This is a genomic window from Rhizobium hidalgonense (genome assembly GCF_005862185.2).
GTDB classification, from domain to species: domain Bacteria; phylum Pseudomonadota; class Alphaproteobacteria; order Rhizobiales; family Rhizobiaceae; genus Rhizobium; species Rhizobium hidalgonense.
In genome coordinates this window covers 396829-447500 of sequence record NZ_CP054027.1, presented here as the reverse complement: position 1 = coordinate 447500, position 50672 = coordinate 396829, and the positions used below count along the sequence as shown (strand labels likewise).

The 50672-nt window shown below is 61.9% G+C and carries 49 protein-coding genes, 1 tRNA gene and 1 pseudogene (2 of these 51 only partly in view); 24 read left to right on the top strand and 27 right to left on the bottom strand.

Going from position 1 to position 50672, the window contains the following annotated elements; translation table 11 throughout:
• Positions 1–59: the end of a M23 family metallopeptidase gene (locus FFM81_RS02155; RefSeq protein WP_003566976.1), read on the top strand. It extends 1882 nt beyond the left edge of the window; 59 of the gene's 1941 nt are visible here — the last part of the coding sequence; its start codon lies off the left edge, out of view; its stop codon occupies positions 57–59.
• A gap of 89 nt (positions 60–148) precedes the next feature.
• Here the strand turns inward: FFM81_RS02155 and clpB are convergent, their stop codons facing one another.
• The 6 genes from clpB to FFM81_RS02125 form a co-directional block, all read right to left on the bottom strand.
• Positions 149–2749 carry an ATP-dependent chaperone ClpB gene (clpB, locus tag FFM81_RS02150; protein WP_003566978.1) on the bottom strand — a complete coding sequence of 867 codons (2601 nt, stop codon included), beginning with the start codon at positions 2747–2749 and terminating at the stop codon, positions 149–151.
• 250 nt (positions 2750–2999) lie between these two features.
• Positions 3000–3725: a DUF4167 domain-containing protein gene (locus tag FFM81_RS02145; protein ID WP_128397354.1), complete on the bottom strand. Its 726-nt coding sequence runs from the start codon at positions 3723–3725 to the stop codon at positions 3000–3002.
• Between the two features lie 343 nt (positions 3726–4068).
• Positions 4069–4929: a peptide chain release factor N(5)-glutamine methyltransferase gene (gene prmC, locus FFM81_RS02140; RefSeq protein WP_128397355.1), complete on the bottom strand. Its 861-nt coding sequence runs from the start codon at positions 4927–4929 to the stop codon at positions 4069–4071.
• Positions 4926–6005: a peptide chain release factor 1 gene (gene prfA, locus FFM81_RS02135; RefSeq protein ID WP_049732792.1), complete on the bottom strand. Its 1080-nt coding sequence runs from the start codon at positions 6003–6005 to the stop codon at positions 4926–4928. Before prfA ends, prmC begins: the two co-directional genes overlap by 4 nt.
• Before the next feature lie 132 nt (positions 6006–6137).
• Positions 6138–8405, bottom strand: a complete 2268-nt coding sequence (gene ptsP, locus FFM81_RS02130; protein WP_025417155.1) for a phosphoenolpyruvate--protein phosphotransferase — start codon at positions 8403–8405, stop codon at positions 6138–6140.
• An 89-nt stretch (positions 8406–8494) separates the two neighbouring features.
• Positions 8495–9769 (bottom strand): aspartate kinase, encoded by a 1275-nt coding sequence (locus tag FFM81_RS02125; protein WP_003566987.1) that lies wholly within the window; start codon positions 9767–9769, stop codon positions 8495–8497.
• A 296-nt stretch (positions 9770–10065) separates the two neighbouring features.
• On the opposite strand from FFM81_RS02125, the gene ubiG reads away from it, so the two are divergent.
• On the top strand, positions 10066–10812 hold the full coding sequence (gene ubiG / locus FFM81_RS02120; RefSeq protein WP_025417157.1) for a bifunctional 2-polyprenyl-6-hydroxyphenol methylase/3-demethylubiquinol 3-O-methyltransferase UbiG: 747 nt from the start codon (positions 10066–10068) through the stop codon (positions 10810–10812).
• Positions 10813–10894: 82 nt separating this feature from the next.
• Here ubiG and FFM81_RS02115 read toward each other — a convergent pair whose 3' ends face one another.
• Genes FFM81_RS02115 through FFM81_RS02100 form a run of 4 tightly spaced genes read right to left on the bottom strand, consistent with a single transcriptional unit; the run spans position 10895 to position 13268 of the window.
• A complete protein-coding gene (locus tag FFM81_RS02115; RefSeq protein WP_003566990.1) occupies positions 10895–11323 on the bottom strand; it encodes a DUF1178 family protein in 429 nt (142 codons plus the stop codon).
• Positions 11320–12192 carry a carbon-nitrogen hydrolase family protein gene (locus tag FFM81_RS02110; RefSeq protein WP_003566992.1) on the bottom strand — a complete coding sequence of 291 codons (873 nt, stop codon included), beginning with the start codon at positions 12190–12192 and terminating at the stop codon, positions 11320–11322. Before FFM81_RS02110 ends, FFM81_RS02115 begins: the two co-directional genes overlap by 4 nt.
• Before the next feature lie 10 nt (positions 12193–12202).
• Complete coding sequence (gene grxC, locus FFM81_RS02105) at positions 12203–12460, bottom strand: glutaredoxin 3 (RefSeq protein ID WP_003566994.1); 258 nt, start codon at positions 12458–12460, stop codon at positions 12203–12205.
• A gap of 31 nt (positions 12461–12491) precedes the next feature.
• On the bottom strand, positions 12492–13268 hold the full coding sequence (locus FFM81_RS02100; protein ID WP_025417158.1) for a ComF family protein: 777 nt from the start codon (positions 13266–13268) through the stop codon (positions 12492–12494).
• 77 nt (positions 13269–13345) lie between these two features.
• Here FFM81_RS02100 and FFM81_RS02095 point away from each other — a divergent pair, with 77 nt between their 5' ends.
• The gene (locus FFM81_RS02095) at positions 13346–14230 is read left to right on the top strand and encodes a methyltransferase domain-containing protein (protein WP_025417159.1); all 885 of its coding nucleotides are present in this window, start codon (positions 13346–13348) and stop codon (positions 14228–14230) included.
• A 15-nt stretch (positions 14231–14245) separates the two neighbouring features.
• Here the strand turns inward: FFM81_RS02095 and FFM81_RS02090 are convergent, their stop codons facing one another.
• The 6 genes from FFM81_RS02090 to FFM81_RS02065 form a co-directional block, all read right to left on the bottom strand.
• Positions 14246–14413 (bottom strand): Flp family type IVb pilin, encoded by a 168-nt coding sequence (locus FFM81_RS02090; protein ID WP_025417160.1) that lies wholly within the window; start codon positions 14411–14413, stop codon positions 14246–14248.
• Between the two features lie 68 nt (positions 14414–14481).
• Positions 14482–14799 carry a hypothetical protein gene (locus tag FFM81_RS02085; RefSeq protein ID WP_003567002.1) on the bottom strand — a complete coding sequence of 106 codons (318 nt, stop codon included), beginning with the start codon at positions 14797–14799 and terminating at the stop codon, positions 14482–14484.
• Between the two features lie 229 nt (positions 14800–15028).
• A complete protein-coding gene (gene mutT, locus FFM81_RS02080; protein WP_025417161.1) occupies positions 15029–15457 on the bottom strand; it encodes an 8-oxo-dGTP diphosphatase MutT in 429 nt (142 codons plus the stop codon).
• On the bottom strand, positions 15454–16260 hold the full coding sequence (locus FFM81_RS02075) for a GNAT family N-acetyltransferase (protein WP_003567006.1): 807 nt from the start codon (positions 16258–16260) through the stop codon (positions 15454–15456). The genes mutT and FFM81_RS02075 overlap by 4 nt, the downstream gene beginning before the upstream one ends.
• Complete coding sequence (gene argJ / locus FFM81_RS02070; RefSeq protein ID WP_025417162.1) at positions 16241–17482, bottom strand: bifunctional glutamate N-acetyltransferase/amino-acid acetyltransferase ArgJ; 1242 nt, start codon at positions 17480–17482, stop codon at positions 16241–16243. The genes FFM81_RS02075 and argJ overlap by 20 nt, the downstream gene beginning before the upstream one ends.
• Positions 17483–17597: 115 nt before the next feature.
• Positions 17598–18479, bottom strand: a complete 882-nt coding sequence (locus FFM81_RS02065; protein WP_003567010.1) for a peptidylprolyl isomerase — start codon at positions 18477–18479, stop codon at positions 17598–17600.
• A gap of 246 nt (positions 18480–18725) precedes the next feature.
• Here FFM81_RS02065 and secA point away from each other — a divergent pair, with 246 nt between their 5' ends.
• The 3 genes and pseudogenes from secA (at position 18726) to FFM81_RS02050 (ending at position 24315) form a co-directional block, all read left to right on the top strand.
• Positions 18726–21443 (top strand): preprotein translocase subunit SecA, encoded by a 2718-nt coding sequence (gene secA / locus FFM81_RS02060; protein WP_003567012.1) that lies wholly within the window; start codon positions 18726–18728, stop codon positions 21441–21443.
• 170 nt (positions 21444–21613) lie between these two features.
• Positions 21614–23037: pseudogene (locus tag FFM81_RS02055) on the top strand (lipopolysaccharide biosynthesis protein).
• Positions 23038–24315: a GNAT family N-acetyltransferase gene (locus FFM81_RS02050; protein WP_003567016.1), complete on the top strand. Its 1278-nt coding sequence runs from the start codon at positions 23038–23040 to the stop codon at positions 24313–24315.
• A 4-nt stretch (positions 24316–24319) separates the two neighbouring features.
• Here the strand turns inward: FFM81_RS02050 and FFM81_RS02045 are convergent, their stop codons facing one another.
• Positions 24320–25951 (bottom strand): AMP-binding protein, encoded by a 1632-nt coding sequence (locus FFM81_RS02045; protein WP_138386470.1) that lies wholly within the window; start codon positions 25949–25951, stop codon positions 24320–24322.
• 233 nt (positions 25952–26184) lie between these two features.
• Between FFM81_RS02045 and FFM81_RS02040 the strand changes: the two genes are divergently transcribed.
• Complete coding sequence (locus FFM81_RS02040; protein ID WP_025417165.1) at positions 26185–27165, top strand: aldo/keto reductase; 981 nt, start codon at positions 26185–26187, stop codon at positions 27163–27165.
• Between the two features lie 48 nt (positions 27166–27213).
• Here FFM81_RS02040 and FFM81_RS02035 read toward each other — a convergent pair whose 3' ends face one another.
• Complete coding sequence (locus FFM81_RS02035) at positions 27214–27792, bottom strand: TetR/AcrR family transcriptional regulator (RefSeq protein WP_003567021.1); 579 nt, start codon at positions 27790–27792, stop codon at positions 27214–27216.
• Positions 27793–27919: 127 nt separating this feature from the next.
• Here FFM81_RS02035 and FFM81_RS02030 point away from each other — a divergent pair, with 127 nt between their 5' ends.
• Positions 27920–29215, top strand: a complete 1296-nt coding sequence (locus FFM81_RS02030; protein WP_003567022.1) for an MFS transporter — start codon at positions 27920–27922, stop codon at positions 29213–29215.
• A gap of 124 nt (positions 29216–29339) precedes the next feature.
• A tRNA-Leu gene (locus FFM81_RS02025) sits at positions 29340–29424 on the top strand.
• A gap of 126 nt (positions 29425–29550) precedes the next feature.
• Here the strand turns inward: FFM81_RS02025 and FFM81_RS02020 are convergent.
• Together FFM81_RS02020 and FFM81_RS02015 are read right to left on the bottom strand one after the other, a co-directional pair.
• A complete protein-coding gene (locus FFM81_RS02020) occupies positions 29551–29838 on the bottom strand; it encodes a hypothetical protein (protein WP_003567023.1) in 288 nt (95 codons plus the stop codon).
• 167 nt (positions 29839–30005) lie between these two features.
• Positions 30006–30290: a hypothetical protein gene (locus FFM81_RS02015; RefSeq protein ID WP_003567024.1), complete on the bottom strand. Its 285-nt coding sequence runs from the start codon at positions 30288–30290 to the stop codon at positions 30006–30008.
• 213 nt (positions 30291–30503) lie between these two features.
• Here FFM81_RS02015 and FFM81_RS02010 point away from each other — a divergent pair, with 213 nt between their 5' ends.
• Positions 30504–32252 carry a cation:proton antiporter domain-containing protein gene (locus FFM81_RS02010; protein ID WP_097537245.1) on the top strand — a complete coding sequence of 583 codons (1749 nt, stop codon included), beginning with the start codon at positions 30504–30506 and terminating at the stop codon, positions 32250–32252.
• A gap of 56 nt (positions 32253–32308) precedes the next feature.
• Here FFM81_RS02010 and FFM81_RS02005 read toward each other — a convergent pair whose 3' ends face one another.
• On the bottom strand, positions 32309–32593 hold the full coding sequence (locus FFM81_RS02005; protein WP_173883749.1) for a hypothetical protein: 285 nt from the start codon (positions 32591–32593) through the stop codon (positions 32309–32311).
• A 258-nt stretch (positions 32594–32851) separates the two neighbouring features.
• On the opposite strand from FFM81_RS02005, the gene FFM81_RS02000 reads away from it, so the two are divergent.
• Entirely contained in the window at positions 32852–33442 is a 591-nt protein-coding gene (locus FFM81_RS02000) for a YqaA family protein (protein WP_003567027.1), read from the top strand.
• A gap of 22 nt (positions 33443–33464) precedes the next feature.
• Positions 33465–33980, top strand: a complete 516-nt coding sequence (locus FFM81_RS01995; RefSeq protein ID WP_097537243.1) for a disulfide bond formation protein B — start codon at positions 33465–33467, stop codon at positions 33978–33980.
• A gap of 10 nt (positions 33981–33990) precedes the next feature.
• Here the strand turns inward: FFM81_RS01995 and FFM81_RS01990 are convergent, their stop codons facing one another.
• Together FFM81_RS01990 and FFM81_RS01985 are read right to left on the bottom strand one after the other, a co-directional pair.
• Positions 33991–34548 (bottom strand): HNH endonuclease, encoded by a 558-nt coding sequence (locus FFM81_RS01990; RefSeq protein WP_138386471.1) that lies wholly within the window; start codon positions 34546–34548, stop codon positions 33991–33993.
• Between the two features lie 111 nt (positions 34549–34659).
• Complete coding sequence (locus FFM81_RS01985; RefSeq protein ID WP_097537241.1) at positions 34660–35352, bottom strand: DNA-3-methyladenine glycosylase family protein; 693 nt, start codon at positions 35350–35352, stop codon at positions 34660–34662.
• On the opposite strand from FFM81_RS01985, the gene gluQRS reads away from it, so the two are divergent.
• Complete coding sequence (gene gluQRS / locus FFM81_RS01980; RefSeq protein ID WP_025417171.1) at positions 35351–36232, top strand: tRNA glutamyl-Q(34) synthetase GluQRS; 882 nt, start codon at positions 35351–35353, stop codon at positions 36230–36232. The genes FFM81_RS01985 and gluQRS overlap by 2 nt on opposite strands.
• Here gluQRS and FFM81_RS01975 read toward each other — a convergent pair.
• The gene (locus tag FFM81_RS01975) at positions 36197–37120 is read right to left on the bottom strand and encodes a YihY/virulence factor BrkB family protein (protein WP_003567032.1); all 924 of its coding nucleotides are present in this window, start codon (positions 37118–37120) and stop codon (positions 36197–36199) included. The two genes, gluQRS and FFM81_RS01975, sit on opposite strands and share 36 nt — an antisense overlap.
• A 76-nt stretch (positions 37121–37196) precedes the next feature.
• On the opposite strand from FFM81_RS01975, the gene FFM81_RS01970 reads away from it, so the two are divergent.
• The 7 genes from FFM81_RS01970 to FFM81_RS01940 all read left to right on the top strand — a co-directional run bounded on the left by FFM81_RS01970 (position 37197) and on the right by FFM81_RS01940 (position 43036).
• Entirely contained in the window at positions 37197–38030 is an 834-nt protein-coding gene (locus FFM81_RS01970; RefSeq protein ID WP_003567033.1) for an SDR family oxidoreductase, read from the top strand.
• 14 nt (positions 38031–38044) lie between these two features.
• On the top strand, positions 38045–38248 hold the full coding sequence (locus tag FFM81_RS01965; protein ID WP_003567034.1) for a twin transmembrane helix small protein: 204 nt from the start codon (positions 38045–38047) through the stop codon (positions 38246–38248).
• Positions 38249–38669: 421 nt separating this feature from the next.
• Positions 38670–39248, top strand: coding sequence for a cob(I)yrinic acid a,c-diamide adenosyltransferase (locus FFM81_RS01960; RefSeq protein ID WP_025417173.1), 579 nt, complete (start codon positions 38670–38672; stop codon positions 39246–39248).
• A gap of 33 nt (positions 39249–39281) precedes the next feature.
• The gene (locus FFM81_RS01955; RefSeq protein WP_003567037.1) at positions 39282–40079 is read left to right on the top strand and encodes a rhomboid family intramembrane serine protease; all 798 of its coding nucleotides are present in this window, start codon (positions 39282–39284) and stop codon (positions 40077–40079) included.
• Between the two features lie 162 nt (positions 40080–40241).
• Positions 40242–40991, top strand: coding sequence for an electron transfer flavoprotein subunit beta/FixA family protein (locus tag FFM81_RS01950; protein ID WP_173883748.1), 750 nt, complete (start codon positions 40242–40244; stop codon positions 40989–40991).
• 24 nt (positions 40992–41015) lie between these two features.
• Positions 41016–41945 (top strand): electron transfer flavoprotein subunit alpha/FixB family protein, encoded by a 930-nt coding sequence (locus tag FFM81_RS01945; protein ID WP_025417176.1) that lies wholly within the window; start codon positions 41016–41018, stop codon positions 41943–41945.
• A 209-nt stretch (positions 41946–42154) separates the two neighbouring features.
• Positions 42155–43036, top strand: coding sequence for a 3-hydroxybutyryl-CoA dehydrogenase (locus FFM81_RS01940; RefSeq protein ID WP_003567040.1), 882 nt, complete (start codon positions 42155–42157; stop codon positions 43034–43036).
• Between the two features lie 248 nt (positions 43037–43284).
• On the opposite strand, the gene tlpA is transcribed toward FFM81_RS01940, so the two are convergent.
• Positions 43285–43947, bottom strand: coding sequence for a thiol:disulfide interchange protein TlpA (gene tlpA, locus FFM81_RS01935; RefSeq protein WP_003567043.1), 663 nt, complete (start codon positions 43945–43947; stop codon positions 43285–43287).
• Between the two features lie 26 nt (positions 43948–43973).
• Here tlpA and argH point away from each other — a divergent pair, with 26 nt between their 5' ends.
• The 4 genes from argH to FFM81_RS01915 all read left to right on the top strand — a co-directional run bounded on the left by argH (position 43974) and on the right by FFM81_RS01915 (position 49932).
• The gene (argH, locus tag FFM81_RS01930) at positions 43974–45377 is read left to right on the top strand and encodes an argininosuccinate lyase (RefSeq protein WP_003567044.1); all 1404 of its coding nucleotides are present in this window, start codon (positions 43974–43976) and stop codon (positions 45375–45377) included.
• 132 nt (positions 45378–45509) lie between these two features.
• Positions 45510–45704, top strand: a complete 195-nt coding sequence (gene lptM / locus FFM81_RS01925) for an LPS translocon maturation chaperone LptM (protein WP_003567045.1) — start codon at positions 45510–45512, stop codon at positions 45702–45704.
• Positions 45705–45715: 11 nt separating this feature from the next.
• Positions 45716–46984 (top strand): diaminopimelate decarboxylase, encoded by a 1269-nt coding sequence (gene lysA / locus FFM81_RS01920; protein ID WP_003567046.1) that lies wholly within the window; start codon positions 45716–45718, stop codon positions 46982–46984.
• A 266-nt stretch (positions 46985–47250) separates the two neighbouring features.
• Positions 47251–49932: a TIGR02302 family protein gene (locus FFM81_RS01915; RefSeq protein WP_097533383.1), complete on the top strand. Its 2682-nt coding sequence runs from the start codon at positions 47251–47253 to the stop codon at positions 49930–49932.
• A 103-nt stretch (positions 49933–50035) separates the two neighbouring features.
• Here FFM81_RS01915 and FFM81_RS01910 read toward each other — a convergent pair whose 3' ends face one another.
• Entirely contained in the window at positions 50036–50395 is a 360-nt protein-coding gene (locus FFM81_RS01910) for a response regulator (RefSeq protein ID WP_003567048.1), read from the bottom strand.
• A gap of 170 nt (positions 50396–50565) precedes the next feature.
• Positions 50566–50672: the end of a hypoxanthine phosphoribosyltransferase gene (hpt, locus tag FFM81_RS01905; protein ID WP_003567049.1), read on the bottom strand. 436 nt of this gene lie beyond the right edge of the window; 107 of the gene's 543 nt are visible here — the last part of the coding sequence; the start codon falls outside the window, past its right edge — the gene reads right to left on this strand; its stop codon occupies positions 50566–50568.

Below are 50672 nucleotides of genomic sequence, written 5' to 3'. Positions count from 1 at the left end.
GCAAGCGCATCGATACACTGCTGAACAACCAGACATCGGATCAGGTGGCAAGCAAGTAGTCTCGAGCCGATGTCCCTCGTCGTCATCGCACCCGCCAACGAAAAATGGCGGCCAAAGCCGCCATTTCTGATGCATCCGGAAAACCGGTTTATGCCGCTTCACTTACCGGCTGCTTCGTTCTGAACTGCAGCCGGTCCGAGCCGTTCGTCACCGTCACCGTCGAACCGTCCGGCACTTGGCCGGACAGAATCTGCTCAGCCAGCGGATCCTGCACGAATTTTTGAATCACCCGCTTCAGCGGCCTGGCGCCGTAGACCGGATCGTAACCCTTGTTCGCCAGCCAATGACGGGCGTCCTCGTCGAGATCGATGACGATCTTGCGCTCGGAGAGCAGCGCCACCAGCCGCTTCAGCTGGATATCGACGATCGCGCCCATCTCTTCACGCTTCAGGCGGTGGAAGAGAATGATCTCATCGATGCGGTTCAGGAATTCCGGCCGGAAATGCCCGCGCACGACCTCCATCACCTGCTCGCGAACCGTATCGCTGTCGTCGCCGTCAGCGAGCTGCGTCAGATATTCGGCGCCGAGATTCGAGGTCATGATGATCATCGTGTTGCGAAAGTCGACCGTCCGGCCCTGGCCATCGGTCAGGCGTCCGTCATCCAGCACCTGCAGCAGGATGTTGAAGACGTCGGGATGCGCCTTTTCGATCTCGTCGAACAGCACGACCTGATAAGGCCTGCGGCGCACGGCTTCGGTCAGCGCTCCGCCCTCGTCGTAACCGACATAGCCGGGAGGCGCACCGATCAGCCGGGCAACGGAGTGTTTCTCCATATATTCCGACATGTCCATACGTACCATCGCCGTTTCATCGTCGAAGAGGAAGCGGGCGAGCGCCTTGGTGAGCTCCGTCTTGCCGACGCCGGTCGGTCCGAGGAAAATGAACGAGCCGATCGGCCGGTTCGGATCCTGCAGGCCGGCGCGGGCGCGCCGCACCGCCCGCGATACAGCTTGAACCGCATCACCCTGGCCGATCACCGATTTCGCCAGCTCGTCTTCCATCCGAAGGAGCTTGTCGCGTTCGCCTTCCAGCATCCTGTCGACGGGAATGCCGGTCCAGCGGGAAACGACATGGGCGATGTTGTCGGGGATCACGACCTCCTGCACCATCGCGCCGCGTTCGCCATCCTGCTTTTCGGCGTCGACCAGCTGCTTCTCCAGATCCGGAATGACACCATAGGTCAGCTCGCCGGCCCGCTGAAATTCACCCTTGCGCTGGGCGATTGCCAATTCGTTTCGGGCATCGTCGAGTTGCTTCTTGAGATCGGCGGCAAGGCCGAGCTTCTGCTTTTCCGCCTGCCAGCGGGCCGTCAGCGCATCGGCCTCCTCTTCGAGGCCGGTCAATTCGGTCTCCAGCCGCTTCAGCCGGTCGGCCGAGGCAACGTCGGTTTCTTTCTTCAGCGCCTCACGCTCGATCTTCAGCTGGATGATGCGGCGATCGAGTTCATCGAGTTCTTCCGGTTTGGAATCCACCTGCATGCGCAGCCGTGCGGCCGCCTCGTCCATCAGGTCGATCGCCTTGTCGGGCAGGAAACGGTCGGTGATATATCGGTTGGAAAGCGTCGCCGCCGCCACCAGCGCCGCATCGGCGATGCGCACCTTGTGATGCTGCTCGTACTTTTCCTTGAGGCCGCGCAGAATCGAGATGGTGTCTTCGACCGTCGGCTCGTCGACGACAACAGGCTGGAAGCGGCGGGCAAGGGCCGGATCCTTCTCGACATGTTTGCGATATTCGTCGAGCGTGGTTGCGCCGACGCAATGCAGCTCGCCGCGGGCCAGCGCGGGCTTCAAGAGGTTGGAGGCGTCCATCGCGCCATCGGCCTTGCCGGCACCGACCAGCGTGTGCATCTCGTCGATGAACAGGATGATCTCACCGTTCTCAGCCTGGACTTCATTGAGCACGGCCTTCAGCCGCTCCTCGAATTCGCCGCGATATTTCGCGCCGGCAATCAGCGCGCCCATATCGAGCGCCATCAGCTTCTTGTCTTTGAGCGATTCCGGCACGTCGCCGTTGACGATGCGCAATGCCAGGCCCTCGACGATCGCAGTCTTGCCGACGCCGGGCTCACCGATCAGCACTGGATTGTTCTTGGTGCGGCGCGAAAGCACCTGGATGGTACGGCGGATTTCGTCATCGCGGCCGATCACCGGGTCGAGCTTGCCCTCGCGGGCTTCGGCGGTGAGATCGCGTGCGAACTTCTTCAGCGAATCGAAACCCTGCTCGGCATTGGAGGAATCCGCCGTCCGGCCCTTGCGGATATCGTTGATGACCTGGTTCAGACCCTGGGCCGTCACACCTGAATTCTTCAGCGTCGAAAAAGTTGAGGCTGAGGATTCAATTGCCAGCGCCTGCAGCAGGCGCTCGACGGTGACGAAGCTGTCGCCGGCCTTCTTCGCCGCCTCTTCGGCGGTCGAAAGCACTTTGGCGAGCGGCTGCGCCAGATAGATATTGCCGTTGCCGCCGGAAATTTTCGGCAGTTTGGCCAGCGCCGCGTCATTGGCAAGGCGGGCAGCCTTGGGATCGCCGCCGGCACGCTCGATCAGCGACGCCGCCATGCCCTGATCGTCGTCAAGTAAGACTTTCAGCACATGTTCGGGGGAAAATTGCTGATGACCCTGCGCCAGCGCATAGGTCTGCGCCGACTGGATGAAGCCGCGCACCCGCTCGGAATATTTCTCGATATTCATAGTCTACCTCCATGGATCGCCCTGCCCTGATGAGGCGCAGACCGATGATTGAGATCGGCCCCCTGAAAAGGCAGGCCGCGCTTGGCCCATCTCTGATTTGGCCGAAGCAGTCGAGGAGAATATGGTAGCCTGTACTGCGAGTTTAAAGAGCCGGTAAAACGAAAATCCCCGGCGCGAGGCCGGGGACTTTCATTGCAATTCGAGCAGATGGCATGAAGCTCACGCGTCCCCCGAAGGAGAAGCGAAATCCTCATTCCGATGCGGCATCGGCCAGCACCGGCGCCTCGCCGGAAGCGCCCTCGCCCTCGGCAGCGGCTTCTCCCTCAGCGCCGCGACGCGGGCGGCGGGGACGGCTGCCGGTGCTGCGGCGGCGGGGCTGGCGTTCGCGTGGCTGGCCGCCGGCACCTTCCTCTTCCATGGCGACTTCGGCCGGGATGCCGTCGATCTCCGGCTGCGGGCCGGTTCCGTCGATGACCTCGGCCTGGGACGCTACCGGGGCCGGAGCGGGAGCCGGCTGGGACTCCGGTTGCGGCCGTGGCTGATGCTGCCGGTTCTGCGGCGGCTGAACGATAACAACATCATCGCTGTCATTGTCGTTGCTGTCCATGTCGTCGCCGTCGCGGTCGGTGCCGTCGCGATCAAAATCGCCGCGATCGTCGCGCTGGAAGCGTTCCTGCATCTGCGCCTGGGCGCTGGCGATGATCCGGTTGTAATGTTCGGCGTGCTGGAGATAGTTCTCGGCAATCACGCGGTCGCCGGAGCTTTGAGCATCGCGGGCAAGCTGCGCGTATTTTTCGGCAATATGCTGGGCAGTCCCACGAATCTTCACATCGGGGCCGGAGCTGTCATAGGTCCGGGTCAGCGGATTGCCGCCCTTGCGGTTGAAATTGTTGTTATTGTTATTTCCACCGCCGCCGTTGTTATTATTGTTGTTACCACGCCCTCGACCGCGCTTGTTCTGCTGTCCTGGCCTCATAGATCGTTCACCTGAATTCTCTGTTTGTGATGGATACATGGCACCAACCGCCATGACCGGAAAACCGGGTCAGGACCTTTGTGCCGCGAGCATACTGCGCCTTTGCGCCGACCTGCCGCTTGGTTCTCAAGTCAGTTTGACTGATTCACGCGTTGGGTCGTGTTCAACCGTTGAAACTCTCGTTTAAAAGAGCGGACCCCCGAGGCAAACCAAGTACCGAACGAATCTCGTTCATTCCTATCTGCCCAACACGTGACCGCAACCTATATTGCTTCCCTGGGAAATCCAAGCCTTTTCTTCGCAATAACAATAATGTCCCGTTCAATGCAGCGATTATCGCCTGTCACACGAGCGCGAACACGAGCACCCTATCGTTCTGACCATAATCTTTTACGGATTTGAGGCACCTGAAGCCTTTCGCTTCAAAGATCGCCGTCACATCGTTGCGCTGATCGTAACCGATTTCCAGCCCGACGACCCCATCGGGCCTCATGAACCTTGCCGCATCCTTGGCGATGGCGTGATAGGCGTCAAGCCCATCCGGGCCGCCATCCAGTGCCGCGACCGGATCAAATTTCGTCACTTCGGGAGCGAGATCGTGAATGACACTGGAAGCAATATAGGGCGGATTTGAGACAATCGCGTGAAACGACCCCTGGATGCTCTCGAACCATTTGGACTGCACGGCCTGAAAACGATCCTGCAACCCGTTTCTTTCTGAATTCGATCTTGCTGTGCGAAGTGCATCCGCCGATATGTCGCTCCCGACACCTGACGCATCAGGACACTCGCTCAAAAGCGCAAGGCATATCGCCCCGGTCCCGGTTCCCATGTCAAGAATATGGAGATGGCCGTGCGCCTTTGCAAGGTCCTTGAGGTAGGCAAGCACCGTGTCGACCAAGATTTCCGTATCCGGCCGCGGTTCCAGCGTTTCCGCCGAGAGCCGAAGCGGCAGGCCGTAAAATTCCCGCTCACCGAGAATGCGGTGGACCGGCTCATGGCGGACCCGCCGCTCCAGCGCCCTGGACATCACCACCGCCTGCTCAGGCGAAAGCGTCTCGGCCGATCGCGTCAAAAGCTCGGTCGGCGATAGTTTCAGAAGGCCCGCGACAAGCAACCGCGCATCGGTCGTGGGGTCGGCGATACCCGCTTCGGTGAAGCGGCGGCGCGCTTCGGCGAGCGTATCGGCAACCGTCGAGCTCATTGCTGCTCGCCGAGCTGCGCCAGCTGGCTTGCCTGGTAATCGGCCATCAGCGCATCCACGACCTCCTCAATCTCGCCTTCCATCATCCGGTCGAGCTTGTAGAGCGTCAGGTTGATGCGATGATCGGTTATGCGCCCCTGCGGGAAATTATAGGTGCGGATGCGTTCGGAGCGGTCGCCGGAACCGACCTGGCTCTTGCGGTCGGCGGAGCGCTCGCTGTCGGCCCTCTGCCGCTCGGCATCATAAAGCCTGGAGCGCAGCACCTGCATCGCCTTGGCGCGGTTCTGATGCTGCGATTTTTCCGAGCTGGTGACGACAATGCCGCTTGGCAGATGGGTGATACGCACCGCCGAGTCGGTCGTATTGACGTGCTGGCCGCCCGCGCCCGAAGAGCGCATCGTGTCGATGCGGATATCCTCCGGCCGGATCTCGATGTCGATCTCCTCGGCCTCCGGCAGCACCGCAACTGTTGCGGCCGATGTATGGATGCGTCCGCCCGCCTCGGTCTCAGGCACACGCTGCACGCGATGCACGCCGGATTCGAATTTCAGCTTGGCGAAGACGCCTCGGCCGGTGATCGTCGCGATGATTTCCTTGTAGCCGCCGGCTTCGCCTTCGCTTGCCGAGAGAACCTCTACCTTCCAGCCCTTCTCCGCCGCGAAACGCTCGTACATGCGAAAGAGGTCGCCGGCAAAAAGGGCCGCTTCCGATCCGCCCGTGCCGGCGCGAATTTCGAGGATCGCGCTCTTTTCGTCTGCTGCGTCCTTCGGCAGAAGCAGGATCTGCATCTCCTGCTCGAGCGCCTCGATCTGCTCTTTCACCTCGGGCAGCTCCAGCTCGGCGAGGTCGCGCATTTCGCGATCGACCGACTTATCCTCGAGGAGCGTTTCGAGATCGGCAAGCTCGGCGTTCGCCTTCTCATAGGCGCGGATTTTCGTCACGACGGGCTGCAGCTCGGAATATTCGGATGCGAGCTTCACATAGACATCGGCAGCCGGGCCGGCCGACATGCGCGCTTCGATCTCGCCGAAACGGCGTTCCAGCTCGCGCATCTTTTCAACGGGAAGCTTCGCCACCCTTCACTCCGATTCTTGTTAATGTCTGCCTAGAGCAATTCCAGGAAAAGTGCGAAGCGGTTTTCCGTCCGGAATTGCGTAAAAACAAAATGTTAGAGCAGTTCTGCGTTTCCGTGAAAAAGCTGAATCGCTCTAAAGGGGAATATTGTGGCTCTCGGCGAAGCGGGCAAGCACCTCGCGCATTGGCGTCATGGAGTGGACATCGTCCAGCACCTCGTCCATCGCCGTTGCCAGCGCCTCGACATCGAGCCCGAGCAGCATTGCCTTCACCGGTCCGATCGAGGCCGGCGACATCGAGATCGAACGGAAACCGATACCGAGCAGCGCCATCGCCGAGATCGGTTTGCTGGCGAGTTCGCCGCAGAGCGTCACCGGCGTCTTGTTGCGGTCCGCGCCGCGCACGATATCGCGCAGAATGCGCAAAAACGGTTTGCCAAGAGGATCGAACCGGTCCGAGACCCGCGCATTGCCGCGATCGACCGCCATCGAGAACTGGAAGAGGTCGTTCGAACCGACCGAGACGAAATCCACCGCCTCCATCAGCTCATCAAGCTGCCAAAGCAGTGCAGGCACCTCCAGCATCGCTCCGAACTGCAGCTTGCGCGGCAACCCATGGCCGAAGCGCGAGAGATGCTGCACTTCCCTTTGCAACAGTTCGCGCACCATCTTCAGCTCGGAAACTTCGGTCACCATCGGCACCATCAGCTTCAGCTCAGTATCGGCCGATGCTTTCAACAGGGCGCGCAGCTGAGTGCGCAATAGCCCCGGCCGGTCGAGCGACAGCCGGATGGCGCGCCAGCCGAGCGCGGGATTTTCTTCCTCATGGCCGCGGAAATAGGGCACGACCTTATCGCCGCCGATATCGAGCGTACGGAAGGTGACGGGGCGGCCCGCCGCCTGTTTTATCACATTGCGATAGAACTGCTCCTGCTCGTCCGCCTTCGGCATGGTGGAGGCGATCATAAACTGCAGTTCGGTGCGAAACAGGCCGATGCCCTCGGCACCCGATTCCGAAAGCTGCGGCAGGTCGACCAACAGCCCCGCATTCATCATCAGGGCGATCCGCTGCCCATCCTTGGTCACCGGCTCGACGGCACGCAGCGCCCGAAACTGTTCCTGCCGCCTGGCGCGGAAGCGAACCTTTTCCTCGTAGGAACGCCGATGATCGGCCATCGGCCGCAGATGCACATGTCCCTCGTCGGCGTCGATGATCACGGCATCGCCGTTCTCGGCGAGCGCCACCACCCCTGCTGCCTGGCCGATGACCGGAATACCCATGGCGCGCGCGACGATCACCACATGGCTCGTCACCGCGCCTTCTTCCAGCACCAGCCCGCGCACATTGGCACGAGGATAATCGAGCAGCTCGGCCGCCCCCATGGCGCGCGCCAGGATGACCGCATCGTTGGGGAAGCCCTCGGCGGTCGTCCGCCCGGTGTAACCCGTCAATTGTCTGAGCAGCCGGTTTGCCAGATCCTCGAAATCATGCATGCGTTCGCGCAGATAGGGGTCGGTCAACCGCATCATGCGCGCCTTGGTGTCGCTCTGCACCTTCTCGACTGCCGCTTCCGCCGTCAGGCCGTTGCGGATCGCTTCCTCGAGCTTGCGCACCCAGCCCTGGTCATGGGCGAACATGCGATAGGTTTCGAGCACCTCGCGGTGCTCGCCTTCCATCGACACGTCGCGGCGCGACAGCATGTCGTCGATCGATATCCTGAGCGAACCCATGGCTTCGGCCAGCCGCCGGATTTCCTTCTCGGCATCTTCGTTGAGCAGGTTGGTGACGACGATGCGCGGCTCGTGCAGCACGACGTAGCCAAGGCCGATGCCGTCATTATAGGTGTCGCCGTCGACGGTCACCGAACGCGTCAGGTCGAGTTCGAGGCCCGGCTTGGTGATCTTCTTCAGCTCGCCGGTGGCAATCATCTCGGCAAGCACCATCGCCGTCGTCTCGAGCGCTTCCAGCTCCTCTTCGCGATAGTTGCGGCTTGCCTTGTTCTGCACGACGAGAACGCCGAGCGAGCGCCCGGTCCGGAGGATCGGCACGCCGAGGAAGGAATGGTAGATCTCTTCGCCCGTTTCCGGCAGGTAGCGGAACGCCGGATGCGACTGTGCGTCGGAAAGGTTCAGCGGCTGGGCCGAGGCCGCGATCGTGCCGACCAGGCCCTGCCCCATCTTCAATTGCGCCAGGTGCACGGCCTCACGATTGAGGCCTTCGGTCGCATAGAGTTCGAGCACGCCATCGGCGCGCAGCACGTAAACCGAGCAGACCTCGGCCACCATGTTGCCGGCGATCTGGCGGACGATCCGGTCAAGACGATCCTGCGGCTCCAGCGGCTCCGCCATCAACTCGCGCAGCCGCCTGAGCAGCACGCGCGGACCGCCGGAAAGGTCTCTCATGGCGTCTCAAGCTCCCGAATCAACGCACTCAGTCCCGGCGGGCCGGCCCTCGTCTCCTCAACCTGAAGGGGCAGGCCGCCCACTGGGAATCAATTCTTATCCAGACCGTAGCAGGAATGCAAAGTCCTGACAGCGAGTTCTGCATAAGGACCGTCGATCAGGATGGAAATCTTGATCTCGGAGGTGGTGATCGCCTTGATGTTGATGCCTTTTTCGGCAAGTGCACGAAATGCGGTCGCGGCAACGCCGGCGTGGCTGCGCATGCCGATTCCGATGACCGACACTTTCACCAGCCCCGATTCGTTCTGCACGACATCGTAGCCGATCTTCTCCTTATGGTCGCCGAGGACCTTGATCGCCTTCTCGACATCGCCCGACGGCACGGTGAAGGTCATGTCGGTCTTCGACCCGTCCTCGGAGATATTCTGGACGATCATATCGACATTGATATGGGATTCGGCGAGCGGTCCGAAGATCGCCGCGGAAACGCCCGGCCGGTCGGCAAGACGGCGAAGCGAGATCTGAGCCTCATCCTTGGCATAGGCGATGCCGGTGACTACTTCCTGTTCCACGATTTCATCCTCGTCACAAATCAGCGTTCCGGGCGGGTTTAGCAGATCGCCCATGCCCGGAGCATCGGGGTCTTCGAATGACGAGCGTACGAAGGTGCGTACCTTGTGCACCATGGCAAGCTCGACCGAGCGCACCTGCAGCACCTTGGCGCCGAGCGAGGCCATTTCGAGCATTTCCTCGAAGGCAATCTTTTTCAGCCTGCGCGCCTTCGGCACGATGCGCGGGTCCGTCGTATAGACGCCGTCGACATCGGTATAGATATCGCAGCGATCCGCTTTGACAGCTGCTGCGATGGCAACGGCCGACGTGTCCGATCCGCCGCGGCCAAGCGTCGCGAGGCGGTTGTCGGGGCCCAGTCCCTGGAAGCCGGCGATGACGGCAACCTGCCCCTCGCCCATGCGCTTGACGATGTCGGAGCCGTCGATCTCCATGATCCGCGCCGCGCCATGCGCGTTGTCGGTGCGGATGGGGATCTGCCAACCCTGCCAGGAGCGCGCATTGATATCCATCGCCTGCAATGCGATCGCCAGCAGACCCGAGGTAACCTGCTCGCCGGAGGCGACCACCGCATCATATTCCCGCGCATCGTAAAACGGCGAATTGGCGCCGATCACCTTCGGCATGCCCTGCACCCAGCCGACCAGTTCATTGGTCTTGCCGGACATGGCCGATACCACCACCGCCACTTCGTGGCCGGCATCGACTTCGCGTTTTACATGGCGCGCGACGTTCTTGATGCGATCCAGGTCAGCGACGGACGTGCCGCCGAATTTCATTACGATGCGTGCCATATGCCTCTACCACGACTGGCGCCGGGAAAGCGGAAAACCGGACCCGGCATCACAAAAGCTCTGGGGCAGACCGCTTGGCCAGAGAGCCAGGTCCCGACTTCCGGAACCGCTCTAAAAGCCCGGGTCCCCAAGGCCCCAAGTTGCGGCGTCTCTTAGCGAGTTTGGCGGGGGGAGGCAAGCGCGCCTGACAAAAGCGATTGTCAGGCGGCTCCGCGCTTCGCCGGTCTCCTGCTCCGCCCCCTTGACTTATGCCCCCGATCGTCCGACTTCACGTGTCAGAACGCAAGGAGTAGATGATGACGGAAGGCGCCAGAAGCACGATCGACCAGGGCGAAGTGGACCGCTTCTCGGCGATGGCGGCGGAATGGTGGAGCCCGACCGGCAAGTTCAAGCCGCTGCACAAGTTCAATCCTGTCCGCCTCGCCTATATAAGAGACAAGGCCTGCGAGAATTTCGGTCATGATCCGAAAAGCGCCCGCCCGCTCGAGGGTTTGCGTGTGCTTGACATCGGCTGCGGCGGCGGTCTGCTGTCCGAACCTGTCGCCCGCATGGGCGCCTCCGTCACCGGCGCCGATCCCTCCGAGAAAAATATCGGCATCGCCTCGACCCACGCCAAGGCCTCCGGCGTTTCGATCGACTACCGCGCCGTCACCGCCGAGGAACTCGCCGAGGCCGGTGAAACCTTTGATATTGTCCTCAACATGGAAGTGGTCGAACACGTCGCCGACGTCGAGTTTTTCATGACGACCTGCGCGAAAATGGTCCGCCCCGGCGGCCTGATCTTTGTCGCCACCATCAACCGAACAATGAAGGCGGCAGCGCTTGCGATCTTCGCCGCCGAAAACATTCTGCGCTGGCTGCCGCGCGGCACCCACCAATACGAAAAGCTGGTGCGCCCGGAAGAACTGCAAAAGCCATTGACGGCAAGCGGCCTCGAGATCACCGACCGTACCGGCGTCTTCTTCAATCCGCTGTCGAACCAGTGGAACCTGTCCAAGGACATGGACGTGAATTATATGCTGCTGGCGAAGCGCCACGCATAGGCGCCATCCATAAGCCGGCTACACGTTTAGCAGCAGCGACATGCCAGCCGAACCGGGCAGAGGGGCAGGCGCGGCCGGCATGTCAGTTCACATCCTCCGGCAGCACCGGAATGGCGGCAATCTCGATGCCTTCGTCCACGAGCGCCTGCGCCTCGTCGACCGTCGCCTGGCCGATGATGCCGCGGGCATCCGCCTCGCCGTAATGGATCTTGCGGGCTTCCTCGGGAAACTTGGTGCCGACATCCTCGGAATTGGCCTTGACGGCTGCGACCGCCTCTTTCAGTTTTTGCAGCGCCTCCCGTCGCATGGCATCCATCGCCAGCGTTTGCCTCTCATCCTTCTTCCGCGCCGTCGATACCGATGGCGCCATCAGCAGCTTGGAGACGGCGGCGGAATGGCAGACCGGGCAAGTCAGGAATCCGGTCGCGACCTGACGGTCGAAATCTGCGCTTTCAGAAAACCAGCCTTCGAATTCATGGGCATTGTCACAGTTGAGCGAATAACGGATCAAGCGGCCACGCCTCCGGCGACTGCCCCAGCAATCTTCTCGATCGAAAATTCCCGGCCATTCCTCAGGTTGGGGATCTTGTCATGCGCAGCCTTGACCGCGCCGGGATCGATCTCCGCGACGATTACCGCCTCGCCGGTGGCGCCGGCCGAGGCCAGCACGGTGCCCCAAGGGTCGATGATCATCGAATGGCCGAAGGTCTCCCGGCCGTCCTCGTGCCGCCCGTCTTCGTCCCGGCCGGCCTGCGCCGCGGCAACGACGAAGACACCGTTCTCGATCGCGCGTGCACGCAGCAGGATCTCCCAATGCGCCTCACCGGTCTGCCTGGTGAAGGCGGCCGGAACCGTCATCACCTCGGCGCCGGCAATCGCCTGGGCGCGGAAGAGTGCGGGAAAGCGCACATCGTAGCAGATGGCGAAACCCATTTCGGCAAAGGGCAACGACAGCACGCGCGCCTCCGAGCCGGCCGTATAGGCGGCACTTTCGCGCCAGCTCTCGCCATTGTCGAGGTCAACGTCGAACATATGGATCTTGTCGTAGCGATTGAGGATTTTGCCGTCGGGACCGAACAGGAAACCGCGATTGGCGATCTTGCCGTCGGCGAGGGCGATCGCGGTCGAGCCGACATGCATGTGAATGCCGAATTCGGCCGCGAGCTCGGAGCCGGTTTTGACGATGATGTCATGGGCCTCATCGGCGAGCACGGCGCGCGCCGCGGTGCGATCGCGCTGCAACATGCCGGTCATCTCGGGCGTTTGCACATAGGTTGCGCCTTGGGCGGCGGCCTCGCGCACCAGTCGCGCCATGGCGACGGCATTCTTCACCGGATCGACCCCGGAGCACATCTGGATGGCGGCGGCCTTGAAGCTCATCGGCTCGTCCTCAGGCCGCCAACATCGGATCGAGCTTGCCGGCCCGATCGAGCGCAAACAGATCGTCGCACCCGCCGACATGATCGGCGCCAATGAAGATCTGCGGAAAGGTGGTGCGGCCGTTCGACTTGCCGATCATTTCCTGACGAAGATCCGGTGAATATGTCGCATCGTGCTCGACGTAGTCGACGCCCTTTTCTTCGAGAAGGGACTTGGCGCGGCTGCAATAGCCGCAGAACTGCCGCGTATAGATGGTGACGGGTACCATAATCTCTCCAGACCGATGCCGGGTATTTCTGTCATATAGGCTCGGAGAGAGCCCTTGCAAAGGTCAAAACCGTTATCTCGGCCGCGCCCGCCTTGCGCAATGTCCGGCTTGCTGCAGCAACCGTCGCCCCTGTCGTGTAGACGTCGTCGACAAGGACGATGCGCTTGCCGAAAATGTCGTTTTCGCAACTCTTGGCAATCGCGAAGGCGCCCCTGACATTGTCCTCGCGCGCCTTGGCGCCGAGGCCGACCTGCTGGCTGGTGCGCTTGACGCGAACAAGCGTGGCGGCAAGCAGCGGCTTGCCAGAGAGACGTGCCATATGGCGGGCAAGTTCGGCTGCCTGATTGAATTTGCGCGCCAGCATTCGGGTGCGGTGCAGCGGCACCGGGATCAGCGCATCGCAGTTTTCGACCGTTCCATCGGAAGCGCGAAGCATCCAGGCAGCCATCATCGGCGCCAGATCGGTACGATCGCGATATTTCAGCCCATGAACGAGATCGCGGATCGCATGGTCGTGGGTTGCCGCCGACCGCAGCCGATCGAAAGGCGGCGGGTTAGCGATCGCCTCGGCGCTGAGGATGCCGGCGCCGAGATCGTGCGAGAAGGGAATGCCCAGCACTTCGCAATAGGGCCGTTCGATGAAACGGATGCCGGACCAGCATTTCGCGCAGAGCCCGCGATGGCCGCCGGTGGAAATGCCGCAGACGGAGCAGGCTGGCGGATAGAGAAAATCGGCAAGCGCCGAAAACGGCCGCAAGAGTTGCGCCCGCAAGAATTCCGCCGGTTTTTCGAAATCGATCGGTCCCATGGCGTCGAGACTAGCTTGTTCTCCTCCAAAGGAAAATCGTCTTGCTGCTGCTCCGCAGCGGGACTAAGGACATCGTCATGGAAACGATCTTCGACAAGACCTTGATCGCCGCGCATCGCCATCGCGCGCTTGCCAACAACGATCCGAAAGCCGCCTTCCTGCTCGACATCGCCGCTGAGGAAATGGGCGAGAGGCTTGGCGTCGTCGAGCGGACCTTCGAGACTGCCTTCGAACTACACGGCGCAACGGGAGCGGCTGCCCGCGCGGCAATGGCGACCGGCAAGATCGGCACGATGATCCGTGTCGAAAGCGAGAAGGCCTATGCGCGCCCAGGCGAAACCTTGATCGAGGCGCCACTCGAGGACGTGCCGCTCGAACCGCAATCGGCCAATCTCATCCTTGCGCCGCTCAGCCTGCATCTGACCAACGATACGCCTGGTGTTTTCATCCAGATCCGCCGCGCTTTGAAACCCGACGGCCTGTTCCTGGCGGCGATCCCCGGTGCCGGTACGCTGCAGGAATTGCGCGAGGTGCTGCTCGCCGCCGAGGCCGAACTGACGGGCGGCGCCAGCCCGCGCGTCATTCCCTTCGCCGATGTGCGCGATATCGGCAGCCTCATGCAGCGCGCCGGCTTCACGCTGCCGGTGATCGATGCGGAAAACTACACGGTACGCTATGATTCGCTCTTTCCGCTGATGCGGGATCTGAGGGCCATGGGCATGAGCAACCCGCTTGCCGCCCGGGGCCGGGCGCCGCTGACGCGCGCCTTCTTCCTGCGCGCAGCCGAGATTTACGCCGACCGTTACTCCGATCCTGACGGACGCATCCGCGCGACCTTCTCGATCATCTATGTCTCGGGATGGGCGCCGCACGAGAGCCAGCAAAAGCCGCTCAAGCCGGGCTCGGCCAAGGCACGCCTTGCCGATGCGCTGAAGGTGGACGAGCACAAGCTTAGGCAGTGACGGCCGGTTGCTGCTTTAATTTGCAGGCAGATTGTTGCCGATCACGTTAAAAATCCCCTGCAGGCTACCGGTGAAAATTCCGAGAGCGGAGACGATTGCGCCACCGATGAGGGCGGCGATGAGACCGTATTCTATGGCCGTCGCACCTCTGTTATCTGCAAGAAATGCTTTCAAAATACGCATTATCCCCAACCCTTAGCGCGTAACAGCAAACGACCATTCCATGACCATCAGGCGATGGCCGGCATGTTTCAGCAACCGGCGCCGACGCCATAGCCCTGAACGACGCAGACCGAGCCGGGCGTTTCCTGGAGAACGCTGCGGCGGATCGTATAACGCTTGCCGCTTTCGCTCTTTGGAATAGATCCCGTCGTCATCGTATCGAATTCCGCCGGCGCGCTGGCAAAGACACTCTTCTTCGAGGAATCCGCAAGCATCGGCGTCAGGATAAGCGTTAGAGCGACCACCGCCGTGCCGAACAGAAGGGCGATATTGAGCGCACCCGTCCTGCGCGAGGCAGACGAAACCCGTTCCTTTTCCCGGACAGCTTTCCAGAAATCATCGTCCATGACGTCAAGCCTTTTAATACACGCACGCCAGATGCTTGATTGAGGTCGATCTTTGGCAGAAGGTGTTAAACGATCCATTAATATCCACAGCCGAAAACGGCGCGGCGCGATAATAATCAGGTAACGCTAATGCATGTCGCCTGGAAGTGTGCCGCGGTTTCAGGATAACGACATGCAATAAAATAAAAATTTAAAGCGCGTCGCACGAATAAGGTCAACGAGACGCGCTTCAAAGTAAATCCTGCAGCATCGGGATCAACGGCTCGTCGGCCGGCGGCATCGGATAATCGCGCAGCGCCTGCGGACGCACCCATTTCAGCGCCTGGCCCTCCCGCCCCTGGGGAATGCCCTCATAGCGCCGGCAGATATAAAGCGGCATCAAAAGGTGGAAGGTCTCGTAGGAATGGCTGGCGAAGGTCAGCGGTGCCAGGCAGGCGATCTTGGTCGTAATGCCGAGCTCTTCATCGAGTTCGCGCACCAGCGTTTCCTCCGGCGTCTCGCCGGACTCGACCTTGCCGCCGGGAAATTCCCAGAGCCCGGCCAGCGACTTTCCCTCGGGACGCTGTGCCAGGAGGATACGCCCATCGGTATCGATCAGCGCACAGGCGGCGACCAGCAATATCTTTCGGCCATTGCACTGTATGAGAGGCTCGCTCATCGCGGCTCCTGCTGCCAATAGCAATAATGATAGGCGTCGCGAAAACCGAGGCGTTCATAGAGTGCGATGGCCGGACGGTTGGACAGCTTCACCTGCAGCCAGGCTGATCGGGCGCTGCGCATGCGCGCCCAGCGCAGCGCCGATGTCAGGATCTCGGTGCCGAGCCCCTCGCGCCGCCGCGTCTCGCAGACCGAAAGCGACATGATGCCGGCAAGGTCGTTGTCCTGGACACAAAGCACCGTCGCCAACGGGCCATCGACAGCATTTTCGATCATGAACAGGCCAGACGGCGGCTTGATTGCCGAAATGATTTCGGCAAGCGCCGGCTTCAAGCTCAGGGGCGCCCGTTCGACGGCAAGGTTGGCGTCGACGAAACGGCCGACATCATGGGTCGGCAGGTGGTCGAGCGTATCCGGCAGCTCGGCTTCGGCGAGGTCGCAGGTCATCACGACAGTCTCGTCGAACCGCGTCCAGTTCTGCGTGCTGAGAAGCTCGATCAGCACCGGCGAGGCAAGCGGCGTCTGGCGGATGACGGCGGCGCGGCCATAGGCCTCGAACTTCCGGCTCGCCTTTTCCAGGCGGATTTCGACGTCGCGATGATCCGAGGGATCGAGCGGCACGATGGAATTCAGCCGGTTGGACGGGTGGCCGGCCGTTAGCCGCACCTGCCAGCTGCCGTCATATTGTACGGACGCCGCCGGCCAGGCACGGAAGCCGACGGCCTCCAGCCTGCGCACCAGCGGAAGATTCTGTGAAGAAATGGATGCCTGCGCCAATGAACGATCAGCTCCGATAGTCGCCATTGATCGCAACATATTCCTTAGTGAGGTCGCAGGTCCAGACGGTTGCGGTGCCGGTGCCGAGGCCGATATCGACTTTGACGGGGATATCCTGCGCTTTCATGACGTCAGTAGCGGCCTGCTCGGAATAATCCGGGTCGCGCTCACCATTGACGGCGACCCTGACGTCGCCGAACCAGATGGCGAGCCGGTCGCGGTCGGCCATCTCGCCGGATTTGCCGACGGCCATGACGATGCGGCCCCAATTGGCGTCCTCGCCGGCGGCTGCCGTCTTGACCAGCGGCGAATTGGCGATCGACAGTCCGATACGCTTGGCGGCGGCATCGCTCTCGGCACCCGTCACGGTGATTTCGAGCATCTTGGTGGCGCCTTCGCCGTCGCGCACCACCTGCAGCGACAGATCCTTCAGCACTTCGTTGAGGGCGGCCCGGAAGGCGGCAAGGTGGGGATCGTCGGCGCGTTCGATGCGGGCCTGGCCGTCCTCGGCCGCAGCACCCGTTGCAAACAGCATCAGCGTATCGGATGTGGAGGTGTCGCTGTCGACGGTCATAGAATTGAAGGTCGGGCCGACGCCATCAGACAGCAGCACCTGCAGCGCTGCGGGCGCAATATCGGCATCGGTGACGACGAAGGAAAGCATCGTCGCCATATCGGGCGCGATCATGCCGGCGCCCTTGGCAATGCCGTTGATCGTGACAGTTACGCCGCCGATCTCGGCGCTGCGGGTGGAAACCTTCGGATAGGTGTCGGTCGTCATGATCGCCTTGGCGGCCTCGAACCAGAAATCGCCTGTGGCTTCGGTCTGCATCCGGTCCAGGACGCCGGCGAATTTGGTGGCATCGAGCGGCTCGCCGATCACGCCCGTCGAGGCCAGGTAGACTTCGTTTTCGTCGCAGCCGACAGCAGATGCCGCCGACTTCGCCGTCAGCTCGGTCGCATGGCGGCCCTTCAAGCCGGTGAAGGCATTGGCATTGCCGGAATTGACGACAACCGCCCGCGCACTGCCATGCGGCAGGTTGGCACGGCAGAAATCCACCGGCGCCGACGGGCACTTCGAGCGCGTGAAGACGCCCGCAACGGCGGCCGGCTTGTCGAAGACCATCATCAGCACGTCGGTGCGGTTCTTGTACTTGATGCCGGCGGACGCCGTTGCCATGCGCACGCCGCGCAGCGGCGGCATCGAGACGAAGGATTTCGGGGCGAGCGGAGAGACGGAACCGGACATGATGAAACCTGCCAATGGGCATTTCCAGGCGAAATCGGCAGCGGTGCGCCGTTCAGAAATGCAACAACAACAACGATATTAAAGGGCCCGGAAAAACCGGGCCCTGATGCGACTATTACTGCTTCGGCGCAGGTGCTGCGGGCTCGCTGCCCGGCTCCGGCTGCTTGTTGGCCTGGTCGTAACCCTTGCGCAGCGTCTCGTCGCTGATTTCGATCTTGGCGGAGGCTTTCGCCTTGTTCAGAAGCTCGAGATACTTGTCGCGCATGACGAGCTGACGAACCTGATCCTGCACCTGCTCGAAGGGCGGCGGCGGGGCGTCGCGCTTATCCTCGACCTTGATGACGTGATAGCCGAAATCGGTCTTGACGGGCGTCTTGGAATAGGTGCCCTTTTCAAGCGCAAAGGCTGCGTCCTCGAATTCCTTGACCATGCGGCCGCGCGAGAAATAGCCGAGGTCGCCGCCTTCCGACTTGTTCGGATCGGTCGACTTTTCCTTGGCAAGCTCGGCGAAATCCTTGCCGGCATCGAGCTGCTTGATGATGTCCTTGGCTTCGTCCTCGGTCTTGACGAGGATATGACGGGCGTGGACTTCCTCCTGCTTCGGCAGGGCGGCGACTTCCTTGTCGTAGCGTGCCTTGACTTCTTCAGGCGTCACGATGTCGACGACATGCTTCTTGAAGTAGGCGTTGTGCAGCTCGCGGTCGGTGAGATACTGCATGCGCTTCTTGAATTCGTCGGTCTGATCGAGCTTCTCGGCCGCAGCGTCGGCGGCGAGCAGCTTCACGTCGATGGCGGCGGAAAGGGCAGCGACCTTCTTCTGGTCATCGGGAAGCTGTGCCAGCTGCGGGTCGAGATTGGCGACGGCGAGGTCGAGTTCCGACTGGTGAATCTCCAGATTGCCGACCTTGGCGATGACGGCGTCATCGGCATGGGCCGGGGCCTGGAGTGCAACAAAAGTTGCAAACGCCAGAACGGCAAGTTTGTTGGTGCTCAACATGAAATACCCTTCACAGTTACATCGACGGTTTCAGCATCGCCTGAAACGGCCCAAAATAGCCATCAACACCGGATTGTGGCCTTTCTGTATCCGCCAAATCCGTTGACATCATTCGACCCCCCTCTTATCTGTCACGCAACCTCGCGTCCAGAACAGTTTCCGGGCGTTTTAAGGCGCGCGCCTGATTTTCGGCTGGGCCGCGAACAACAAACGCCGGGGATGAATATTTGAGAAAGGACCAGTCATATGGTCAGCTTTGGCGGTATAGCCCGCAAGTTATTTGGGTCTTCCAACGACCGCCGCGTGCGGTCCTTCCAGCCGAACGTCGCTGCCATCAACTCTATCGAAGAGAAGACCAAGGCTCTGACGGACGAGCAGCTCGCGGCAAAGACCGTGGAGTTTCGTGCTTTGCTCGCCGAAGGCAAGACGCTCGACGACATTCTGATACCGGCCTTTGCGGTCGTGCGCGAAGCCTCGCGCCGCGTTCTCGGCCTGCGGCCTTTTGACGTACAGCTGGTCGGCGGCATGATCCTGCATTCGAATGCGATCGCCGAGATGAAGACCGGCGAAGGCAAGACGCTCGTCGCCACCCTGCCGGTCTATCTGAACGCGCTTTCCGGCAAGGGCGTGCACGTCGTCACCGTCAACGATTACCTTGCCCAGCGCGATGCCGCGACCATGGGCCGCATCTACGGCTTCCTCGGCATGACCACCGGCGTCATCGTCCATGGCCTCTCCGACGAGGAACGCCACGCGGCCTATGCCTGCGACATCACCTATGCCACCAACAACGAACTCGGCTTCGATTATCTGCGCGATAACATGAAGTACGAGAAGAACCAGATGGTTCAGCGCGGCCACAACTTCGCGATCGTCGACGAAGTGGACTCGATCCTCGTCGACGAGGCGCGCACGCCGCTGATCATCTCCGGCCCGCTCGACGACCGCTCCGAACTTTATAACACGATCGACGCCTACATTCCGCTGCTCGTACCCAGCGATTACGAAATCGACGAGAAGCAGCGCTCGGCCAATTTCTCCGAAGAGGGCACCGAGAAGCTGGAAAACCTGCTCCGCCAGGCCGGTCTCTTGAAAGGCAATGGGCTCTACGACATCGAGAACGTCGCGATCGTCCACCACGTCAACAACGCGCTGAAGGCTCACAAGCTCTTCCAGCGCGACAAGGACTATATCGTCCGCAACGACGAGGTCGTCATCATCGACGAGTTCACCGGCCGCATGATGCCTGGCCGCCGCTATTCGGAAGGTCAGCACCAGGCGCTCGAGGCTAAGGAAAAGGTGCGGATCCAGCCGGAAAACCAGACGCTGGCCTCGATCACCTTCCAGAACTACTTCCGCATGTACTCCAAGCTCGCCGGCATGACCGGTACGGCGCAGACGGAAGCGGAAGAATTCGCCAACATCTACAATCTCGATGTCATCGAGGTTCCGACCAACCTGCCGATCAAGCGCCTCGACGAGGATGACGAGGTTTACCGGACCTTCGACGAGAAGTTCAAGGCGATCATCGAGGAGATCCTCGACGCCCATAAGCGCGGCCAGCCGGTGCTGGTCGGCACCACCTCGATCGAGAAATCGGAACTGCTCGCCGAGCGCCTGCGCAAGCAGGGCTTCGACGACTTCCAGGTGCTGAACGCCCGCTACCACGAGCAGGAAGCCTATATCGTTGCCCAGGCCGGCGTGCCCGGTGCCATCACCATCGCCACCAATATGGCCGGCCGCGGTACCGACATCCAGCTGGGCGGCAACCTGGACATGCGCATCGAGCGCGAACTCGGCGAAGTCGAAGCCGGTCCGGAGCGAGAGGCCCGGATCCAGGCGATCGTCGAGGAGATCAAGGAACTCAAGCAGAAGGCGCTCGCCGCCGGCGGTCTCTACGTCATCGCCACCGAACGCCATGAAAGCCGCCGCATCGACAACCAGCTGCGCGGCCGCTCCGGCCGTCAGGGCGACCCCGGCCGCTCGAAATTCTACCTCTCGCTTCAGGACGACCTGATGCGCATCTTTGGCTCCGACCGCATGGACAGCATGCTGACCAAGCTCGGCCTCAAGGAGGGCGAGGCGATCGTCCATCCCTGGATCAACAAGGCCCTGGAGCGCGCTCAGAAGAAGGTCGAAGCCCGCAACTTCGATATCCGCAAGAACCTCCTGAAGTATGACGACGTTCTCAACGATCAGCGCAAGGTGATCTTCGAGCAGCGCCTCGAACTGATGGAATCGACCAATATTTCCGAGACCGTCTCCGACATGCGCCGTGAGGTGATCGAAGACATGGTTGAAAAGTATATCCCCGAGCGCGCCTACGCCGAACAATGGGATGCCGTCGGCCTGAAAACCGGTGCTCTGAACATCCTCAATCTCGACCTGCCGATCGAGGACTGGGTGAAGGAAGAAGGCATCGGCGAGGACGATATCCGCGAGCGCCTGACGCAAGCCACCAATGCCGCCTTTACCGAAAAGGCCGAGCGTTTCGGTGACGACATCATGCATTATGTCGAACGCTCGATCGTCATGCAGACGCTCGATCATCTCTGGCGCGAGCACATCGTCAATCTCGATCATCTGCGCTCCGTCATCGGCTTCCGCGGCTATGCCCAGCGCGATCCGCTGCAGGAATACAAGTCGGAAGCTTTCGAGCTGTTCACCGCACTGCTCAACAATCTGCGCGAGGCCGTGACCGCCCAGCTGATGCGCGTTGAGCTGGTGCAGCAGGCCCCTGCTGAACCCGAACCGCCGCTGATGCAGGCCCATCACCTCGATCCGATGACCGGCGAGGACGATTTCGCCCCGGCGATCTACCAGGCATCGGAAGTCATTGTTTCCCCTGAGAACCGGAACCCCGATGACCCGGCCACCTGGGGCAAGGTCGGCCGCAACGAGACCTGCCCCTGCGGTTCCGGCAAGAAATACAAGCATTGCCACGGCGCCTTCGAGCAGGTCTGAGGCAAACCGCAAAGATCGTTTAAATGCCGCCTTCGGGCGGCATTTTCTTTCCGCGGCAATGCTGGAAAACCGCAATTTCAGCGCCGACCGACCGGTCCGATCCGGAACCGTTTCTTAACCCTGTTCTGTCAAGACTTCGAGCACGATTTGCCTGACTTTCAGAGTTTTGCGTGTTCATCATGGCGGTCATAGAAACAGCGGAAAAAATGCTGCCCGCGGGCCTGCGCCCGATCGGCGGCCGCACGCGGCGCATGCTTGTGGCCGTGCTCACCGAACGTGGGGAGAAGGCGACCGCCCAGCGCATGGCGCTGACCGCCTTTTCGATCCGCATTCTCAGTGCAGCCCTTGCCTTCATCTCGCAGATCTTGCTTGCCCGGCTGATGGGCGAATATGAATACGGCATCTTCGTTTTCGTCTGGGTGCTGGTCGTCGTCTTCGGCGATCTCTCATGCCTTGGTTTCCACACGGCAATCATCCGCTTCCTGCCGCAATACAAGGCAGCGGGCGCCTTCGAGGAAATCCGCGGCCTCACCGGCACCGCGCGCATCTTCGCGCTGCTTTCCGGCACAGCGGTACTCGCCGCCGGCATGCTCGGGCTGCATTTCTTCGGCCATATGATCCAGGTCTATTATCTCGTCCCGATCTTCCTCGGCCTGCTCGCGATGCCGATGATCGCGCTTGGCGACATTCTGGAGGGTACGTCGCGGGCGAACCACTGGCCGGTCATGGCGCTTGGCCCGGTCTATATCGTCCGGCCGATCCTGATCATCCTCTTCATGCTGATCGCCATTGCCATCGGCGCCGAACATACGGCCGTCACCGCCATGCAGGCAGCACTCGCCGCGACCTTCGTCACCGCGCTCGGCCAGTATGCCGCAACGCTCTATCGCCTTCGCCGGCATTATGACGAGGGGCCGCGCAAGGTCGATTTCCTCGCCTGGTTCAGCGTCGCCTTTCCGATTTTTTTGATCGAGGGTGTGAGCTTCCTGCTGACCAATTCCGATGTCGTCGTCGTCGGCATCTTCCTCGAGCCGCACGACGTCGCCATCTATTTCGCCGCCGCCAAAACCATGGCGCTGGTGCATTTCATCAATTTCTCGGTCAAGGCAGCCTCCGGCCCGCGCTTTTCCTCGATCATCGCCGAAGGCGACCATGCACAGCTGGCGAGCGCCGCCATCGACGCCGCCCGCTGGACCTTCTGGCCGGCACTCGGAGTCGGTCTTCTGGTGCTTGCCGCCGGCCATCTTCTGCTCTCGCTCTTCGGTGGCGCCTTCACATCAGGTTATCTGGTCATGGCGATCCTGCTTGCCGGCATCCTCGCCAAGTCACTGGTCGGCCCAGCCGAAACGTTGCTGATGATGGCCGGCAAGCAGAACCTCTGCGTCGCGCTCTATGCCGGCGCGCTGACCGCCAATATCGGTCTCAACCTTGCTTTAATACCGCATTACGGCATCGAAGGAACCGCGATCGCCACGGCATCGGCCATGGCGGTCGAGGCAATCCTGCTGCATCTTGCCGTGCGCCGCACGCTCGGCATCGTCCTTTTCGCCTTTGCCAGCCCCCCGCCGAAACGCCAGAAATGAGAGTTCGATAGATGGTGCGTATTCCCCCCGTGACCGAAAGCACCGACAGCATTGCCAACCGCATGGTGCATGATCTCGCCGCGCTGCATTTCGAAGCGCCGCGGGCCGAGGCGCGCGCCGAGATCGGCCGGCCGGGGCGCGAACTCTGCCTCTATCCCGGCAAGCTCGGCTATGACCTTCAAGAAGAACTCGACTTTCTCTCCAACCGGGCGATGGAGCCGAACGTCTTCTTCTCCGGCCGCTTCCTCGCCCCCGCAATGCCGCGGCTCGAAGACCGACAGGTGAACTTCGCCCTGATCCGCGACCATAATGCCGGCCGGAGCCGCATGCGCTTTCTGATGCCGTTTTCGGTCGACAAACCGGGTTTTGCCGTCGGCCCGTCGATCATCCGCGGCTGGTCGAACAGCTTCGGCCCGCTCGGTACGCCGCTCGTTGACAGCGAGGATGCCGCCGAGACCCTCGACAACCTCTTTGAGGGACTGACGGCTCGCGACCTCAATCTGCCCGGAATCGTGGTCCTGCCGGATCTCAGGCTGAACGGTATCTTCGTGCGCATGATCAAGGCCGTGGCGCTCAGCCGCAATCTTCCCGTCACCGTCACCAATCCCTATTTGCGCCCGATGCTGCAGAGCGACGAAGAGGCGCCGGCCTATCTCGGCCGCACCATCTCTTCCTCGCACATGCGCGAGATGCGTCGCCAGTGGCGTCTGCTGGAGGAACAGGGAACGGCGGTTTATGCCGTCGCCCGCCAGCCCCGCGAAATCCACATCCGCTTCGAGGAATTCCTGGCGATGGAAGCCGGTGGCTGGAAGGGCAAGCGGCGAAGCGCCCTCGTCACCGATCGCTATCATACGGCCTTCGCCCGCGAGGCGGTTTCGAACCTTGCCGCCGTCGATGCCGTGCGTATTCACACGATCGACCTCAACGGCAAGGCGATCGCCGCCATCGTCGTACTGATGATGGGTGGCGAGGCCTATACCTGGAAGACTGCCTATGACGAGAATTATGCCCGCTATTCGCCGGGTAAGCTCTTGATGAGCGAACTCACCGAATGGCATCTCGACGACGCCAACATCGTCCGCTCCGATTCCTGCGCCGTCTCCGACCACCCGATCATGAGCCGCTTCTGGCAGGAGCGCGAGGAGATGGGAACGCTGGTGATCGGCCTAACGCAGAACAGCGACCGCGACATGCGTCAGGTCACAGCCCAGCTCCACATGTACCGCAGCACCCGAAACATGGCGAAGATGCTGCGCGAAAAGATCATGTCGCTGGCCGGCCGGAGCTGAACAGCTAAGCTTCGGCCGCCGCTTTCTCCCGCAGCAGCCGGCGGATCACCTTGCCGGTGGTGGTCAGCGGCAGGGCATCGATGAATTCTACCTCGCGCGGATATTCGTGCATCGAAAGCCGCGTCTTCACCCATTCCCTGATGTCAGCCGCCAGCGCCTCGCTTGGGTGATGGCCGGGCGACAACACGATATAGGCTTTGACGATTTCGGTGCGCACGGCATCCGGTTTGCCGACGGCAGCGGCAAGCTGCACGGCGGGATGGCCGATCAGGCAATCCTCGATTTCGGCCGGGCCGATACGATATCCGGATGAGGTGATGACGTCATCGTCGCGGCCTTCGAAGGTGACATAACCGTCTTCGTCCTGTCGGCCAATATCGCCGGTGAGCAGCCAGCCTTTGGCGAATTTTCGCGTCGTCGCCGCCGCATCGTCCCAATAGCCGAGGAACATGACGGGATCGGGACTGGCGATGGCGATCTGGCCCGGCTCGCCGGCCGGCAGCTCGTCACCCGCATCATCGACGATCGCCACGCGATGCCCCGGCACCGCCCGCCCGATGGCGCCCGCCTTGGTCACGCCATAGGCAGCGCTCGACGACAGCACGAAATTGCACTCCGTCTGGCCGTAGAATTCATTGACTGTGAGGCCAAGGGTGCGCTGCGCCCATTCATAGGTCTCGCGGCCAAGCGCCTCTCCGGCCGAGCCGATGGTGCGCAGAACCAGATCGTATTTCGACCGCGGATCGGCAACGGATCGCATCAGCCGCAATGCGGTCGGCGGAATGAAGGCGTTGCGCACCCCCATCTCGGCCATGATCCGATAGGCCATGTCGGCGTCGAATTTCTGCGCCGGCGAGGAGACGACGGGAACGCCGAGGAGAAGGCTCGGCAGCAGCGCGTTGAGCAGCCCGCCGGCCCAGGCCCAGTCGGACGGCGTCCAGACCTTGTCGCCCGCTTTCGGAAAACCTTGATGGGCAAATTGCATGCCGGGAATATGGCCTGGCAGGACGCGGTGGCCATGCAGCGCACCCTTGGGCGGCCCCGTCGTGCCCGAAGTAAAGATCATCAGCGCCGGATCGTCCGGACCGGTCTTGACGACGTCGAAGACGGAGGAATGGCCGTCCACCAGTTCGCCGAAAGCAGCCGCATCGGCACTCGCCCCATCGATGCTGACGACATGCTTCAGCATCGGCAGACCCTTGCGGATCTGCCGGATGCGCTCGAGACCGAAGCCATTGGTGACGACAGCGGCCACGCCCGCCGCCTTCAGCCGGTATTCCAACGCCTCGACACCGAAGAGTAACGCCAGCGGCAGCGCGATCGCGCCGGTCTTGTAGATCGCCACATGCGCGATCACCGTCTCGAAGGATTGCGGCAGCAACAACGCGACGCGATCGCCGCGTTCGATCCCCAGTGAAACCAGCGCATTGGCAAAGGCCGAGGATTGGTCGGCGAGCGCGCGATAGGTCAGGGTGCGGTGATACCCGTCCGGGCTGAAATGTTCGAGGCAGACGCGCTCCGGCGCCCTCGCCGCCCAGTCGTCGCTGACGGCGCGGCCGATATTGAAATCCTCGGGAATCCGCCACGAGAAATCGCGATAGAGATCGTCGTAGCGATCATGGGACGGCAGTATCATAAGTGAAATCCAGTGAATGCTGCACCAGCTAACACCTTGTGCTGCAAATGCGCAAGCAACGGGTCCAGACGGTGATGACCGGCCGGGCTTCAAAGCTCATCACGCATTGTTGTGCGCATCGCAAATCGGATTTTTCGGCGGGCGCCCTGCGACTTTCCCGGTTTCCGCGCTAGATCATGGAAAGCCGCCGGGGACAGCGAATTGGGTCAGCAAATTCATCACGGAGTTGTTTCATGGAATATGCAAAATTTGGGAAGACCGGCCTGGAAGTCTCGAAAATTTGCCTGGGCTGCATGACCTTCGGCGATCCCGGCCGCGGTAATCATGCCTGGAGCCTGCGGGAAGAAGAAAGCCGGACGATGATCCGTCAGGCGATCGAGCTCGGCATCAATTTCCTCGACACCGCCAACACCTATTCCAACGGCTCCTCCGAAGAGATCGTCGGCCGCGCCATAAAGGACTTCGCCAAGCGTGAGGACATCGTGCTGGCGACCAAGGTGTTCAACCGCATGCGGCCGGGCCCGAACGGCGCCGGCCTGTCGCGCAAGGCGATCTTCGATGAAATCGACAATAGCCTGCGCCGCCTCGGCACCGACTATGTCGACCTCTACCAGATCCACCGCTTCGATTACACGACCCCGATCGAGGAAACGCTGGAAGCGCTGCACGACGTCGTCAAAGCGGGCAAGGCGCGTTACATCGGCGCTTCCTCCATGTACGCGTGGCAATTTGCCAAGGCGCTTTACGTCTCCAGGTTGAACGGCTGGACCGAGTTCGTCAGCATGCAGGACCACCTGAACCTGCTCTACCGCGAGGAAGAGCGTGAAATGCTGCCGCTCTGCGAGGACCAGAAGATCGCCGTCATCCCCTGGAGCCCGCTAGCCCGCGGCCGCCTGACCCGCGACTGGGACGAAGCGACGGCGCGCAGCGAGACCGATGAATTCGGCAAGACACTTTACACGCAATCGATCGACGCCGACCGCAAGATCGTCGAAGCCGTGGCTGAGATCGCCAAGGCCCGCGGCATTTCGCGCGCCCAGGTCGCAACCGCCTGGATCCTGCAGAAGAGTGCCGTGACCGCCCCGATCATCGGCGCTTCCAAGCCGAACCACCTCAGCGACGCGGTTGCCGCACTCTCCGTCAAGCTCACCGCCGAAGAAATCGCCGCGCTGGAAGCGCCCTACGTCCCGCATGCCATCGCCGGTTTCAAATAAGGACATCGTCGACCATCCCCTTCGAGAAGGGGGGGCAGCATCGTATGGCTAGATTCGGCTGCCGGGATCGAGCTGCCGGCGCATCGTCACCAGAAAGTGCTCGGCAAGCGCCCGGTCCTCGACCGCGCGGGCAAGGATGACGGCGCCCATCATCGATGAGAGTGTCGTCGCGGCATTGGCGCGGCGTTCCTCTTCGGTCTCGCCGGGAACGATATCGGCGAGCGTGTCGACCAGCACCGACAGCCCATCGCTGAAGACGGCGCGCACGGCACCGCGGCTGCGGCTCACCTCCTGGATCAAGGTTGCAAAGACGCAGCTGCCGCCCGGATCGTCGACCGTTCGCCAGTGGATATAGTGGTCGAGAAGCGATTCCAGCGGCCGTTCCGGCGACTCGGCGATATGCTCTTTCCAACGCGTTTCGACCCTGTCAATCAGCTGGCGGCTGACCTCGAGCGCCAGATCATCCTTCGAGCCGAAATGACCGTAGAAGCCGCCATGCGTCAGCCCCGCCGCCTTCATGATGTCGGCGACACCGACCCCGTCGAAGCCGTTCTCACGGAAGAGCACGCCGGCAACGCTCAGGATTTTCTCTCGGTTTTCGGCAAATTTTTCGCGGCTGACCCGCATTCTCATCTCCAGAAATAGTCGCTTGACAAAATATATGACGTCCATCATGAATAAGCAACAAATATGATGACCATCATGTAAATCAGGCCCCTAATCTCCCGAACCCGAATTCAACGGAATTTCGCCCATGGTCTCCGCAGCCCTTGCCTCTACCCTTGCCCGGCGCAACATCCACTACGGCTGGGTCGTCGTTGCCGCAACCTTCCTCACCATGCTGGTGACGGCAGGCGCCATGGGCGCACCCGGCGTGCTCATCAAGCCGCTGCAGGACGAGTTCGGCTGGGAGACCTCGCAGATTTCCTCGGCGCTGGCGATCCGCCTGATCCTGTTCGGCTTCATGGGCCCCTTCGCTGCCGCCTTCATGAATTATTTCGGGGTGCGCAAGGTCATCGTCTTCGCGCTCGCCCTGATCGGCGCCGGCTTCGTCGGCTCGCTGTTCATGACCAAGCTCTGGCATCTGCTGGCGCTCTGGGGCATCGTCGTCGGCTTCGGCACTGGCCTGACGGCCATGGTGCTGGCTGCGACTATTTCCACCCGCTGGTTCACCAAACATCGGGGCCTCGTCGTCGGCATGCTTTCGGCCAGCTCCGCCACCGGCCAGCTGGTCTTTCTGCCGCTGATGGCCGAACTGACGGAACGCTACGGCTGGCGATCGACGGTGTTTTTCGTCTGCGCCATGATCATGGTCGCAGCTCTCTTCGTGCTCGCCTTCATGCGGGATCGCCCGGCTGACCTGAACCTGCCCTCCCTCGGCGAAACCCAGGTGACGCCGCCGCCGGCCAGCATCACGCTCGGCGCCGCGCTGATGACGCCGATCACCACCCTCAGGGAAATCGCGAAGACGTCGACCTTCTGGATCCTCTTTGCCACCTTCTTCATCTGCGGCCTCAGCACCAACGGCCTGATCCAGACCCATTTCGTCACCCTCTGCGGCGATTTCGGCATCGTGCCGGTGGCCGCCGCCAGCGTGCTGGCGGTGATGGGCATCTTCGATTTCTTCGGCACCATCGGCTCCGGCTGGTTGTCCGACCGCTTCGACAATCGCTGGCTGCTCTTCTGGTATTATGGCCTGCGCGGCCTTTCGCTGCTCTATCTGCCCTTCAGCGATTTCAGCTTTTACGGCCTCTCCATCTTCGCCGTCTTCTACGGCCTCGACTGGATCGCCACCGTGCCGCCGACCGTCAAGATCGCCGCCGACCGCTTCGGCCGTGAAAAGGCCGGCCTCGTCTTCGGCTGGGTCTTTGCCGGCCATCAGCTGGGCGCCGCCACCGCCGCCTATGGCGCCGGCCTCTCGCGCACCGAGCTTTCGAGCTACCTGCCCGCCTTCTTCGTTGCCGGCGCCTTCTGCCTGCTGGCCTCGATCCTGGCGATCACCCTGAAGAAATCAGGCCTGACCGCCCCGGCGCCCGCCGCCGCTCATTGATATCGGACAGCGTCCGGCCTCGAAACGAGGCCGGCTCTCTCTACCGGATCAGTCTGATAACTTCGATTGCCCGTCTTGCGTCTGCGGGCGCTCGCATGTTAGACAGCCGCCCGTTCACTCCGTTGCCCCATTGGCGGAATTGGTAGACGCGCTCGACTCAAAATCGAGTTTCGAAAGAAGTGCTGGTTCGACCCCGGCATGGGGCACCAGCCTTCGCTCTGCCGAGCTTCGGCTCGGCGAGCCGAAGAGAGCAGCTAAGCGGAGGCTGTCGCGCCGTAGTTCCGTCAGGAACGTAGGCGGACCGAACAATGCTCCGATTAGCTGCACCACCCAACCTACTTGTTCTTCAACAGCCACATCTTGCCGGCCATGGTGATGCCGTAGACGTCTTTCGTGCCATCGTCATCCAGATGCCGGCGCTCGAGGAAACCCGGCTCCTTCAGCTCGCCCAGCGTCTTGGCGGTGACCGATTTGATTTTCTGCGGCCGTTCTTTCCAACGGTCGTTCTTTGCATAAGTCACTGTCGCGTTCTGATGCGTCCATTTATTGGCTGGCTGAGGGTAAAGGTCTCCATCCCTGGCGAGTTTCAGTGCGGCAATCTGGGACGGCGTAAGTTCAATCATCGTGGAAAATCCTGTGCAGGCGGTGTTTGCGCTGGGAGCGCGCTTCTACCAAAGGCGTGCTCATAACACCGACGGACGAGTTTCACCACTGCATTGAGGTATCAGCGCCATGAAAGACGAAAACCCGGCTCTTTGAACCGGGCTCCGTCTTTGTTGGGGATTTTTCATTAATCGCAACGCCGGACCGTTTTGGTCACTTCGCCTTCGTCGGTCTGGCGGGTAACGCTTCTGGTTTCGCAGCCATTGTCGCGATAGCGGCGGTGGTCACGTTCGCGCACCGCACCGAAAGTGACGCCACGCTCGCTGATGGTGATGCCGGGCCGTACTCGTTCATGACGATAGCCATCATCGTAGGAACGTTCCCTGACATAGACGCTGTCGGCGAGAACAGGCGCTGCAAACGAGCAGGCGGCAAGGGCCGCCACAGTATAGTTCAGGATGATCTTCCGCATGTCGTTTCTCCTTTCTTGATGAAAGGGCAACGAGACAAGACGGAACTGGTTCCAACATCGCCAACCGCCCGGTCCTACCGCCGACGACGGCAGACGATCATCTGCGCCTTACCGGCCAGACTGAGAACAAGCAGCGCCGGCCACCCAAATCACCTGTTTAATTTTGCTCGCGCTTCGTCCAAAGTGGCCGCCGCCAAACAAGAGAGAGCAGACGTGCATCAGGAAGTAGGACTCATAGCGACGGTCGCCGTCAGTTTCGTTTTCGCAGCGATTCTCGGCTATGGTGCCGATCGGCTGCGGCTGCCGCCGCTCGTCGGCTACCTCTTGGCCGGAATCCTGATGGGGCCGTTCACGCCCGGCTTCGTCGCCGATACCGCCCTTGCCGGCCAGCTCGCCGAAATGGGCGTCATCCTGCTGATGTTCGGCGTCGGCCTGCATTTTTCCGCCTCCGACCTGCTCGCCGTGCGGGGCATCGCCGTGCCGGGCGCGATCGGACGCATCATCCTCGCCACCCTGTTGGGCATCGGCCTTTGCAAACTCTGGGGCTGGAGCCTCGGGGCCGGCATCGTCCTCGGCCTCAGCCTGTCGGTGGCAAGCACCGTCGTTCTGCTGAAGGCGCTGGAGGAGCGCAATCTCGTCAATGCGCCAAGCGGACGCGTCGCCGTCGGCTGGCTGATCGTCGAGGATCTGGTGATGGTGCTGGCTCTGGTGCTGCTGCCGGCGCTCGCCGAGCTTCTCGGCGGCAACGCCGCCGCCACCACCAACCACGGCCTCGGCGAGCTTTCCCTGGCGCTGACGATCGGCCTGACGCTGTTGAAGGTGGTGGCCTTCGCGGCCATGGCGATCTTCCTCGGCCCGCGCATCGTGCCCTGGCTGCTGACGATGATCGCCCGCACCGGCTCGCGTGAGCTCTTTACCCTGACGGTGCTGGCGATTGCGCTCGGCATCGCCTTCGGTTCGGCGGCGATCTTCGGGGTTTCCTTCGCGCTCGGCGCCTTTTTTGCCGGCGTCGTCATGAGCGAATCCCAGCTCAGCCACAGGGCGGCGGCCGATTCGCTACCGCTGCAGAACGCCTTCTCCGTGCTGTTCTTCGTCTCCGTCGGCATGCTCTTCGACCCATCGATCCTGGTGCGCCAGCCGCTGGCGGTGATCGGCGCGCTGGCGCTCGTCATCCTCGGCAAGGGCATCATCACCTTCGCGCTCGTCATCCTGCTGCGATATCCGATCAGCCTGGGGCTGACATTGGCCGGTGGCCTCGCCCAGATCGGCGAATTTTCCTTCATCCTCGCTGGCCTCGGCGTGTCGCTCGGGCTTCTGCCGCATGAGGGCCAGGATCTGATCCTGGCCGCCGCAATCCTGTCGATCACGCTCAACCCGATCGTTATTCTCGCGACCGACGGATTGAAGAAATACGCCCATTCGACATGGCCCTCGCTGTTCGAAAACTACGGCAGAAAGAGGCAGAAGGCGCTCGGCAAGGAACTGGAAAAGATCAGGGCGCTGGGCGAGGAGCGCGAGCGCCAGCATCAGTTGAAGATGCAGCAGCTGATCGAAACCTTCCCGCTGTTCTCTCAGGTCAGCGAGGACGCCCAGGAGGAGTTGCTGCTGCTCTTCAAGGCGAAGTCCGCTCCACCCGGCGAACGCGTCATTCGCCGCGGCGACCGCGGCGACAGCATGTATTTCATCTCGTCCGGAGCGGTGGAGGTGCGGCTCGCCAGCGGCGCAATCCGCCTGGAACCTGGCGCCTTCTTCGGCGAAATGGCGCTTCTCACCGGCGGACGACGCACCGCCGATGTCATTGCCGTCGATTTCTGCCAGTTCGAAGTGCTCGAGCGGCGCGACTTCAACATGTTCATGTCACACCATCCCAATCTACGCGCCGCCGTCAGCGAGATGGCCCAGAAGCGCACGGAGATGAACGTCCTGCGTCAGCAATGGGAAAAGTCGATGGATCTGTCCTGAATCGCAAACAGCAGCGGGATTAAATCCCCCGCTGCTGACCGGCTGCGGTGAAAGTCTCAGCGCGCCGGCCAATAGCCATCGGAGCGGAAATCCTCGGGGATCGGGTCGAGCCGCGACAAGGCTTCTGCGGCGAAATCGATCTGTAGCGACAGGTGCTTGAGAGCCGCCAGCATCGGCCTGCCTGTCGCAAACTCCCGGATACGCGACGGATGATAGCCGCTTTCGCTGAGCCGCCGTGCCGCCTCCCGGCGCACATCGTCCGGGCTCGGCCTGCCGCTCTCTTCGGCCTGGACAGTCATTTCCACAGCCCGCCCAAGGCCGCCTTCGATCACTTTGAACATTCTTTTGCCACCCTGCACGTCGACCCAATTCAGCTGGAGCATGATGTCATGAGAAAACCGCCCACACTTTTCGGCATCATGCTCTGACAGCTTGCCGCAGAATGGCCGATTCGCAATCACGTGAAATCTTGGGAGAGGCGTCGAGGCCCCGCATCACGAAAATTTTTGGATGGCGGTGGCATGAAGGACACGGGCGAGCATTTACAGCGCCGCGCACGGCCCCTAAAGCTTTTTGCACCGCAACAGGAAGGAAACGGAATGCTCCGCAGACTTTACGACTGGACCATGTCTCTTGCCGCGCGCAAATCGGCCGAAGTCTGGCTCGCCGTCATCGCCTTCGTCGAAAGCTCCGTCTTTCTCGTCCCCGCCGATGTGCTCTTCCTGCCGATGGCGCTTGCCAAGCCGGAGCGCTCCTATCGCTACGCGCTGATTGCGACCGTCGCCTCCGTGCTCGGGGGCATCGCCGGCTGGGCGCTCGGCTTTTATGCCTATGAGACGGTGGCGCGACCGGTTCTCGAATTCTACGGCAAGCTCGAAGCCTTCGAACAGATGAAGGCCTACGTCACCTACGAATGGATCCTGCTGCTGCTGGTCACCTCGGGTCTTGCACATCTGCCGCCGATCAAGATCGTGACCATCCTGTCCGGCGTCATCCATGTCAACCTGGGCCTTTTCATCGTTTCGGCGATTGTTGCGCGCGGCGCGCGTTTCCTGTTCCTCGCCTGGCTGTTGCGCCGTTTCGGCGAGCCGATCCGGGATTTCATCGAGAAGCGCCTCGGCCAGATCGTCGGCATCGGTGCGGGTGCCGTGATCGTGCTATACGTCGGCTACCGCTCTTTCGCTCACTAAGCCTACTTTGCGGAGTTCCGCCATGACTGCCACTTCCTCACCGCTCGCCCGCCCCGGCTTTGTCTATTCCATATTGCTCGCCATCGGCATGGCGGCGGCGGTCGGCACGGCGCTCGGTTTCCAATATATCGGCGGCTATATTCCCTGCGCGCTCTGCCTGCTGCAGCGCCAGCCTTATTATTACGCCATCCCGATCGCGATCCTGGCCGCCATCTCCGAGCTCGTCGGCCTGCCGAACTGGATCACCCGCGCACTCATTCTCGCCGCCGGAATGCTGATGCTGGTCACAGCGGGCATGGGCGTCTATCACGCCGGCGTCGAATGGCATTTCTGGCCCGGTCCGGCCACCTGCTCGACGACGGCAAGCAGCATGACGAGCAATGCCGGCGATCTGCTCACCGAGCTCAACACGATCAAGGGCCCGTCCTGCACCGATGCGGCGCTCCGGGTGCTCGGCCTGTCTTTTGCGGGCTGGAACGTGATTGCGGGAGTTCTGCTCGCAGCCTTCGCCTTTGCAGGCGTTCGCAAAGCCGCCTAAGGCGACGCGATCAGGGCTGCAGTTCGGTATCCCAGTAGAGATAGTCGAGCCAGCTGTCATGCAGATAGTTCGGCGGGAACAGCCGGCCATTATTGTGCAGATCACGCACCGTCGGCTGATAGGGCTTCTGCGACGGGAACATGCTTGCCTGCTTGGGAAGCTTGCTGCCCTTGCGCAGATTGCAAGGCGAACAGGCCGCCACGACATTCTCCCAGGTCGTCTCGCCGCCATGGGCGCGCGGGATGACGTGGTCGAAAGTCAGGTCGTCATGGGCGCCGCAATACTGGCATTCGAACCGGTCACGCAGGAAGACGTTGAACCGGGTGAAAGCCGGATTGCGAGACGGCTGAACGTAAGTCTTCAGGCATACGACGCTCGGAAGCCGCATCGAAAAGCTCGGCGAAGAAACCGAATGCTCATATTCTGCGATAATGTTCACACGGTCGAGAAATACCGCCTTGATCGCGTCCTGCCAGGACCACAGCGACAAGGGGTAATAACTCAGTGGCCGGTAGTCAGCGTTCAGAACGAGCGCTGGCAGGGCCTGGGGGGAGACTGCAATCGTCAAGGGACTCTCCTGATCGATTCGGCATCTGCACCTGTATATTAGGCCGGTTGTTACAGGATTGTGAAGTCCAATAAATTCAGAGGATAAAGGCAATTTGAAGAGTAACGCCGATCAGCCGGTCGGCACCATGTCGCGGCGCGTTTTCACTGCGTAATAAGCCCAGAAAAGCCGCGCCGCCACCGAGCGCCATGGCGACCAGGCTTGCGCAAGCGCGGCAAGCGCCTTTGCTTCAGGCCGTGCCGCGAGACCGAATGCCGCACCGACGGCATTCTGCAGCGCGACGTCGCCAGCCGGAAACACATCGGCATGGCCGCCGCAGAACATCAGATAGACCTCCGCCGTCCACGGACCGACGCCCTTCAGCGCCGTCAATGCGCCAAGCGCTTCATTAGGCGGCTTCAGGCAGAGCCCGGAAAGATCGAGGCGGCCGGAGGCAACGGCTTCGGCGATCCGCGACAGGGTTTCGGCCTTGGCGCGCGACAGCCCGAATTCGCGCCAGGCCTCGGCGTGAAGCAGCACGTAGCCTTCCGCGGTCAGCAGGCCGTCTGCCGGCAGCATGCGCCGCCAGATCGCCTCGGCGCTGGCGCGCGATACCATCTGCGAGACGATGATATGGGCAAGGCCGGCAAAACCGGGTTCGCGCAGCCGCAACGGAAGGGGTCCGATATCCCCAGCGATCGGCGCGAGGCGCGGATCGAGGCCGAGCAGCGCCTCCAGCCCCCGCCTGAGGTCGTCGTCGTTGCGGATGATCTGCACATTGCCTCCCAGTGGTTCGAAACTCAAATCCATGGCAGAAGAAAGCATGATCACGAGTGAGCGTCAAAAACCTGTATTTCGTTTTGCGCCGAGCCCGAACGGACAGCTGCATCTCGGCCATGCCCTCTCGGCCCTCTTGAACCATGACATGGCGGAGGCCGCGCATGGCCGCCTTCTGCTGCGCATCGAGGACATCGACCAGGCGCGCTGCACGCCCGAGTTCGAGGCCGGCATCCTCAGGGATCTCGACTGGCTTGATATCAGCTGGGAAAGTTCGGTGCGGCGCCAGTCGGAACATTTCCCCGAATATCAGGCGGCGCTGCATGCGCTGATCGAGCGCGGCCTGGTCTATCCAGCCTTCCTGACCCGCGGCGAAGTGAAGGCGCGTGTCGCCGCCTATGAGGCGGCCGGTCAATCCTGGCCGCGCGATCCCGACGGCACGCCGCATTATCCCGCGACCGATCGCGAGCGCCCGGAAGAGGAATGGCGGGACATGCTGGCCTCGGGGAAGAAACATGCCTGGCGGCTCGATATGCGCAAGGCGCTCGCGCTGATCGGCGAGTTGCTGTTCTGGACGGAAACCGGCGACGGCAGATCGGGCGAGATCGCCGCCGAGCCCGAAGTCTGGGGCGATGTCATCCTGTCGCGCTCGGATGCCCCGTCGAGCTATCATCTGTCGGTGGTCGTCGACGATGCGTTGCAGGGCGTCAGCCATGTCGTACGCGGCTTCGACCTCTTCCCGGCGACATCAGTCCACCGGCTGCTGCAGGTGCTGCTCGACTTGCCCCAGCCCGTCTATCACCATCATCGTCTCATTCTCGATGCGAGCGGCCGCAAACTTTCGAAAAGCGAAGGCGACAGCGGGCTTGACGAATTGCGCGCCCGTGGCCTGTCAGGGGCCGATATTCGCCGCCTTGTCGGGCTCTGACCGCCTTTCGACCCGCTCTCTGCCGACGATCGAAAGCGTGTGGGAGAACATCCGGAAGACGCGAAATTTGATCAGCGCCGCATTGATCTCCGCTCCGATGATGAAGATGACGCCGACCATGTAGAGGAAGATTAGCACGATCATGACGGAGGCGAGACCGGCATAGGTGGCGGTATAATTGGCGAAGGTCGCCAGATAGTAGGCAAAGATCAGCGCCCCGGCGAGCCAAAGCAGCAGGGTCAGCAGCACGCCCGGAATGACGTCGAAGACCCGCCGCTTGCCGGCCGGCAGCCAGAGATGCATGACCAGCAGCCCGACGGTCAGAACCACAAGCGTGCCGTAGATGCGCCAGCTGAAGACGACGTCGAGCGTATCGGCAAACAGTGGAAGCCACTTCCTGGCATAGTCGAGAGCCAATGGCACGGCCACCAGCAGGATGCTGATCGCGGCAAAGATGATGACCGCAATCAGCACGTAGCCGAGGCTGGCGAGGCGGGTGAAATACCATGGTCGCGTTTCCTGCACCCGGTAGGCACGATTGAGCGAGATGCGCAGCGCCTCGACACCGTTCGAGGCGAAGTAGGCAGCCGCCAGCACCGAGATCGTCAGCAGCCCGCCGCGCTGAATGGTCAGCACCTGCAACACCTGGTCGGCGAGCGGCTTGGCGATCGCCTCCGGCCAGGTATCGAAGATCAGATGGATGGCGGTAGAGGAGAACTGATCGGCGCCGAGAAAGCTTGCCAATGCCGTGCCGAAGATCAGGAAGGGGAAAACCGCAAGCAGGCTCGACAGCGCGACGTGGCTCGCCATGGCAAAGCCGTCATCCTCGACCATGTGACAGATCGCGTCATAGACCACGTCGTAGATCGTGCGCAGCGCCTTCGGCATTCCGTCCCCGGCTTTCCAGATTGTATCCTCTGGCCGAATATGGGAAACGAGTCCCATTTTGTACAGGAATCATTCCATGGCGGAAGAGCGCACCATCGTCGTCACCGGATGCTCGTCCGGCATCGGCGCTCACTGCGCGCGGGCGCTGAAAGCCGATGGCTGGCGCGTCTTCGCAACGGTGCGCAAACCGGAAGATTTGGCGGGGCTGGAAGCCGACGGCATTGAAGCCTTGCTGATGGACTATGCGAGGACCGAAACGATTTCCGAGCTGGTCGGCGCTGTTCTCGAACGCAGCGGTGGCCGCATCGACGCGCTCTTCAACAATGGCGCCTATGGCCAGCCGGGCGCCGTCGAGGATCTTTCGACATCAGCGCTACGCGCCCAATTCGAGGCGAATTTCTTCGGCTGGCATGAACTGACGCGGCAGGTAATCCCGGCGATGCGCAAACGCAAAGAGGGCCGGATCGTGCAATGCTCGTCCATCCTCGGTGTCGTGCCCTATCGCTATCGCGGCGCCTATACCGCATCCAAATTCGCGCTCGAAGGCCTCAGCATCACGCTGCGCATGGAGTTGCAGGGTAGCGGCATCCATGTGAGCCTGATCGAGCCGGGACCGATCGCCACCCGTTTCACCGCCAATGCGCTCGCCAAGATCAAGGAGCATATCGACGTCCGGAATTCGCCGCACGCGGCCGACTATGTCAGGCAACTGGCAAGGCTCGACGGATCGGGGCCGGTCAACCGCCACAAGCTTGGCCCGGAAGCGGTCTATTCGGTATTGAAGCACGCATTGAACTCGCAAAATCCAAGGCCACATTATCCTGTAACGACACCGGCTAAACAGGGCATGGTCCTGAAGCGGTTGCTTCCGGCAGACCTCTTCTACCGCCTGATGCGCTGGACGGACTGAGAAAGCTGAATGCCATGTCCACGGTCACCTATATCCTCGCGATCATCGTCATGGGCTGCGTTGCCCTGGTCCTGATCCGCGGCCTCTTCAACATGATGAAGGGCGGCGACGCCAACCGTTCCAACAAGCTGATGCAGCTTCGCGTCCTATTACAGGCAATCGCCGTCATCCTGATCATGATCACACTCTGGATCACCGGGGGCGGCCGGCCGACTTGAGAAGATCGTGGAGTGGGGATTCCGAAGATGGGCACGAATGGCAATGACAGAGGCGAGGTGATGCCGGATGAGGTGTCTCTCCAGGCAGCGTCAAGTTTGGCGAAAAAGCCAACCCCACTCTCCGTCATCCCAGGCCTTGAGCCGAGGATCCATGCCTTGGCTGCTGGTGGGCGCCGTGTGGATGCTCGGGTCAAGCCCGCGGTTGCCCGGTTCGTACCAATGGCTGCCCCTCACCTAACCCTCTCCCCGTTCTGACGGGGAGAGGGGACGTGCCCTCCGAGATGTCGTCGAGGAGCGGAGAGGGTGCGGCATCTTCCCTTCTCCCCGTAAACACGGGGAGAAGGTGGCGGCAGCCGGATGAGGGGCCGGCCTCGCCGATCTCCTGCCTTGCGAAAGCCCTCCCGCCTATGGACGGTGCGACATGGTGAAACTCAACAAAATCTACACCAAAACCGGCGACGACGGCACGACCGGTCTGGTTTCCGGCCCGCGCAGGACAAAGGACGACCTGCGCGTCGAAGCCTATGGCACGATCGACGAGGCCAATTCTGCGATCGGCCTGGCGCGGCTGCACACATCAGGCTTGCCCGAGCTCGACGCCATGCTGATGTCGATCCAGAACGACCTCTTTGACCTCGGCGCCGATCTCGCCACGCCTGATACCGGTGAGACGCCGGCCTACGAGCCGCTGCGGATCGTCGAGACCCAGGTGGACCGCGTCGAGCACGACATCGATCAGTTGAACGCCGATCTCGAGCCGCTGAAATCCTTCATCCTGCCGGGCGGCAGCCCCGCTGCCGCACATCTGCATCTGGCTCGCACGATTGCCCGGCGCGCTGAACGTCTGATGGTGGCGCTTGCCCGCATCGACGGCGAAATCGTCAGCGAGCCGGCAAGGAAATACGTCAACCGGCTCTCCGATTTCCTCTTCGTCGCCGCGCGACATGCAAATAACCGGGGCCAAGCGGATGTGCTTTGGGTTCCCGGAAAAAACAGATAGGTTCGCCGTGACGACGATCGCCGGGGGGCCTTTATGTTCATACCACTTCACGACGCCAATACGCTGAAACACATCAAGGTCCAGTGGGTGACGCTCTTGCTGATCGCCCTGAACGTCGCAATCTGGCTGTTGACCAGCCTGGAAGGCGAGCATGCAGCCCAGGCAACGACGGTCGGGCTCGGCTATATCCCGGCGATCGCCTTTGGCGACGCGGTGCTGGCGCAAGGGCTGGAAATCGTGCCGGAGCCGCTGACCTACCTCACCTATGCCTTCGTCCATTCCGGCTTCTGGCATCTCGCCGGCAACATGATCTTCCTCTGGGTCTTCGGCGACAATGTCGAGGACGCCATGGGACATCTGCGCTTCCTGATTTTCTACCTCGCCTGCGCAGCCGCCGGCGCGCTCTGCCACGGCCTGCTGGCCATGACGTCGCAAGCGCCGCTGGTCGGCGCTTCGGGGGCGATTTCCGGTGTGGTTGCCGCCTATGTCTTGCTGCATCCGCGCGTCAGGGTCTGGGTTCTGGTGTTCTTCCGCCTGCCGCTGCCGCTACCGGCCTTCGTGCCGCTGCTTTTGTGGATCGGCCAGCAGTTCTTCATGCTGGCAATCGCACCCGACGGCGACGTTTCCTGGGGCGCGCATGTCGGCGGCATCCTTGCCGGCGCTCTTCTGATTCTGGTGTTGCGCCGACCAGGTGTGCCGCTCTTCGACAGGGAGATCGTCACGCCCCGCGCCGTCAGAAGCGATGCCGGCACCGGTCCGGCCATCACCGCCGACGCAGCCGGGCGGAACGCACAACGTCTTCCCTGGGGGCGGCGTCGACAAGAATATTGACGTGAACGTAAACGTCCATATATTGCCCGGCAAATCGCCCGCCTGCGGCATGGAAGCGTTGTATTTGGAGGAAAAGCGCGTATCCATGTCGCCATTCGACAATCGAAATGGCGCGCGAGGGCGCATTTTCGCTGAAGCCAATTTCCCTGAAGGAAGGACCCCATGAAGATTCTCGTCCCAGTCAAACGGGTTGTCGACTACAACGTGAAGATCCGGGTGAAGCCGGATGGTTCCGGTGTCGAGCTTGCCAATGTGAAGATGTCGATGAACCCGTTCGACGAGATCTCGGTGGAAGAGGCGCTGCGGCTGAAGGAAGCCGGCAAGGCCGAGGAAGTTGTGGTTGTGTCGATCGGTCCTGCCAAGGCCGAGGAGACGCTGCGGACGGCGCTGGCCATGGGCGCCGACCGGGCGATCCTGGTCGAGACCGAGGATGCGGTCGAGCCGCTGGCCGTTGCCAAGATCCTGAAAGCGGTGGCCGATGCCGAACAGCCGGGTCTTGTCATCGTGGGCAAGCAGGCGATCGACGACGATTCGAACCAGACCGGCCAGATGCTGGCAGCACTGCTGGGCAGGCCCCAAGCGACCTTCGCCTCGAAGATTGAGATCGGTGATGGCAAAGCCCAGGTCACCCGCGAGGTCGATGGCGGCCTGCAGACGATCGAGATCAAGCTGCCGGCGGTGGTCACATCCGACCTTCGCCTGAACGAACCGCGTTATGCCTCGCTGCCGAACATCATGAAGGCGAAGAAGAAGCCGCTCGACAAGAAGAGCCCGGCTGACTTCGGCGTCTCCACGACGCCGCGGCTGAAGGTGCTGAAGACCGAGGAGCCGAGTGGCCGCAAGGCCGGCGTCAAGGTCAAGTCGGTCACTGAGCTTGTCGACAAGCTGAAGAACGAAGCCGGCGTGCTTTAAGGCTGGGAAAGAGAGAACAACATCATGACCATTCTTCTTCTGGCCGATCACGACAATTCGAGCCTTTCCGACCAGACCGCCAAGGCGCTGACGGCGGCTTCCCAGATCGGCTCCGACGTGCACATTCTCGTTGCCGGCAAGGGCGCCAAGCCTGCTGCCGATGCGGCGGCCAAACTCTCCGGCGTCTCGAAGGTACTGCTGGCCGAAAGCGACGCACTCGCCAACAATCTGGCCGAACCGCTGGCCGATCTGATCGTCTCGCTTGCTGCCGGTTACGACACGATCATCTCTGCCGCCACCTCGGTCGGCAAGAACGTGCTGCCGCGCGTCGCCGCCCTGCTCGATGTCGCCCAGGTCTCGGAGATCATCGAAGTCGTCTCCGCCGATACGTTCAAGCGGCCGATCTATGCCGGCAATGCCATCCAGACGGTGCAGGCAAGCGATGCCAAGAAGGTCATCACCGTGCGCACCGCCTCGTTTGCTTCGGCATCTGAAGGCGGCTCGGCCAGCGTCGAGGCGATCCCGGCGGTCTCCAATCCGGGTCTGTCGACTTTCGTCAAGGACGCGCTGTCGGCTTCCGACCGTCCGGAGCTGACCTCGGCGAAGATCATTCTCTCCGGCGGAAGGGCACTCGGTTCGGCGGAGAAGTTCAAGGAAGTCATCCTGCCGCTGGCCGACAAGCTCGGGGCTGCCGTCGGCGCATCCAGAGCCGCCGTCGATGCCGGTTATGCGCCGAACGATTGGCAGGTCGGCCAGACCGGCAAGGTTGTGGCGCCCGATCTCTATATCGCCGCCGGCATCTCCGGGGCCATCCAGCATCTGGCCGGCATGAAGGACAGCAAGGTGATCGTCGCGATCAACAAGGACGAGGAGGCGCCGATCTTCCAGGTCGCCGATTACGGCCTGGTCGCCGATCTGTTCGAGGCGCTGCCGGAATTGCAAAAGGCGCTTTAAAACAGGTCGAGCCAAGACCGAAAGCGCCAAAAGCGAATCCGAAAGATCGCGGCGCGCTTCAAACGCCCCAAATGCCTTTCTTTCGCACTTGCGAATGACTGGAAAATTATCTTTTATCGGGCTACTACTGCTGCCGGGCGATCCTTCGTCCGGCAGCATTGCAAAAAAATGCGGCAGCGCGGGGGCGAATGCCGTGCGGGGGTTTGGAGATGAATGCGGTGTTGAAGAATATTGGTATTATCGGTGCCGGCCAGATGGGCTGCGGCATCGCGCATGTTTCGGCCGCCGCAGGTTACAAGGTTCACATCTACGATCTCTCACAGGATCGCATCGAGTCCGGCCTTGCTACCGTCAACGGCAACCTTGCTCGGCTGGTGACGAACGGCAAGATGACCGAAGAGGAGCGCAAGTCGACCTTGTCGCTCATCTCGGGCTCGTCCGATATCAACGATCTCGCTCCGTCCGATCTCGTCATTGAGGCCGCCACCGAGGATGAGGCGGTCAAGCGCAAGATCTATGCCCAGGTCTGTCCGGTCCTGAAGCCGGAAGCGCTGCTTGCCACCAACACCTCTTCCCTTTCCATCACCCGGCTTGCTGCCGCCACCGACCGCCCCGAGCGCTTCATGGGTATTCATTTCATGAACCCGGTGCCGGTGATGAAACTGGTGGAACTGGTGCGCGGCATCGCGACCGATGAGAAGACCTTCTCCGCCGCCAAGGAATTCGTCGGTACGCTGGAAAAGACCATCACCGTCGCTGAGGATTTCCCAGCCTTCATCGTCAACCGCATCCTGCTGCCGATGATCAACGAGGCGATCTACACCCTCTATGAAGGCGTCGGCACGGTCGACGCGATCGACACGGCGATGAAGCTCGGCGCCAACCATCCGATGGGGCCGCTGCAGCTTGCCGATTTCATCGGCCTCGATACCTGCCTGTCGATCATGCAGGTGCTGCACGACGGTCTGGCAGACTCGAAATATCGCCCCTGCCCGCTACTGGTGAAATATGTCGAAGCCGGCTGGCTCGGACGCAAATCCGGCCGCGGCTTCTACGATTATCGCGGCGAAGTGCCAGTCCCGACGCGCTAAAGCGCGTCGCCATCTTTCAGGTTTTCCGCATGTCGTGATCGCAAAACCAATGTTGCGCGACATGCTTTATGCAGACATCATCAGAAAGGGCGAATGGACCGAGCGCCCGCGACATGCTTTCCTTGCCGTGAACGGGAGGAAATGCCATGTCGACCGAAACACCGATGTTCCTGCTGCAATGCTGCGTCCTCATCGGGCTCGCGGGTGTGTTTCTCATCAAAGGAGACGGCGACTCCTGACCGGCCTCCTTACGACCCGATCGCCCCCTTGATCAGCGCCTTTGCATCGTCGCTGTCCCAGGCAGCCGGGCCGTTCATCGCAGAAATCAGGCAGCCCTGGTCGTCGAGCAGCAGCGTCACCGGCAGGCCGAAGGCGAGGCCTTCCTTCTTCAGGCTGTTGAAGACGGCAATCGTATTGTCCCGGTAAAGCTGCAGCGCATCGACGCCAGTCTCGGCGAGGAAAGCCTTCGGCTTCTCGTCGTCGCCGCTATCGATATTGACCGGCACGACCTGGAATTTGTCGCTGCCCATCTGCTTTTCGAGCGCGTTCAAAGCCGGCATCTCCTCGCGGCAGGGAACGCACCATGTCGCCCAGAGATTGAGAAGCACGGTCTTGCCGGCAAAATGATCGAGCGTCATAGGCTTGCCGTCGGGGCCGTTGAAGGACACCCCGGTCAGCTTGCGCGGTTCATTGGCGGCAACCATGGCGGCAACCTGCCCCTTCATCAGCGGCGTCAGATTGGCAGCGCGCTCCTTGGCCAGCGAGCATTCGGCCGAAGCCGTTTCACCGCCGCCATTGCCAATCCCGGTCTCCTTCACGTATACCGCTGCCGCACCGGCAATGACGCCTGCAACGGCGGCGATTGCGATCAATTTTACGGACGGCAGGCCGAAAGGTTTTTTTGTCGTCATTTCATTCTCCAGGACGGGCATCTTCCATGGCCGAGAGCAACACGGACACCAAATCCTCCAACCAGATGTGGGGTGGGCGCTTCGCCTCCGGCCCGGACGCGATCATGGAGGAGATAAATGCCTCGATCGGTTTCGACAAGAAGCTATTCGCCCAGGACATCCGCGGTTCGATCGCTCATGCGACCATGCTTGCCCACCAGGCGATCATTTCATCGGACGATAAGGACAAGATCGTTCACGGGCTAAACACGATCCTGTCAGAAATCGAAAGCGGCAATTTCGAATTTTCGCGCCGGCTCGAAGACATCCACATGAATATCGAAGCGCGTCTGGCGACGCTGATCGGACCGGCCGCCGGCCGGCTGCACACCGCCCGCTCGCGCAACGATCAGGTAGCGCTCGACTTCCGCCTTTGGGTGAAGGAAGAGCTCGAGAAGACCGAACGAATGCTGACCGGCCTGATCGCCGCCTTCCTCGACCGCGCCGAGGAACATGCCGAAAGCGTCATGCCGGGCTTCACCCATCTGCAGACCGCCCAGCCCGTTACCTTCGGCCACCATTGCATGGCCTATGTCGAAATGTTCGGCCGCGACCGCTCGCGCGTGCGCCACGCCATCGAGCATCTGGACGAAAGCCCGATCGGCGCTGCCGCCCTTGCCGGCACCGGCTATCCGATCGACCGCCACATGACGGCCAAGGCGCTCGGTTTCCGTGAACCGACCCGCAACTCCATCGACACGGTCTCCGACCGTGATTTCGCCATCGAATTCCTGTCGATCGCAGCGATAACAGGCATGCATCTGTCGCGCCTGGCCGAAGAGATCGTCATCTGGTCGACCCCGCAATTCGGTTTCGTCCGCCTCTCCGACGCCTTCTCCACCGGCTCCTCGATCATGCCGCAGAAGAAGAACCCGGATGCGGCCGAACTGGTGCGCGCCAAGACCGGCCGCATCAATGGCTCGCTCGTGGCGCTGCTGACGATCATGAAGGGCCTGCCGCTCGCCTATTCCAAGGACATGCAGGAAGACAAGGAACAGGTCTTCGACGCGGCCGAGAGCTTGGAACTGGCAATCGCCGCCATGACCGGCATGGTGCGCGACATGACCGTCAACACCGCGCGCATGAAGGCGGCGGCCGGCTCCGGCTATTCGACGGCAACCGACCTTGCCGACTGGCTGGTGCGTGAAGCGGGCCTGCCCTTCCGCGATGCCCATCACGTGACCGGCCGCGCCGTGGCGCTTGCCGAAAGCAAGGGCAGTGATCTTGCCGAACTGCCGCTCGCCGACCTGCAGGCGATCCATTCCGCGATCACCGACAAGGTCTACGACGTCTTGACCGTCGAGGCCTCGGTCGCCAGCCGCAAGAGCTTCGGCGGTACGGCGCCCTCCGAGGTGCGCAAGCAGATCGCCTTCTGGCGCGCCCGCAACTGAGAAATAGCGGGCGTGTGAAATGCCGTCTCGCCCTTCGTCGCAGGCGGGAAAAGCGCCCAACAATCAGGGTGCACAAGGCGGCTAAACTTCGATATGAACGATGGACATCAAATGCCGCACAAGAGGATATCTATGCAGAAGAGCTTGCCGCACCTCATCCGCCTGACGGCGGCGCTCGCCGTCATCGGCCTTGCCGTTGCCGGATGCGGGCGCAAGGGCGATCTCGATCCGCCGAGTGCTGCGGCAACCAAGGAAGGCGACGTTTCCAAGCCGACGAAACAGCCGGGAACCGTCGATAAGCCCTTCCTTCTCGACCCGCTTCTTTAAGGCTTAAGCCCGTGAACCATTTCGAATACCGCGACGGCGTCCTTCATGCCGAGAACGTCCCAGTTCCCGAGATCGCCAAGGCGGTCGGCACGCCTTTTTATGTCTATTCCACGGCAACGCTGGAGCGCCACTACCGCATCTTTTCGGAAGCCTTTGCCGATATGGACTCCATGGTCTGCTATGCGATGAAGGCGAATTCGAACCAGGCGGTGCTGAAGACGCTCGGCCGGCTCGGCGCCGGCATCGACGTCGTCTCGGAAGGCGAGCTACGCCGCGCGCTCGCCGCCGATATTCCGGCAAGCCGCATCATGTTTTCAGGTGTCGGCAAGACGCCGTCCGAGATGGATTTCGCTCTCGAGGCCGGCATCTACTGCTTCAACGTCGAATCCGAGCCTGAGCTCGAAATCCTCAATCAGCGCGCCGTCAGCGCCGGCAAGAAAGCCCCGGTCTCTTTCCGCATCAACCCGGATGTCGACGCGAAAACGCATTCCAAGATCTCGACCGGCAAGAAGGAAAACAAATTCGGCATTTCCTGGGAACGTGCCCGCGCCATCTATGCCCATGCCGCCAAGCTGGCGGGCATCGAGGTCACCGGTATCGACATGCATATCGGCAGCCAGATTACTGAATTGCAGCCCTTTGACGACGCGTTCAGGCTGCTGCACGATCTTGTCGCGACGCTGCGCGCCGACGGCCACACCATCGATCACGTCGATATCGGCGGCGGCCTCGGCATCCCCTATAAGGACGACAACAATCCGCCGCCGCTGCCGGATGCCTATGCGGCGATCGTCAAGAACCAGTTGCGCGGCCTCAACTGCAAGATCATCACCGAGCCCGGCCGCCTGATCGTCGGCAATGCCGGTATCCTCGTGACCGAAGTCCTCTATGTGAAGGATGGCGGCGAAAAGACCTTCGTCATCGTCGACGGTGCGATGAACGATCTCATCCGCCCCACCCTCTACGAGGCCTATCACGAGATCCGTCCGGTGACGATTTCGGCGGCGAACGCCCCCCGCATCCGCGCCGACGTCGTCGGCCCCGTCTGCGAGACCGGCGATTACCTGGCGCTCGATCGCGAAATGGCGATGCCGAAGCCCGGCGACCTGATCGCCGTCAGCACGGCCGGCGCCTATGGCGCGGTGCAGGCCGGCACCTATAACAGCCGCCTGTTGGTGCCCGAGGTTCTGGTCAAAGGCAGCGATTTCCATACGATTCGCCCGCGCAGGACCTATGCGGAGCTGATCAGCCTCGACTCGGTTCCGACCTGGCTGGACTGAAGCATCTCGCGCAAACTGTGCAGCGTTCTTGCGATCACGACATGCCTAAAACACCGACCTAAAGCGCGAGGAGCAATCTGAAAGATCGCGACGCGCTTTAACCAGCCATCACTTTTTGGCGAATAAACGTGAAAAGCCGGTATTGCCGGCCGCTCGCCCTCGCCTTCGCCACAAAGAGTGTTATCCTTGTCAGTCATGAGCGTATTGCCCCGCAATCGCCGGAAGCGCCCTCTGTTCCAAAACGCCAGATCGCGGAGACCGGATCGATGACAAGCCCCTCGAAGCAGAGGAAAGGTGCATTTGCGCTCCGCCCTTCGCTTGCCCGGCTGGTAACGACGAAACGCTTGCTGGCGCGCGTCGTGCTGTTTTTCGAGCAGTTGCTGCCGCCTTTGATGCCGGTTCTGGCCGTCGCCGCCTTTTATCTCTCAGCCTCCTGGTTCGGCCTCTTCCGTAGTGTGCCGGACTGGCTGCGCATCCTGCTGCTGGTCGGCTTTGCCACCGCCTTTCTCGTCTCGCTCCTGCCCTTGCGCAATCTGCGCTGGCCGGGGGTCACCGAAGCCGACCGCATGCTGGAAGAGCGCAACGGCCTGCCGCACCAGCCGGTCACCGTCCAGGAAGACGAACCGGCCTTCGATACGCCCTTCGCCCGGGCGCTCTGGCGCGAGCACCAGACCCGCATGGCCGAAAAGATCGCAGCCCTCGATGCCGGGCTGCCGCGACCCGATATCGCCGCGCATGACCGTTTTGCCCTGCGCGCCGTGCCGGCGCTGTTGCTGGTCACCGCCTTTGCCTATTCGCTGTCGATCAACGGCGGCTCGCTTGGAGACGCCTTTCAAGCAGCGCCCGAGCAGGTGATCGTCGATCCGGCAGTGCGCATCGACGCCTGGGTGACACCGCCCTCCTATACCGGCCGCGCACCGATCTACCTGACCGCTGACGGCAGCGAGCAGGCGGCGATCGGCATCCCGCAGTTTTCGGGCCTCACCGTTCGCGTCAGCGGCGGAAAGACTGCCGAAAAGGTCGTGTTCCGCAAGGCGAACGGCCAGGCGCAGGATATCGCCGTGCAGGCCGATACCAAGCCGCAGCAGACGGCGGCTGGCAGCGAACAGCCGAAGACGGCCCCCGCCGGCCAAGCACCCACCAGCCAGGCCCCCACCAGCCAGGCATTGGTCGCGCAGACGCATGTGATGAAGCTCGAAGAGAATGGCGCCCTCGAAGTCAACGGTCGCCGCTGGAGCTTCGAGGTCCTCCCCGATAAGGCGCCGGAGATCGCCTTCGACGGTTTGCCGAAGCCCAGTGTCAACGGCGCGCTTGAAATCGGCTTTACCGTCAAGGACGATTACGGCGTCCAGGAGGCGCATGCGGAGATCGTTCCGGTCGAGACCGATCCGACGGCGACGCCGCTCTATCCATTGCCGGAATACCGGCTGGATATTCCCCGCCGCAACGCCCGCGACGCCAAGGGCGTGACCAGCCGCAACCTGACCGAACATCCGCTTGCCGGCAAGCGCGTGCGCGTGACACTCGTCGCCAAGGATGCCGCCGGCCAGACCGGGCGCAGCCCGCCGCATGAGATGATCCTGCCGTCGCGGCCTTTCAACGAGCCGCTTGCCGCGGCCGTCGCCGAGCAGCGGCAAGTCTTCGCGCTCGACACCCGCAAAATGCCGCAGGCGATCGCGCTGAACGAGGCGCTGACCATCCGCCCCGAGGAGACCATCCCCAAGCTCACCAATTATCTGCTGCTGGAATCCGCCTTGACGCGCATGAAGCTTGCAAGGGGTGATGAGGCGCTAAAGGATACCGCCCAATATCTCTGGGAGATCGCTCTCGGCATGGAGGACGGCGATCTTTCGCTAGCCGAGCGCAAGCTGCGCGAGGCCCAGCAGAAACTTGCCGACGCATTGGACCGCAACGCGCCGGACGAGGAAATCAAGAAGCTGATGGATGAGCTGCGCAAGGCGATGCAGGACTATATGACCGAGCTTGCCCAACGCATGCAGAATGCGCCGATGCAGCCGAACCAGAACGCCCAGAATATCCTGCGCCAGCAGGATCTGGAACGGATGATGGACCAGATCGAGAATCTCGCCCGCTCCGGCAATCGCGACGCAGCCCAGCAGATGCTGTCGGAATTACAGCGCATGATGAACAACCTGCAGGCCGGCAGGCCGCAGCGCGGCCAGCAGAGCCAGGAAAACAGCGAAGCCCGCAAGCAGATCGACAAGCTCGGTGAGATCCTGCGCGACCAGCAGAAGCTGATGGAAGAGACCTTCCGTCTCGATCAGCAGCTCAGGGATCGCATGCAGCGCGGCGAACCCGAGATGGGCGAAAACGATCCGCTGCTCGACGAGATGAACCCTGGAGAGAACGGCGAGCCGCAGGATCAGCAGCAGGGCCAGCAAGGCAAGGACGGCCAGCAGCCCTCCGACCAGATGACCGCCGAGCAGCTGCGCGAGGCGCTGAAACAACTGCGCGCCCAGCAGGATGGGCTCGGCAAACAGCTCGGCGAATTGCAGAAAAAGCTGGGCGAGATGGGAATGAAGCCCGGCCCCGGCTTCGGCCAGGCGCAACGCGAGATGGAAGGTGCGGGCCGTGAGCTCGGCCAGGGCCGCGGCCAGCCGGCCATCGAGGGCCAGGGCCGCGCGCTCGAAGCGCTTCGCCAGGGCGCCCGCGACATGATGAACCAGATGATGCAGGCCCAACAGGGTCAGCAAGGGCAAGGTCCGAACGGCCAGGTTGGTCAGGGGGATCAGAATGGCCGCGACCCGCTCGGCCGCCCGCGCCGCGTCCAGGGGCCGGATTTCGGCGACAACAGCGTGAAGGTGCCCGACGAGATCGACGTTCAGCGCGCCCGGGAAATCCTCGACGCGATCCGCGAAAAGCTCGGCAACAATCCGCCGCAGGAAATGGAACGGCGGTATCTCGAACGGTTGCTGGATATTCAGTAGGCCTTACGCCGCCGTATAATGGATCGGCGGCGCGCTAAAACAGGTGACCGCAAAACGGTGCATACGTCGTCCCGAAACCCGCTCAGGCGTTCGGCATCATGCCTCAGGCGACGAGCGCCCTGGCGACCGCCTTGCGGATATCCGGAAGCGCAAATGGTTTGGCGACAACGTCGATGATCTTTTCGGCAAGATCATCGGCCCGTTCACGCTGTTCGGCATAACCGGTCATCAGCAGAATCTTCAGGCCGGGAAAGGCGTCTTTTGCCTGATGGGCGAGTTCGATGCCATCCATCACAGGCATGCGGATATCTGAAAGCAGCAGATCGTAGGCCCCGTCCCTCAGCTTCTCCAGCCCCTCGGCGCCATCGGCCGCTTCATCCGTCTCATGACCGTCGAGCCTGAGCGCCCGAGCTACGAAAGACCGCAGGGAGTCCTCGTCTTCCGTAATCAGAATTCTTGCCATATGTGCATTGCTCCGTCTTCAGCCCCGCGACGGAAATCACCAGACTTTCCTTTTCGATCGGTAAAGATGGCGAAGCGATGGACGGAATGGTTAACAACCCGTCTCGACCGGCAAGACAGCGCGCCCCGCATCTTTCGGAGGTCAAAGATGCCGGAACACGCCGCAGCAGCTCAGGCGTCGCCGGTGACCACGCCGACGAAGGGCAGTTCGCGAAAGGCATAAGCCACATCCATGCCGTAGCCGACGACGAAATAGTCGGGGCACTCGAAGCCGACAT

Coding starts and splice junctions, on each gene's coding strand:
- clpB (WP_003566978.1), bottom strand. CDS start 2,749: ATGAATATCGAGAAATATTCCGAGCGGGTGCGCGGCTTCATCCAGTCG.
- FFM81_RS02145 (WP_128397354.1), bottom strand. CDS start 3,725: ATGAGGCCAGGACAGCAGAACAAGCGCGGTCGAGGGCGTGGTAACAAC.
- prmC (WP_128397355.1), bottom strand. CDS start 4,929: ATGAGCTCGACGGTTGCCGATACGCTCGCCGAAGCGCGCCGCCGCTTC.
- ptsP (WP_025417155.1), bottom strand. CDS start 8,405: ATGAGAGACCTTTCCGGCGGTCCGCGCGTGCTGCTCAGGCGGCTGCGC.
- FFM81_RS02125 (WP_003566987.1), bottom strand. CDS start 9,769: ATGGCACGCATCGTAATGAAATTCGGCGGCACGTCCGTCGCTGACCTG.
- ubiG (WP_025417157.1), top strand. CDS start 10,066: ATGACGGAAGGCGCCAGAAGCACGATCGACCAGGGCGAAGTGGACCGC.
- FFM81_RS02110 (WP_003566992.1), bottom strand. CDS start 12,192: ATGAGCTTCAAGGCCGCCGCCATCCAGATGTGCTCCGGGGTCGATCCG.
- grxC (WP_003566994.1), bottom strand. CDS start 12,460: ATGGTACCCGTCACCATCTATACGCGGCAGTTCTGCGGCTATTGCAGC.
- FFM81_RS02100 (WP_025417158.1), bottom strand. CDS start 13,268: ATGGGACCGATCGATTTCGAAAAACCGGCGGAATTCTTGCGGGCGCAA.
- FFM81_RS02095 (WP_025417159.1), top strand. CDS start 13,346: ATGGAAACGATCTTCGACAAGACCTTGATCGCCGCGCATCGCCATCGC.
- FFM81_RS02090 (WP_025417160.1), bottom strand. CDS start 14,413: ATGCGTATTTTGAAAGCATTTCTTGCAGATAACAGAGGTGCGACGGCC.
- FFM81_RS02085 (WP_003567002.1), bottom strand. CDS start 14,799: ATGGACGATGATTTCTGGAAAGCTGTCCGGGAAAAGGAACGGGTTTCG.
- mutT (WP_025417161.1), bottom strand. CDS start 15,457: ATGAGCGAGCCTCTCATACAGTGCAATGGCCGAAAGATATTGCTGGTC.
- FFM81_RS02075 (WP_003567006.1), bottom strand. CDS start 16,260: ATGGCGACTATCGGAGCTGATCGTTCATTGGCGCAGGCATCCATTTCT.
- argJ (WP_025417162.1), bottom strand. CDS start 17,482: ATGTCCGGTTCCGTCTCTCCGCTCGCCCCGAAATCCTTCGTCTCGATG.
- FFM81_RS02065 (WP_003567010.1), bottom strand. CDS start 18,479: ATGTTGAGCACCAACAAACTTGCCGTTCTGGCGTTTGCAACTTTTGTT.
- secA (WP_003567012.1), top strand. CDS start 18,726: ATGGTCAGCTTTGGCGGTATAGCCCGCAAGTTATTTGGGTCTTCCAAC.
- FFM81_RS02050 (WP_003567016.1), top strand. CDS start 23,038: ATGGTGCGTATTCCCCCCGTGACCGAAAGCACCGACAGCATTGCCAAC.
- FFM81_RS02045 (WP_138386470.1), bottom strand. CDS start 25,951: ATGATACTGCCGTCCCATGATCGCTACGACGATCTCTATCGCGATTTC.
- FFM81_RS02040 (WP_025417165.1), top strand. CDS start 26,185: ATGGAATATGCAAAATTTGGGAAGACCGGCCTGGAAGTCTCGAAAATT.
- FFM81_RS02035 (WP_003567021.1), bottom strand. CDS start 27,792: ATGCGGGTCAGCCGCGAAAAATTTGCCGAAAACCGAGAGAAAATCCTG.
- FFM81_RS02030 (WP_003567022.1), top strand. CDS start 27,920: ATGGTCTCCGCAGCCCTTGCCTCTACCCTTGCCCGGCGCAACATCCAC.
- FFM81_RS02020 (WP_003567023.1), bottom strand. CDS start 29,838: ATGATTGAACTTACGCCGTCCCAGATTGCCGCACTGAAACTCGCCAGG.
- FFM81_RS02015 (WP_003567024.1), bottom strand. CDS start 30,290: ATGCGGAAGATCATCCTGAACTATACTGTGGCGGCCCTTGCCGCCTGC.
- FFM81_RS02005 (WP_173883749.1), bottom strand. CDS start 32,593: ATGTTCAAAGTGATCGAAGGCGGCCTTGGGCGGGCTGTGGAAATGACT.
- FFM81_RS02000 (WP_003567027.1), top strand. CDS start 32,852: ATGCTCCGCAGACTTTACGACTGGACCATGTCTCTTGCCGCGCGCAAA.
- FFM81_RS01995 (WP_097537243.1), top strand. CDS start 33,465: ATGACTGCCACTTCCTCACCGCTCGCCCGCCCCGGCTTTGTCTATTCC.
- gluQRS (WP_025417171.1), top strand. CDS start 35,351: ATGATCACGAGTGAGCGTCAAAAACCTGTATTTCGTTTTGCGCCGAGC.
- FFM81_RS01985 (WP_097537241.1), bottom strand. CDS start 35,352: ATGCTTTCTTCTGCCATGGATTTGAGTTTCGAACCACTGGGAGGCAAT.
- FFM81_RS01975 (WP_003567032.1), bottom strand. CDS start 37,120: ATGCCGAAGGCGCTGCGCACGATCTACGACGTGGTCTATGACGCGATC.
- FFM81_RS01970 (WP_003567033.1), top strand. CDS start 37,197: ATGGCGGAAGAGCGCACCATCGTCGTCACCGGATGCTCGTCCGGCATC.
- FFM81_RS01965 (WP_003567034.1), top strand. CDS start 38,045: ATGTCCACGGTCACCTATATCCTCGCGATCATCGTCATGGGCTGCGTT.
- FFM81_RS01960 (WP_025417173.1), top strand. CDS start 38,670: ATGGTGAAACTCAACAAAATCTACACCAAAACCGGCGACGACGGCACG.
- FFM81_RS01955 (WP_003567037.1), top strand. CDS start 39,282: ATGTTCATACCACTTCACGACGCCAATACGCTGAAACACATCAAGGTC.
- FFM81_RS01950 (WP_173883748.1), top strand. CDS start 40,242: ATGAAGATTCTCGTCCCAGTCAAACGGGTTGTCGACTACAACGTGAAG.
- FFM81_RS01945 (WP_025417176.1), top strand. CDS start 41,016: ATGACCATTCTTCTTCTGGCCGATCACGACAATTCGAGCCTTTCCGAC.
- FFM81_RS01940 (WP_003567040.1), top strand. CDS start 42,155: ATGAATGCGGTGTTGAAGAATATTGGTATTATCGGTGCCGGCCAGATG.
- tlpA (WP_003567043.1), bottom strand. CDS start 43,947: ATGACGACAAAAAAACCTTTCGGCCTGCCGTCCGTAAAATTGATCGCA.
- argH (WP_003567044.1), top strand. CDS start 43,974: ATGGCCGAGAGCAACACGGACACCAAATCCTCCAACCAGATGTGGGGT.
- lptM (WP_003567045.1), top strand. CDS start 45,510: ATGCAGAAGAGCTTGCCGCACCTCATCCGCCTGACGGCGGCGCTCGCC.
- FFM81_RS01915 (WP_097533383.1), top strand. CDS start 47,251: ATGACAAGCCCCTCGAAGCAGAGGAAAGGTGCATTTGCGCTCCGCCCT.
- FFM81_RS01910 (WP_003567048.1), bottom strand. CDS start 50,395: ATGGCAAGAATTCTGATTACGGAAGACGAGGACTCCCTGCGGTCTTTC.